This window comes from Kineococcus rhizosphaerae (assembly GCF_003002055.1).
Lineage (GTDB): Bacteria > Actinomycetota > Actinomycetes > Actinomycetales > Kineococcaceae > Kineococcus > Kineococcus rhizosphaerae.
Genome location: NZ_PVZF01000005.1, coordinates 1 through 57,217, shown reverse-complemented (window position 1 = coordinate 57,217; position 57,217 = coordinate 1). Strand labels below are relative to the sequence as shown.

Annotated in this window: 51 protein-coding genes, 2 tRNA genes and 1 pseudogene (1 of these 54 cut by a window edge); 28 read left to right on the top strand and 26 right to left on the bottom strand. The window is 75.5% G+C overall.

The genetic code is table 11. The features are described 5' to 3' along the window. Positions 1-385, top strand: partial view of an HD-GYP domain-containing protein gene (locus tag CLV37_RS11240; protein WP_146149369.1) — the final stretch only. Its footprint begins 1,523 nt before the window's first position; only the last 385 of its 1,908 coding nucleotides appear in the window; its start codon lies off the left edge, out of view; its stop codon occupies positions 383-385. Between the two features lie 605 nt (positions 386-990). On the opposite strand, the gene CLV37_RS11235 is transcribed toward CLV37_RS11240, so the two are convergent. Then, positions 991-2,577 (bottom strand): methyl-accepting chemotaxis protein, encoded by a 1,587-nt coding sequence (locus CLV37_RS11235; RefSeq protein ID WP_106210726.1) that lies wholly within the window; start codon positions 2,575-2,577, stop codon positions 991-993. Between the two features lie 179 nt (positions 2,578-2,756). Here CLV37_RS11235 and CLV37_RS27560 point away from each other — a divergent pair, with 179 nt between their 5' ends. Next, on the top strand, positions 2,757-2,933 hold the full coding sequence (locus tag CLV37_RS27560; RefSeq protein WP_170127201.1) for a helix-turn-helix domain-containing protein: 177 nt from the start codon (positions 2,757-2,759) through the stop codon (positions 2,931-2,933). 12 nt (positions 2,934-2,945) lie between these two features. Here CLV37_RS27560 and CLV37_RS11225 read toward each other — a convergent pair whose 3' ends face one another. Together CLV37_RS11225 and CLV37_RS11220 are read right to left on the bottom strand one after the other, a co-directional pair. After that, positions 2,946-3,704: an endonuclease/exonuclease/phosphatase family protein gene (locus CLV37_RS11225; protein ID WP_170127200.1), complete on the bottom strand. Its 759-nt coding sequence runs from the start codon at positions 3,702-3,704 to the stop codon at positions 2,946-2,948. A gap of 24 nt (positions 3,705-3,728) precedes the next feature. Further along, on the bottom strand, positions 3,729-4,655 hold the full coding sequence (locus CLV37_RS11220) for a phosphotransferase (protein ID WP_245885359.1): 927 nt from the start codon (positions 4,653-4,655) through the stop codon (positions 3,729-3,731). Between the two features lie 50 nt (positions 4,656-4,705). Between CLV37_RS11220 and nudC the strand changes: the two genes are divergently transcribed. Then, on the top strand, positions 4,706-5,683 hold the full coding sequence (gene nudC / locus CLV37_RS11215) for an NAD(+) diphosphatase (RefSeq protein ID WP_170127199.1): 978 nt from the start codon (positions 4,706-4,708) through the stop codon (positions 5,681-5,683). Positions 5,684-5,686: 3 nt separating this feature from the next. Here the strand turns inward: nudC and CLV37_RS11210 are convergent, their stop codons facing one another. Together CLV37_RS11210 and CLV37_RS11205 are read right to left on the bottom strand one after the other, a co-directional pair. After that, positions 5,687-6,238 carry a nucleoside/nucleotide kinase family protein gene (locus CLV37_RS11210; RefSeq protein WP_106210291.1) on the bottom strand — a complete coding sequence of 184 codons (552 nt, stop codon included), beginning with the start codon at positions 6,236-6,238 and terminating at the stop codon, positions 5,687-5,689. A 74-nt stretch (positions 6,239-6,312) separates the two neighbouring features. Next, on the bottom strand, positions 6,313-6,534 hold the full coding sequence (locus CLV37_RS11205; protein ID WP_106210724.1) for a mycoredoxin: 222 nt from the start codon (positions 6,532-6,534) through the stop codon (positions 6,313-6,315). A 205-nt stretch (positions 6,535-6,739) separates the two neighbouring features. On the opposite strand from CLV37_RS11205, the gene CLV37_RS11200 reads away from it, so the two are divergent. The 3 genes from CLV37_RS11200 to CLV37_RS27555 all read left to right on the top strand — a co-directional run bounded on the left by CLV37_RS11200 (position 6,740) and on the right by CLV37_RS27555 (position 9,971). Next, a complete protein-coding gene (locus CLV37_RS11200; protein ID WP_106210289.1) occupies positions 6,740-8,839 on the top strand; it encodes an ATP-dependent helicase in 2,100 nt (699 codons plus the stop codon). 632 nt (positions 8,840-9,471) lie between these two features. Continuing rightward, positions 9,472-9,729, top strand: a complete 258-nt coding sequence (locus CLV37_RS11190) for a WhiB family transcriptional regulator (RefSeq protein ID WP_106210285.1) — start codon at positions 9,472-9,474, stop codon at positions 9,727-9,729. Positions 9,730-9,749: 20 nt separating this feature from the next. Next, on the top strand, positions 9,750-9,971 hold the full coding sequence (locus tag CLV37_RS27555; RefSeq protein WP_170127198.1) for a hypothetical protein: 222 nt from the start codon (positions 9,750-9,752) through the stop codon (positions 9,969-9,971). Between the two features lie 42 nt (positions 9,972-10,013). Here CLV37_RS27555 and CLV37_RS11180 read toward each other — a convergent pair whose 3' ends face one another. Next, positions 10,014-10,805 (bottom strand): TOMM precursor leader peptide-binding protein, encoded by a 792-nt coding sequence (locus CLV37_RS11180; protein ID WP_170127197.1) that lies wholly within the window; start codon positions 10,803-10,805, stop codon positions 10,014-10,016. A gap of 119 nt (positions 10,806-10,924) precedes the next feature. Next, a complete protein-coding gene (locus tag CLV37_RS11175) occupies positions 10,925-11,083 on the bottom strand; it encodes a DUF5679 domain-containing protein (RefSeq protein WP_106210279.1) in 159 nt (52 codons plus the stop codon). A 256-nt stretch (positions 11,084-11,339) separates the two neighbouring features. Here CLV37_RS11175 and CLV37_RS11170 point away from each other — a divergent pair, with 256 nt between their 5' ends. Beyond that, entirely contained in the window at positions 11,340-12,038 is a 699-nt protein-coding gene (locus CLV37_RS11170; RefSeq protein WP_245885358.1) for a M48 metallopeptidase family protein, read from the top strand. Between the two features lie 15 nt (positions 12,039-12,053). Here the strand turns inward: CLV37_RS11170 and CLV37_RS11165 are convergent, their stop codons facing one another. Beyond that, on the bottom strand, positions 12,054-13,679 hold the full coding sequence (locus tag CLV37_RS11165) for a zinc-dependent metalloprotease (protein ID WP_106210277.1): 1,626 nt from the start codon (positions 13,677-13,679) through the stop codon (positions 12,054-12,056). A 189-nt stretch (positions 13,680-13,868) separates the two neighbouring features. Here CLV37_RS11165 and CLV37_RS11160 point away from each other — a divergent pair, with 189 nt between their 5' ends. Further along, the gene (locus CLV37_RS11160) at positions 13,869-15,014 is read left to right on the top strand and encodes a YlbL family protein (RefSeq protein WP_170127196.1); all 1,146 of its coding nucleotides are present in this window, start codon (positions 13,869-13,871) and stop codon (positions 15,012-15,014) included. Positions 15,015-15,137: 123 nt separating this feature from the next. Here the strand turns inward: CLV37_RS11160 and CLV37_RS11155 are convergent, their stop codons facing one another. Continuing rightward, positions 15,138-15,722 carry a PPA1309 family protein gene (locus CLV37_RS11155; protein ID WP_106210273.1) on the bottom strand — a complete coding sequence of 195 codons (585 nt, stop codon included), beginning with the start codon at positions 15,720-15,722 and terminating at the stop codon, positions 15,138-15,140. Positions 15,723-15,911: 189 nt separating this feature from the next. On the opposite strand from CLV37_RS11155, the gene CLV37_RS11150 reads away from it, so the two are divergent. The 8 genes from CLV37_RS11150 to CLV37_RS11115 all read left to right on the top strand — a co-directional run bounded on the left by CLV37_RS11150 (position 15,912) and on the right by CLV37_RS11115 (position 26,157). Further along, positions 15,912-18,899 carry a UPF0182 family membrane protein gene (locus tag CLV37_RS11150; protein WP_245885357.1) on the top strand — a complete coding sequence of 996 codons (2,988 nt, stop codon included), beginning with the start codon at positions 15,912-15,914 and terminating at the stop codon, positions 18,897-18,899. 105 nt (positions 18,900-19,004) lie between these two features. Continuing rightward, a tRNA-Met gene (locus CLV37_RS11145) sits at positions 19,005-19,078 on the top strand. A gap of 116 nt (positions 19,079-19,194) precedes the next feature. After that, a tRNA-Met gene (locus CLV37_RS11140) sits at positions 19,195-19,268 on the top strand. Positions 19,269-19,352: 84 nt separating this feature from the next. Further along, a complete protein-coding gene (locus CLV37_RS11135) occupies positions 19,353-20,753 on the top strand; it encodes a 3' terminal RNA ribose 2'-O-methyltransferase Hen1 (RefSeq protein ID WP_106210271.1) in 1,401 nt (466 codons plus the stop codon). After that, positions 20,750-23,323 (top strand): polynucleotide kinase-phosphatase, encoded by a 2,574-nt coding sequence (locus CLV37_RS11130; RefSeq protein ID WP_106210269.1) that lies wholly within the window; start codon positions 20,750-20,752, stop codon positions 23,321-23,323. Before CLV37_RS11135 ends, CLV37_RS11130 begins: the two co-directional genes overlap by 4 nt. A 114-nt stretch (positions 23,324-23,437) precedes the next feature. Continuing rightward, positions 23,438-24,055, top strand: coding sequence for an SNARE-associated domain-containing protein (locus CLV37_RS11125; protein WP_106210267.1), 618 nt, complete (start codon positions 23,438-23,440; stop codon positions 24,053-24,055). Next, entirely contained in the window at positions 24,033-25,343 is a 1,311-nt protein-coding gene (locus tag CLV37_RS11120; RefSeq protein ID WP_106210265.1) for a sensor histidine kinase, read from the top strand. The genes CLV37_RS11125 and CLV37_RS11120 overlap by 23 nt, the downstream gene beginning before the upstream one ends. A gap of 148 nt (positions 25,344-25,491) precedes the next feature. After that, on the top strand, positions 25,492-26,157 hold the full coding sequence (locus tag CLV37_RS11115; RefSeq protein WP_106210718.1) for a response regulator: 666 nt from the start codon (positions 25,492-25,494) through the stop codon (positions 26,155-26,157). On the opposite strand, the gene CLV37_RS28840 is transcribed toward CLV37_RS11115, so the two are convergent. Beyond that, positions 26,141-28,111 (bottom strand): anthranilate synthase family protein, encoded by a 1,971-nt coding sequence (locus CLV37_RS28840; RefSeq protein ID WP_106210263.1) that lies wholly within the window; start codon positions 28,109-28,111, stop codon positions 26,141-26,143. The two genes, CLV37_RS11115 and CLV37_RS28840, sit on opposite strands and share 17 nt — an antisense overlap. A gap of 238 nt (positions 28,112-28,349) precedes the next feature. Between CLV37_RS28840 and CLV37_RS11105 the strand changes: the two genes are divergently transcribed. Together CLV37_RS11105 and CLV37_RS11100 are read left to right on the top strand one after the other, a co-directional pair. Then, positions 28,350-29,792, top strand: a complete 1,443-nt coding sequence (locus CLV37_RS11105; protein ID WP_106210261.1) for a glucose-6-phosphate dehydrogenase — start codon at positions 28,350-28,352, stop codon at positions 29,790-29,792. Positions 29,793-29,799: 7 nt separating this feature from the next. Next, positions 29,800-30,267, top strand: coding sequence for a GNAT family N-acetyltransferase (locus tag CLV37_RS11100; RefSeq protein WP_106210259.1), 468 nt, complete (start codon positions 29,800-29,802; stop codon positions 30,265-30,267). Here CLV37_RS11100 and CLV37_RS11095 read toward each other — a convergent pair. The 4 genes from CLV37_RS11095 to hisN form a co-directional block, all read right to left on the bottom strand. Further along, positions 30,251-30,937, bottom strand: a complete 687-nt coding sequence (locus CLV37_RS11095) for a SemiSWEET family sugar transporter (RefSeq protein ID WP_106210257.1) — start codon at positions 30,935-30,937, stop codon at positions 30,251-30,253. The genes CLV37_RS11100 and CLV37_RS11095 overlap by 17 nt on opposite strands. 106 nt (positions 30,938-31,043) lie before the next feature. After that, positions 31,044-32,123, bottom strand: coding sequence for a mechanosensitive ion channel family protein (locus CLV37_RS11090; RefSeq protein ID WP_106210255.1), 1,080 nt, complete (start codon positions 32,121-32,123; stop codon positions 31,044-31,046). Positions 32,124-32,260: 137 nt separating this feature from the next. Then, complete coding sequence (locus CLV37_RS11085) at positions 32,261-33,037, bottom strand: CPBP family intramembrane glutamic endopeptidase (RefSeq protein ID WP_106210253.1); 777 nt, start codon at positions 33,035-33,037, stop codon at positions 32,261-32,263. Further along, a complete protein-coding gene (gene hisN / locus CLV37_RS11080; protein WP_106210251.1) occupies positions 33,034-33,861 on the bottom strand; it encodes a histidinol-phosphatase in 828 nt (275 codons plus the stop codon). The genes CLV37_RS11085 and hisN overlap by 4 nt, the downstream gene beginning before the upstream one ends. A 123-nt stretch (positions 33,862-33,984) precedes the next feature. On the opposite strand from hisN, the gene CLV37_RS11075 reads away from it, so the two are divergent. Continuing rightward, positions 33,985-34,668 carry a vitamin K epoxide reductase family protein gene (locus tag CLV37_RS11075; RefSeq protein ID WP_106210249.1) on the top strand — a complete coding sequence of 228 codons (684 nt, stop codon included), beginning with the start codon at positions 33,985-33,987 and terminating at the stop codon, positions 34,666-34,668. Positions 34,669-34,766: 98 nt separating this feature from the next. Here the strand turns inward: CLV37_RS11075 and CLV37_RS11070 are convergent, their stop codons facing one another. From CLV37_RS11070 to CLV37_RS11055, 4 genes are all read right to left on the bottom strand, one after another. Continuing rightward, positions 34,767-40,316, bottom strand: a complete 5,550-nt coding sequence (locus tag CLV37_RS11070) for a diguanylate cyclase (RefSeq protein ID WP_170127195.1) — start codon at positions 40,314-40,316, stop codon at positions 34,767-34,769. A gap of 149 nt (positions 40,317-40,465) precedes the next feature. After that, positions 40,466-41,581, bottom strand: a complete 1,116-nt coding sequence (gene rsgA / locus CLV37_RS11065; protein ID WP_342762263.1) for a ribosome small subunit-dependent GTPase A — start codon at positions 41,579-41,581, stop codon at positions 40,466-40,468. A gap of 20 nt (positions 41,582-41,601) precedes the next feature. Beyond that, a complete protein-coding gene (aroA, locus tag CLV37_RS11060; RefSeq protein ID WP_106210243.1) occupies positions 41,602-42,963 on the bottom strand; it encodes a 3-phosphoshikimate 1-carboxyvinyltransferase in 1,362 nt (453 codons plus the stop codon). Positions 42,964-43,019: 56 nt separating this feature from the next. After that, positions 43,020-43,550: a DoxX family membrane protein gene (locus CLV37_RS11055; RefSeq protein WP_106210241.1), complete on the bottom strand. Its 531-nt coding sequence runs from the start codon at positions 43,548-43,550 to the stop codon at positions 43,020-43,022. Positions 43,551-43,625: 75 nt separating this feature from the next. Here CLV37_RS11055 and CLV37_RS11050 point away from each other — a divergent pair, with 75 nt between their 5' ends. From CLV37_RS11050 to rsrA, 3 genes are all read left to right on the top strand, one after another. Next, positions 43,626-44,438 carry an SOS response-associated peptidase gene (locus tag CLV37_RS11050; RefSeq protein WP_106210239.1) on the top strand — a complete coding sequence of 271 codons (813 nt, stop codon included), beginning with the start codon at positions 43,626-43,628 and terminating at the stop codon, positions 44,436-44,438. A gap of 207 nt (positions 44,439-44,645) precedes the next feature. Beyond that, positions 44,646-45,278: a sigma-70 family RNA polymerase sigma factor gene (locus CLV37_RS11045; protein WP_106210237.1), complete on the top strand. Its 633-nt coding sequence runs from the start codon at positions 44,646-44,648 to the stop codon at positions 45,276-45,278. After that, on the top strand, positions 45,275-45,544 hold the full coding sequence (rsrA, locus tag CLV37_RS11040; protein ID WP_106210235.1) for a mycothiol system anti-sigma-R factor: 270 nt from the start codon (positions 45,275-45,277) through the stop codon (positions 45,542-45,544). Before CLV37_RS11045 ends, rsrA begins: the two co-directional genes overlap by 4 nt. Positions 45,545-45,606: 62 nt before the next feature. Here the strand turns inward: rsrA and CLV37_RS29205 are convergent, their stop codons facing one another. Then, entirely contained in the window at positions 45,607-45,681 is a 75-nt protein-coding gene (locus tag CLV37_RS29205; RefSeq protein ID WP_375791718.1) for a 50S ribosomal protein bL37, read from the bottom strand. Between the two features lie 162 nt (positions 45,682-45,843). Here CLV37_RS29205 and CLV37_RS11035 point away from each other — a divergent pair, with 162 nt between their 5' ends. Beyond that, on the top strand, positions 45,844-46,917 hold the full coding sequence (locus tag CLV37_RS11035; protein WP_170127227.1) for a PilT/PilU family type 4a pilus ATPase: 1,074 nt from the start codon (positions 45,844-45,846) through the stop codon (positions 46,915-46,917). Here CLV37_RS11035 and CLV37_RS11030 read toward each other — a convergent pair. From CLV37_RS11030 to CLV37_RS11020, 4 genes are all read right to left on the bottom strand, one after another. Further along, positions 46,835-47,716, bottom strand: coding sequence for a GGDEF domain-containing protein (locus CLV37_RS11030; RefSeq protein ID WP_106210231.1), 882 nt, complete (start codon positions 47,714-47,716; stop codon positions 46,835-46,837). The genes CLV37_RS11035 and CLV37_RS11030 overlap by 83 nt on opposite strands. Further along, entirely contained in the window at positions 47,713-48,888 is a 1,176-nt protein-coding gene (locus tag CLV37_RS11025; RefSeq protein ID WP_106210229.1) for an FIST signal transduction protein, read from the bottom strand. The genes CLV37_RS11030 and CLV37_RS11025 overlap by 4 nt, the downstream gene beginning before the upstream one ends. Positions 48,889-48,960: 72 nt before the next feature. Continuing rightward, a complete protein-coding gene (locus CLV37_RS27550) occupies positions 48,961-49,104 on the bottom strand; it encodes a hypothetical protein (RefSeq protein ID WP_170127194.1) in 144 nt (47 codons plus the stop codon). Between the two features lie 87 nt (positions 49,105-49,191). Then, entirely contained in the window at positions 49,192-49,908 is a 717-nt protein-coding gene (locus tag CLV37_RS11020) for a maleylpyruvate isomerase family mycothiol-dependent enzyme (protein WP_170127193.1), read from the bottom strand. Positions 49,909-50,008: 100 nt separating this feature from the next. On the opposite strand from CLV37_RS11020, the gene CLV37_RS11015 reads away from it, so the two are divergent. Together CLV37_RS11015 and CLV37_RS11010 are read left to right on the top strand one after the other, a co-directional pair. Beyond that, on the top strand, positions 50,009-51,010 hold the full coding sequence (locus tag CLV37_RS11015) for a GlxA family transcriptional regulator (protein WP_106210225.1): 1,002 nt from the start codon (positions 50,009-50,011) through the stop codon (positions 51,008-51,010). After that, on the top strand, positions 51,007-51,870 hold the full coding sequence (locus CLV37_RS11010) for a YihY/virulence factor BrkB family protein (RefSeq protein WP_106210223.1): 864 nt from the start codon (positions 51,007-51,009) through the stop codon (positions 51,868-51,870). The genes CLV37_RS11015 and CLV37_RS11010 overlap by 4 nt, the downstream gene beginning before the upstream one ends. 42 nt (positions 51,871-51,912) lie before the next feature. On the opposite strand, the gene CLV37_RS11005 is transcribed toward CLV37_RS11010, so the two are convergent. From CLV37_RS11005 to CLV37_RS10995, 3 genes are read right to left on the bottom strand one after another with little or no spacing between them, the layout of a single operon-like run. After that, positions 51,913-52,431 carry a hypothetical protein gene (locus tag CLV37_RS11005; RefSeq protein WP_106210221.1) on the bottom strand — a complete coding sequence of 173 codons (519 nt, stop codon included), beginning with the start codon at positions 52,429-52,431 and terminating at the stop codon, positions 51,913-51,915. A 34-nt stretch (positions 52,432-52,465) separates the two neighbouring features. Beyond that, positions 52,466-54,610 (bottom strand): methyl-accepting chemotaxis protein, encoded by a 2,145-nt coding sequence (locus tag CLV37_RS11000; RefSeq protein ID WP_106210219.1) that lies wholly within the window; start codon positions 54,608-54,610, stop codon positions 52,466-52,468. A gap of 39 nt (positions 54,611-54,649) precedes the next feature. Continuing rightward, positions 54,650-55,168: a DinB family protein gene (locus CLV37_RS10995; RefSeq protein ID WP_106210217.1), complete on the bottom strand. Its 519-nt coding sequence runs from the start codon at positions 55,166-55,168 to the stop codon at positions 54,650-54,652. 102 nt (positions 55,169-55,270) lie between these two features. Between CLV37_RS10995 and CLV37_RS10990 the strand changes: the two genes are divergently transcribed. The 3 genes and pseudogenes from CLV37_RS10990 to CLV37_RS10980 form a co-directional block, all read left to right on the top strand. Next, entirely contained in the window at positions 55,271-56,041 is a 771-nt protein-coding gene (locus tag CLV37_RS10990; RefSeq protein WP_106210215.1) for an MOSC domain-containing protein, read from the top strand. Next, the gene (locus CLV37_RS10985) at positions 56,034-56,972 is read left to right on the top strand and encodes a PDR/VanB family oxidoreductase (RefSeq protein WP_170127192.1); all 939 of its coding nucleotides are present in this window, start codon (positions 56,034-56,036) and stop codon (positions 56,970-56,972) included. The genes CLV37_RS10990 and CLV37_RS10985 overlap by 8 nt, the downstream gene beginning before the upstream one ends. Positions 56,973-57,005: 33 nt before the next feature. Further along, positions 57,006-57,217: pseudogene (locus tag CLV37_RS10980) on the top strand (superoxide dismutase); the annotation flags it as partial.

Below are 57,217 nucleotides of genomic sequence, written 5' to 3'. Positions count from 1 at the left end.
CGGTCCGACCACGGCCCCACCCAGCGGTCCGACGTCCGGTCCGACGTCCGGTCCGACGTCCGGTCCGACCACGCCTGGCGGGTCGACGGCCGCCCCCACGAGTACCGGGTCCACGGCACCGGGGCCCGCGACGGCCACGCCGACGGCCACGCCGACGGCTACGGGGACCGCCACGGCCACGGCCACGGCCACCGCGACGGCCACGGCCACCGCGACGGCCACGGCCACGGCCACCGCCACGGCCACCGCGACGGCCACGGCCACCGCGACGGCCACGGCCACGGCCACCGCGACGGCCACGGCCACGGCCACCGCCACCCAGGTGGGGAACTGCAGCGGCAACGGCAACGGCAACGGTCGAGGACACGGGAACGCCCACTGCTGATCCCGTCCACCGGCCTGCGCGACGTCCGCGGCGAGACCCGGTACGACGAGCGCTCACCGTCCGGGCCGGGACTGCACGGCCGCGGGTACCGCGGGTGAGACCGGTCGTGCGACGTCCCGCACCGCGGGGCCCGGGACGGGGCGGGGTCCGCCTTGAGCCACCTCCTCCCGGCGCCGGGCCGGGTGGGGCGACCGAGGAGGGCCGCCCCGGTCGTGCGGCGTCCACCGGGGTCCCGACCGTGGTCGGCGCAGGGGCCGAGCTTGGGACTGAGGTGCACGAGCCGCCGGGCAGCAGCGCGGGTGCTGCGCCGGCGCTCGGCCGTCCGTGCGGTACCGCACCGGCGCTCGCGGCCGCCGGGACGCGGGCGTCGACCTGCGCGAGCGCGCCGACCCGCGTGCCGGGTCATCGGCCGGCCCCGGCGGACCGGGCGGGGTGTTCGGCTCGGTGCGGACGAGCGAGCGGCCCCGTCCCTCGACCGGTTCCTCGACACCGACCACCAGCGGCGGCGGGCCGCCGGCGGACCCGAGGGGCCGGCCGGGGACCGTGGTGCCGCCCCGGGTGGCCCCGCGGGCGGGGCGACGTCACGGCCCACCCGGGGCCGGACCTCAGAGCGTGAACGTGGCGACGAGGGCGTTCAGCTCGGCCGCCGACCGGGCGACCTCGTCGGCCGTGGTCGCGGTGTGCCCGGCGCTGGTCGTCGTCTGGGAGGAGGCGGCGGCGATGCCGGAGATGTTCACCGAGATCTCCTGGCTGCCGGTGGAGACCTCGGTGACGTTGCGGACCATCTCGGCGGTGGTCGCCGACTGCTCCTCCACCGCGGCGGCGATGGTGGCCTGCAGCGCGTCGACGCGCACGATGACCTCGCCGATCTGCTCGATGGCGGCGGTCGCGGCCTGGGCGTCGGCCTGCGTCGCCCCGACCTTGGCGACGATCTCCTCGGTGGCCCGGGCAGTCTGCTGGGCCAGTTCCTTGACCTCCCCGGCCACGACGGCGAAGCCCTTGCCCATCTCCCCGGCCCGCGCGGCCTCGATGGTCGCGTTCAACGCCAGCAGGTTCGTCTGCTCGGCGATGGAGGTGATGAGCTTGACCACGTCACCGATCTCGCGGCTGGAGGCGGACAGGCGGGCCAGCGTCACCGAGGCGTCCTGGGCGGCGGTGACGGCGGTGGCGGCGGTCGCGGAGGCGTCGGCGGTGGCCGAGGCGATCTCGCGGATCGCCGACGTCATCTGCTCCCCGGCCGCGGCGACGGTGCCGATGGAGGCGCTGATCTGCTCGGTGGCGCTGGAGACGACCTGGGCCTGGGCGGCGGACTCCTCGGCCCCGCCGGACAGCTGGGTGGCCACCGTGGTCAGCTCCTCGCTGGAGGCGGCCAGGGCGCCGGCGTTGACGCTGATGCGCCCGACGGTGGCCGACAGGGAGTCCAGGGAGGTGTCGGTGGCGGCGGACAGGCGGCCGACCTCGTCCTTGGCGACGTACGCGACGCGCTGGTCGAGCCGGCCCGCGGCCAGGCCCTCCATGACGACGACGGCCCGGCCCAGCGGGCGGGCGATGGAACGGGAGATGAGGACGGCCACGACGACGGCCAGGGCCAGGGCGACCAGGACGCACACGACGAGGACCGCGACGGCCTGACGGTAGGCGGCCTTGCCCTGCGCGGCGAGCTGCACGGCCGAGGCGGCCTCGGCCTCGTTGATCGTCGCGAGGGCCTGGGCGACCTTCTCGCCCTGCGGCGTCACGGTGGAGGTGCGCAGCGCGACGAAACCGGCCAGGTCGTTGTCCGTGGCCAGCGGGACGAGGCCCTGGGCGGCGCTGCGGTAGGCCGTGAGGGCGTCGGTGTAGGTGCGCTGCTCGTCGGTGCCGGCCGCGGGGTCGGTGCCCAGGTACGTCGTCCAGGCGGCGTCGAGGGCCTTGCCGTCGGCGTCCGTCTGCGCCAGCGCGGCGCTGGTGCCGGCCGCGTCGGGGGTCAGGGCGGCGTTCGCGATGTCCAGCTGCAGGCGGACGAAGGCGGTCTGGACCGTGTCGATGCTGTCGACCGAGGCGATGCCCGACGTGGACAGGTAGTCCATCTTCGCCTGGGCGGCGCTGAGGCGCTGGACGCCCACACCGGCCACGAGGACCAGCAGGACCCCCACGAGGCTGAAACCGACCGCCAGCTTGGCGGCCACGCGCAGGTCGCGCAGTGCAGCGAACACGTTCTCTCCCACGGTCCGGGCGAGGTCGGCCCGGTGACGTCGGCCCCGGTGGCGGCGGCCCGCGCTGGCCGGCCCAGCGCTCCTGACCGTGCCGATCGACCGGCGGGCCCGGCACCTGAGCCGCAGTGACGGGCGACACCCGGCTCCGCACGGTTCCGCCGGCGCACCGGGGCGCGGGGGTGGCTCGACCACGAGAGAGCCTGCCCGACGGCGGCTCCGGGAAGCAGGACGGCTGCCGCGCCCAGGCGCGGGCGCTGCGGGCCGGGGGCGGCAGCGTGCCCGAGATCGCGGAGCTGTTCGGGGTCACCCGCCAGCGCACCTCGGCCCTGCTGGAACCGGAGCGCGACGCGGGCTGACGCGCCCGCCCCTCAGAGCTCCAGGTCCACCACGACGGCGCGGTGGTCGCTGCCCCCGACCCGCTCCACGCGCCCCGAGACGCGTACCGCGGCGGGCAGGCCGTCGGCCAGGGCGTGGTCGAGCTGGACCTTGGGCGCGGGGGAGGGGAACGTCGGGCCGGTCACGAGCGGCGTCCACGGCAGCACCCGCCGCACCACGCCCGGCGGCAGGTTCAGGTCCCCCAGCAGCACCAGTGGCCGGGGCAGGGTCCGGGCGAACTCGCGGATCCTGCGCAGCTGCACCCCGGCCTGCCAGGGCGTGAACGACAGGTGCGTGGCGAGCACGCTGACCGGCCCGGCCGGGGTCCGCAGCACCGCGGCCACCACGGCGCGCGGCTCGTCGGGGATCAGCCGCAGCCCCGCGGCGGGGTCCAGCACGGGCAACCGCCCGCGCCCGGCGGGCATCCGCAGTTCCCGGAACCCCAGCGCCTCGTCGTGCGGGCCGCGCAGCAGTAGGGCGATCCCGTACGACGGCTCGTCCGCCACCGTCCGGTGCGCCTCGCGGACCCCCTGCGGTGCACCGGGTGTGCCGTGGACGGTCGCCACGAAACGGCCCCGGCCGCCGAGGCCGGCGGCCAGCAGGGCGGTCTGGTCCACCCCGGCGCTGCGCGGCAGCAGGTGGTCCACCTCCTGGACGGCGACGGCGTCGGCGTCCAGCGCCGCGACGGCCTCGACGAGCGCGGGCGTGTCGACGCGCCCGGAGCGCAGGTCGCGCCCGGACGCGGCGTTCACCGACGCCAGCCGCAACCGCACGGATCAGCCCAGCGGGTGGGCGTCGGCGTGGGTGGCGAGCTCGTCGAGCATCCGCCGGGCGTCCTCGACGATCTCGGCGTCCTCGATGCGCAGCCCGAGCAGCAGCCAGCGGGCCAGGGCGAGCTCGCCGGCCAGGCGCGCCCGCAGCAGCAGGTCCGGGTCGGGCGGTTCGGGCAGGGCGTGGGCGTAGGCCTCCAGCACGGACTCCAGCGCGTCGGGGTCGGCCCCGACGGCGAGCCAGGCGAAGTCGTCGGCGGGGTCGGCGACCTTGGCGTCGACCCAGCCGGTGATGCCCGTCAGCGTCGCGCCGTCGGTGCGCACGTGCTCCCCGACGAGGTCGCCGTGCACGGGCGTCGCCGCGAACCGCCAGTGCGTGACGTCCTCCATGAGCGCCTCCCAGCGCGTGAGCAGCCGCGGCGGGACGTGACCGGTGCCCGCGGCGCGGTCGAGCTCGGACAACCGGCGGCGGCGGTACTCCTCGGCGTCGTACACCGGCACCCCGGCCTCGGTGAAGACGGCCGCGTCGACGCGGTGCAGCGCGGCCAGCCCGACCCCCAGGGAGGCGGCCAGCCCGGGACCGGGGCGCAGGTCGCCGGGGTCGAGCGGGTGGCCCGGCAGCTCGGGGTGCACGACGCAGCGGCCCCCGTCGGGCAGGGCCAGGGTCCCCACGACCTCCGGGACCGCGAACGGCAGCGGGGCCGCGAGGTCCTTCAGCAGGCCCCGCAGCAGGTCCATCTCGGTGTCCAGCGCCGCGGCGGCCGCGGCGCGCCGGGGGGTCCGGACCACGAAGCGCCCGCCGCCGTCGTCGACCACGACGGCGACGTCGAAGTCCGCCCCGTCGGCGTCGGCGGGACCCGCGGCCACGACGTCCAGACCCCGCACGGCGGCGGTGGCGAGGGCGGCGAGGACACGGGGGGAGCGGGCGGGCACGCCCCTACGGTATGGGGAAGGGGGCTGCGTAGGGTGCAGGAGTGACCCCCGTGCCGCTCCCGAGTCCTCCGCTGCGCGATCTCGCGCTGTCCCGCCAGCACCTCGACCGGGCCGGGGCGAACCGCACGTCGCCGACCTGGCTGGCCGACCTGTGGCGCTCGGACACCACGCGCGTGCTGCGGGTGCACGCCGGCCGCGCCCCCGTCGTGACCACTCCCGAGGGTCCCCGGCTCGTCCTGCGCGCGCCGTCCGAGGTGCCCGCCCCCGGCCCGGACGACCTGACCCTCTACCTCGGGGTGGACGACAGCACCGGCACGCCGGTCCACCACGTCGCCCTCGTGTCCGCCGACGCCGAACCGGAGGCCACCGACGGCGCCGCGGGCGGCGAGGAGTGGCGGGGGCTGCGCGAGGTCGGCGAGGACCTGCCCGCCCTCGACGCGGGACTGTTCACCGAGGCCCTGGCGATGGGCAACTGGCACGCCGTCACGCGGTTCTCCCCGCGCACCGGCGAACCGCTGACGGCCACGACGTCGGGCTGGGTCAAGGCCGAACCCGGTGGGCGCGAGCACTTCCCGCGCTCGGACGCCGCCGTCATCATGGCGATCGTCTCCCCGGACGACCGGCTCCTGCTGGGGCACCAGCCGGTCTGGCCCGCCAACCGCTACTCGGTGCTCGCGGGTTTCGTGGAACCGGGGGAGTGCTTCGAGGACACCGTGCGGCGCGAGGCGTTCGAGGAGGCCGGGATCGTCATCGGCCCCGAGCTCGACGACGTCCGCTACCTGGGCAGCCAGCCGTGGCCGTTCCCCGCGAGCCTCATGGTGGGTTTCGCGGCCCGCGCCGTGACGACCGACATCAAGGTCGACGGCGACGAGATCGCGCTGGCCCGGTGGTTCACCCGCGAGGAGCTGACCGAGGAGCTGAAGACGGGCGGGGTGCTGCCGCCCCCGGGGGTCTCGATCGCGCGCCGGCTCATCGAGGCCTGGTACGGCGGTCCGCTGCCCGTCCCGAACGACCACCCCTGGACCTGAGGCTCACTCCCGCAGCAGTTCCGCGGGGTGGCGCGGGTCCTCGCAGCGCAGCACCACCGCTGCGGCGTCGGCCGGCGAGTCCTCGGCCAGGTAGCGGTTCCAGCCGCCGAGGACCCGTGCGGCGTCCTCGGCGGGGACCCGCCGCCGGATCGCGGCGTCCGACGTCGTCAGGTGCACCACGGCGTCGAAGCCCCACCGCACGTCGTCCTTGAGCAGGAACGAGCCGGCGAACACCAGCACCGCGTCGTCGGGCGCGTCCTGCCGCGGCGCGCGCGAGGCCCGGTCGGTCTGCGGGTCGTACAGCGACTCCACCCACCGCCGCCCGGACGGTTCTCCCAGCGGTGCGAGGAGCTCGCGGTACACGCCCGGTACGTCGAGCCAGGAGTCGTAGTAGGTGTCCGGGTCGTCGCGGCCGAACTCGAACCGCAGCGACCGGGGCCGCCAGAAACCCCGCCAGTCGGCGACCAGCACGGGCCGCGCGAGCGCCCGCAGAGCCGCGACCAGGTGCTCGGCGTACCAGCGGGTGTCGGCGTCGACCGCCCCGTCGACCCCCACCCGCGCCCCCGGGGGCAACGAGACGGCCCACCGGTCCGCGAACTCGCGGGGGCCGGTGGGCCGGAAGGTCGTGGTCAGGACAGCTTCGCCTTGACCTCGGCCACGGAGGGGTTGGTGGCCGCCGAACCGTCGGGGAACAGCAGGGTCGGGACGGTCTGGTTGCCGCCGTTGACCTGCATGACGTACTCGGCCGCGTCCGGGACCTCCTCGATGTTGACCTCGGAGTAGCTGATGCCCTCGCGGTCCATCTGCGACTTCAGGCGACGGCAGTAGCCGCACCACGTCGTCGTGAACATCGTGACGCTGCCGGCCGCCGGGGCCTCGATCGTGGACACGTCCTGCTCCTCCTGTTGACCGTCTGGTGACCGCTGCCGGTGCTGTGACCCCCCGTGCAACCACGGGGCCCGCGGGCATCTTCCCCCCACCCGCACCCGGCGCGTCGTCCACACCCCGCCCCGCCTGCTCCCGGCCCGGCCCCGGGTGGGAGAAGATGGCCCCGCCATGACGACGACTGACTTCCCCCGTTCCGGGTCCGTGAACGCCGACTCCGTGCTCGACGGGCTCGACCCCGAGCAGCGGCAGGTCGCCACGACGCTCGACGGCCCCGTCTGCGTCCTGGCCGGTGCCGGGACCGGCAAGACCCGCGCCATCACCCACCGCATCGCCTACGGGGTCCACTCCGGCGCGTACGTCCCCAACCGCGTCCTGGCCGTCACCTTCACCGCCCGCGCCGCCGGGGAGATGCGCACCCGGCTGCGCGACCTCGGCGTCGCCGGCGTCCAGGCCCGCACCTTCCACGCCGCGGCCCTGCGCCAGCTGCAGTTCTTCTGGCCCCAGTCGATCGGCGGGACGCTGCCGAACCTGGTCGAGCACAAGGCCCCGCTGATCGCCGACGCCTGCAACCGGCTGCGCCTGCAGGCCGACCGCGCCCGCATCCGCGACCTGTCCGCCGAGGTCGAGTGGACCAAGGTCATGCTCGTCGACCCCGACGACTACGTGAAGGTCGCCACCGCCACCGGCCGCGGCGAACCGGGCGGCCTCGACCTGCCGACGGTCGCCCGGGTCGTGCGGACCTACGAGGACGTCAAGACCGACCGCGCCGTCATCGACTTCGAGGACGTCCTGCTGCTGACCGCGGGCATCCTCGACGAGCGCCCCGACGTGGCCGCCACCGTGCGCGAGCAGTACCGGCACTTCGTCGTCGACGAGTACCAGGACGTCTCGCCCCTGCAGCAGCGGCTGCTCGACCTGTGGCTGGGCGAGCGCCAGGACGTCTGCGTCGTCGGCGACGCCAGCCAGACGATCTACTCCTTCGCCGGGGCCACCCCCGAGCACCTGCTCGACTTCCCCCAGCGCCACCCGGGCTCGAAGGTCGTGCGGCTGGTCCGCGACTACCGCTCCACCCCCGAGGTCGTGGGGCTGGCCAACTCGGTGCTGTCGCTGGCCACCGGCCTGCACGCCCGGGCGCGCCTGGAGCTCATCGCGCAGCGCCCCTCGGGCCCGCCGCCGACGTTCACGGCCTACGACGACGACGTGGCCGAGGCCGCCGGGGTCGCGGCCCGCATCGCCGCCGAGGTGCGTGCCGGGCGCAGCGCCAAGGACATCGCCGTCCTGTTCCGCACCAACGGGCAGTCCCAGGCGCTGGAGTCGGCGCTGGCCGACGCCGGGGTCGGCTACGTCGTGCGCGGCGGGGAGCGCTTCTTCTCCCGCAAGGAGGTCCGCGACGCCATCGTGCTGCTGCGCGGGCAGGCGCGCTCGGCGCTGCCGGGCCACGACCTGGGCGTGGAGACGCGCGCGGTGCTGAGCTCGGCCGGGTGGGCCGAGAAGGCCCCGAGCGCCGGCGGCGCGACCCGCGAGCGCTGGGAGTCGCTGCAGGCGCTCGTGCTGCTGGCCGACGAGCTGGCCGAGAAGCGGCCCGGTTCGGGACTGGCCGACCTCGTCGACGAGCTCGTCGAACGCAGCCAGGCCCAGCACGCCCCCACGGTCGACGGCGTGACCCTGGCCTCCTTCCACGCGGCCAAGGGCCTGGAGTGGGACGTCGTCTTCCTCGTCGGCGTCAGCGAGGGCCTGCTGCCCATCTCCTTCGCCGAGACGCCCGAGGACGTCGAGGAGGAGCGCCGGCTGCTGTACGTGGGCATCACCCGCGCCCGCGAGGGCATCCACCTGTCGTGGGCCAGCGCCCGCACGCCGGGCGGGCGCGCCAGCCGCAAGCCGTCCCGGTTCCTCGACCCGGTCCGGCCGCAGGCCGCGCCCGCGGGACGCCGGGCCGGGACGGCCCCGGGGACGCAGAAGGCCCAGGGCCCCATGACGTGCCGCGTGTGCGGGCAGCCGTTGAGCGCGGCCGTCGACCGCAAGCTGCGCCGGCACGCCGACTGCCCGGCCAGCTACGACGAGGCCGTGTTCGAGAAGCTGCGGGGCTGGCGCAGCGCGACGGCGAAGGCGGACGGGGTGCCCGCGTACGTGGTGTTCACCGACGCCACGCTGGTCGCGATCTGCGAGGCGATGCCCACGACCACGGCGGCGCTGTCGCGCATCACCGGCGTCGGCCCGGCCAAGCTGGAGAAGTACGGCGACGACGTGCTCGGAGTTCTGGCGAGCTGAACCACCTGACCCGTTGCGTCGCAACGGTTCGAGGGGTCGTTGAGAACGTCACCGGAATCTCGGCGGGTGGATCGCCGAAAAAGGCGTTGTCGTTCCCTCGCGGGTACCCCTAGAGTCGGAAGCACCACAGCGCGGGTACAGGCCCCGCGCGGACGCGCAGCAGAGGAGGGCAGCACGATGGAAAGCACCACGTTCGCGAACGCGACCACCGGCATCGTCGCCGATGCCTCCTCCGCCGTCGCCCGCGCTCGGTCCGCGTCGACGCCCGCGTGCGCCACGTGGGAGCGCAGCCACGCGTCCACCCCCGTCATGACCACGGGTGGAGTGCGTCTGCTCCCGGCCACCGCCGGGCGCCTGCGCCACGACAAGGGTGCCTACGGCGCCACCTCCATCCCGTCCTCGGGACCCTCAGCTTCGAGTCCACCGTCCTAGCTCGCTAGAACGGCAGCCTCCAGGCCGCGGATCCCGACACCTCGGGTCCGCGGCCGTTTTGCGTTCGTGGGCTCTTCGACGCCGAACCACCACCGCCGGAGAAACAGTTGACCAGCCAGTCCACGCTCCGCAGGACCCGACCGAGCACCCGAACCACCAGCACCACCGGTACCACCGGACGAGAGAAGGAGGTGAGCGGCATGACGCGCCGCCACACGCCGGACCCGCTGCCCTGCCGCCGTTTCGACTCCGAGCTCTGGTTCGCCGAGAAGCCCGACGACGTCGAACTCGCCAAGTCGCTGTGCCAGGAGTGCCCGCTCGTGAATGCCTGTCTCGCAGGCGCTCTCGAACGCGCAGAACCCTGGGGCGTCTGGGGCGGGCAGCTCGTGCTCGCCGGGGTCGTCGTACCCCGCAAGCGCCCGCGCGGTCGCCCGCGCAAACACCCCGTCGCCGCGTGAACGGCACGGGGGACCCTTTCGTGACAACCACTGGAGACATCACCGTGTCGTACGTCGAAGAACAACTCCTGCGAGAACGGACGGCCGAGGCGCACCGTCACGCCGTCCGCCTGCGCACCCTGCGGGCCCTGCGCGCCCGGCGCAGGGCCGAGGTGGCCGCCCGGCGGGCCCTCGTCCTGGCCGTGCGCGCCGAGCGGGCTGAGGCCCTGGCCGACCCGGACCGCGAACTGCTCGGGGTCTGAGCCGGCCGGGCGGGGGGCCGGCGGAGCCTCCCGCCCCCGAGGTCAGCGGACCGGCAGGTCCAGGCACCCGCACGCCGGGTGCGGTCGCCACCAGCGCTGCCGCACCCGGCCCTCGGGCAGCAGCAGTTCCAGGCTCGCCCCCACCGTCGAGGGGCGCGCTCCGTCGAGGAACGTCAGCACCTGCAGCGCGGCCAGCCCCGCCACCGCGCGGGCCGTCGCGGCGTCGGCGGGCCGGCCCGCGCTGCGGGAGAACGCGTCCCGGACCGCGGGCCACTGCGGGTCGTCGTCGGTGCGCCAGCGGTCCAGGCACCGCAGGCACGCCGAGCGTCCCGGCAGCACCAGCGGTCCCACGACCGCGTCGGTGTCGCGCAGCACCACCGACAGGTGGGCCACGCCGTCGGCCTGCGCACCGTCGGCCTGGACGGGGTGGGCCACGTGGTCGTGGACGAGGACGAGCAGGTCGGCCGGGCGCCGGGACGGCGAGGTGCCGGGGACGTCGCGGTCGCACAGCAACCGGCCCACCCCGGCGTCGGCGAGGACGGCGAGCAGGGCGTCGGCCGTCGCCGCGGGGCCGACGACGGCCACCCCCGCGCGCGAGCGCAGGCGCCGGCGCGCCTGCGGCGCCGGCCCGTGCCGGTCGTACGCCGCCCAGGCGAGGAGTTCGCCGGACGCGGGGAACGGATCGGGCTCGCCGGGCCCGGGCGCGGCGCGGCCGGCGGGGATCACGACGGCGCTGCGCGGGCTGGACCCGACCTGCACGCTGCCGTCGGGGCGCCGCGCGACGGGGACCCCGTCCGGGACCTCCGGGGGGAGCGGGGTGTGGGGGAGGGGCACCCGGCCACTGTGCCGCAGCCGCTCCCGACGTGGACGCCGTCGTCCACAGGTCGCCCGCCGGTCGTGCCGCCCGGTGGTGACCCCGTGACGGGGTCACCGACCGGACCGTGGTCGTGCGGTCAGCCGGCCTTGCCCAGGATGCGGTTCAGGTTCGTCCCGCACACGGGGCAGGTGCCCTTCGCCATCCGCCGGCCGTTGGTCTCCACGACCTGGCCCTCCGCCTCTCGCTTCTCCTTGCACTTCACGCAGTAGAACTCCCCGCTCCACGTGTCGGCCATGGTGCCCTCCTCGACTCAGGTGCTCGTGCTCCGCTTCGGCGGTCCGCGTCGGACGGCGGTCCGCCGGGACCGCGGCGACCCGGCGGTGGGTCGCGGTCCCGTCCGGCATCGTGCCCTGATCCACGGCGCGGGGCGCGTCGGCGCGCCCGGTCGCGGCGATCCGCGCCGCTTCCCGCCGCCGCCGGGGGGGCCGCAGGGTAGCCTGCCGGAGGTGAGGGCTCACCAGGAGGGTGCAGCGGCGCTCGACGCTGCTCCGGTGGCCGCTGCTCCGGTGACGGGTGTCCCCGACGGCACCCCTCGCGGGCACCTCCCGGACCACCGCGGCGACGACCACCTCGGGGACGTCGACGTGCGCCGCAGCCGTCGCCGCACCCGCACCGTGTCGGCCTACCGCGACGGCGACCGCACGGTCGTCCTCATCCCCGCCCGGTTCAGCCCGGCCGAGGAGCAGGAGTGGGTCGACCGCATGGTCACCCGCCTCGAGGCCGCCGACCGCCGCCGCAACCCCCTCGACGGGGACCTGCTCGAACGCTCCCGCGAACTGTCCCGGCGCCACCTGGACGGCCTGGCCCGCCCGCAGTCGGTCGCCTGGGTCGACAACCAGCACCACCGGTGGGGTTCGTGCACCCCCGCCGACGGCAGCATCCGCCTGTCGAGCCGGCTGCAGGGCATGCCGAGCTGGGTCCTGGACTACGTGATCCTGCACGAGCTCGCGCACCTGCTGGTGCCCACGCACTCCCGGCAGTTCTGGGGGCTGCTGGAGTCCTACCCGAAGACCGAGCGGGCGCGCGGTTTCCTCGCCGGGTTCGACCACGCGACGGGCCGGGAGGGGCCGGGCCACCACGACCGCGACGACGAGGACGAGCTGCCCGAGGACGAGGCCCCCGAGCACACCCCCGCCGAGGCGGGTCCGCCGGGGACGCCGGCCGTCGAGGTCATCGCGACGACCGGCTGATCCCCGGGCCGGCGCTCAGCCCTGCTCGGGGCCCTTCGGGCCGTCCTGCGAACCGCCCCCCGAACCGCCCTCCGAACCGCCGTCGAGCAGTTCGCGCAGGGCTGCGTCCATGTCGTCGGGGACGCCGCCGGTGCCCTCGCCGGACCCCTGCGGGCCCCCCAGGCGCCGGTCCACGAACGCGGCCGCGTCGTCGAGGTCCTCGGCGACGGGCAGCAGGTCGGGGTGGTCCCACACCGCGTCGCGGGCCGTCTGCCCGCCCCGGGTCAGCAGCAGCTCCCACAGCTGCGTCGCCTCGCGGGCCCGGCGGGGGCGCAGCTCGAGGCCGACGAGCGTCGCGAAGGCGTGCTCGGCCGGACCACCCGTCGCCCGGCGTCGGCGCATCGTCTCGCGCAGCGCGTTGGCGTGCGGCAGGACGTTCTTCGCGGCCTCGTCGGTGACGTGGTCGACCCAGCCCTCGACGAGCGCGAGCGCGGTCTCGAGGCGGGCGAGCGCGGCCTTCTGCGCCGGGGTGCTCTCGGGTTCGAAGATCCCCGACTGCAGCGCCTCCTGCAGGGACTCCGGGTTCGTCGGGTCGACCCCCTGGGCCGCCTCGGCGATCCGGTCGGCGTCGACGGAGATGCCGCGGGCGAAGGACTCCACCGACCCGAGCAAGTGCGAGCGCAGCCACGGGACGTGCGCGAAGAGGCGCTGGTGGGCGGCCTCGCGCAGCGCGAGGTAGCGCCGGACCTCGTCGACGGGCACCTCGAGCCCGTCGGTGAAGGCCCGCACGTTCTCCGGGAGCAGCGCCGCCCGGCCCGTGGGGGCCAGCGGGAGCCCGACGTCCGTGGTGGACAGGACCTCCCCGGCGAGCTGGCCGATGGCCTGCCCCACCTGCATGCCGAAGACGCCGCCGCCGACCTGCCGGAGCATGGCGCCGGCCTGACCGATCATCGCGGCCATCTCCGGCGGCGCCTGCGCGGCCATCGCGTCGCCCATGGCGGCCGCGACGTTCGCGGCGATGGGCTCGACGAGCTGGCGCCACACCGGCATCGTCTTCTCGACCCACTCGGCCCGGCTCCACGCCTCCAGCGAGGTCGCGGCCTGGGCGAGGTCGGTGACGCCGTCGAGCCACAGGTCGGCCACGCGCAGGGCGTCCTCGACCTCGCGGCGGTCCACCGCGTGCGGGGTCGGGTCGCCCTTGGCGGCCGCGGCCTGGCGCGCCAGGTCGTGCGCGACGTCCCAGTTGACGGGGGCGTCGGAGGGGTTGGACAGGAACTTCTGCAGCTGGGCGAGCACCTGGCCCATGACGGCCGGGTCGAAACCGGCCTCGCCGAAACCGGGGATGCCCTGCGGCAGTCCGCCCGGGAAGCCGGGGAACTGACCGCCGGCGCCCTGCCCGCCGAGTCCGCCGAGCAGCGGCCCGAGGAGGTCCTCCAGCGGGTTGCCGCTGCCGCCCGAGCCCGTGCCGGAGGTCGGCTCGCGGCGCTTGTCGGGGGTGCCCGAGGGCCGGAAGCCCGGCTGGCCCCCCCGGCGCTGGTCGTCGCGCTGGTCGTCGTGGCGGTCCTCGTGCCGTCCCTCGTCCTGCGGGCCGGAGTCCTGCCGTCCGGTGCCCTCGTCCCCGTCCTCCGGACGCTCGCGCCCGTCGTCGTCTCGCTGGTCCACCGTGTCCTCCGCTCGCCTCGACCTGCGGGTCGTCCGTCCATCATGACGCCCCGCCCCCGGCCCGACGAGCGGCGGGAGGTCGGGGTTCCCCCGGCCGGGGCCGATCCGCCCAGGGCGAACGGTCCCGGGCCGGCCGGCCCCGGGTCGGCCCGGAGCCGGGCCCGCGGCGGCGACCGTAGAGTGCCGGACGTGTCGAGCGTCCCCTCCACCGGTCCCGCGGACGAGCCCTTCGACCCGGTGGACGTGGACGGCCGGTCCTCCTCGCTCGGCGCCCGCGGGGTGCTGCTGTCGGCGTCGGCGTTCTGCGCGGTCCTGCTCGCGGGCCTGTTCGGGGTCGTGCACGTACCGTACGTCGCGCTGAGCCCCGGGCCGGTGACCGACGTCATCGCCGGGGACCGGGACGGGAAGGGCCTGATCACGATCTCGGGGCACGAGACGTACCCGACGGACGGTCAGCTGGACCTGACGACGGTGTCGCTGCGGGGCGGGCCGGGGCTGGAGATGACCCTGGGCGAGCTCCTGCTCGACTGGGTCGACCCCGCGGTCAACGTCGTGCCGCGCTCGCTGTACTTCCCCGACTCCCAGACGCAGCAGGAGGCCGACGACGAGAGCGCGGCGGAGATGACGAGCTCGCAGACCAACGCGAAGGTCGCCGCGCTGACCGAGCTGGGCATCGAGGTGCCGGCCACGACGACGACGCAGGTCGAGCAGGTCGCCGCCGACGCCCCGGCCGCGCGGGTGCTGCGGCCCGCCGACACGATCACCGCCGTCGACGGGGAGCCGGTCACCACCTTCGCCGCCCTGCAGGCGGCGGTCCGGGCGCTGCCGGGCGGCGCGCGGGTCACGCTGGGCGTCACCCGCGGCGGGAAGGCCACGACGGTGACGACGACGACGGTGTCGGCGAACGGGACGACGCTGCTGGGCATCACCCCGCACGTGGACTACGAGTTCCCGTTCGACATCGACGTGGCCATCGACGACGTCGGCGGCCCGAGCGCCGGGACGATGTTCGCCCTCGGGATCGTCGACGAGCTGACGCCGGGGGCCATGACGGGCGGTCAGCACGTCGCGGGCACGGGCGCCATCGACGCCGACGGGACGGTCGAGCAGATCGGCGGCCTGCGGCAGAAGGTGCTGGGGGCGCAGGCGGACGGGGCCCGGTGGTTCCTGGCCCCGCGGGCCGAGTGCGACCAGGTCGCCGGGGCCACCCCCGACGGCATCACGGTCGTGCCGATCACGACGCTGCACGACGCCCGCCAGGCCGTCGAGGCGATCGGGCGGGGCGAGGGAGGGACGCTGGAGACCTGCGACGCCGCGGCCGCCTCCTCCGACTGACCCTCGACCCCCAGCCCGCTTCCCGCGCGAAGCACACGTCGGACCCGCCGGACGCCGCCCGGCGGGTCCGACGTGTGCTTCGCGCGGGAAGGGCGTGAGTGGTGCGGGCGGGGAAGGGGCCCGTCAGTCCTGCAGGGTCGCTTGCAGGGCGCTGACGAGGCCGGGCACGAGGTCGGCGCCGGTGGCGACCTCCCCGTCGGAGTCCTTCGAGCGCGAGCGCACGGCGCACTCGTGGCGGCCGTCGCGCAGCACGCCGACGGCGATCCGGACGTCCTCGGCCAGGGGGTGGGCGGCCAGCGCCCGGGCGCGGCCGGCCTCGTCGTCCGCGGCCGTGGCGGCGCGGACCTCGGCCTCGGCGTCCGGCGGCACGAGGATCCTCTCCACGACCAGGGCGGCGCCGTCGACGCCGTCGGGCCAGGCGAGCTGGCCGAGCAGCTCGTCGAGGTCGGCCACCTCGGGTACGCCGTCCTGCTCGACGGAGGTCAGGTGGTCGACGTCGGCGCGGGCCTCCTCGACGACGTTCACGGGCAGGCGGTGGGCGAGGCCGGGGTCGCGGTCCAGGGCGTCGGCGGTGCGCACCAGGGCGAACAGGCGCAGGGGCGCGCCCCACCCGTCCGCGGCGACGTAGCGCTCGATCTCGGCGACGGTCCGCCACAGCCCGGAGGTGCCGGGGGACGCGACCGGAGGACGACTGGCTTCGGGACTCACGGGCAGCGATGGTCGCACGAGCGGGGTGTCGAGGGGAAAGTGACAACGAAACGGTCACGATGCGCCCGACCCGCGTCAGCGGGGGCACCCGGGCGGGGGCTTGTAAGTTGCGTGATCGTGAGCTTCCCCCCACGCCGTCCGTCCCGGCCGGTGCTCCGGCGTCGTCGCCGGGGCGCAGCCCTGCCCACCGTGCTGATCCTGGTGGGGGTCGTGATCGCCGTGATCGTCGGTGCCCGTGTCACGGCGGACGTGTGGTGGTTCGACGAGCTGGGCTTCCTGTCCACCTTCTCGCGCAAGCTGTGGCTGCAGCTGGGCCTGTTCGTCGTGGGCGGCGGGCTGCTCGCCGCGGCCGTCGCGATCTCCCTCGGCGTCGGCTACCGCACCCGCCCCGTCTACGCGCCGATGTCCACCGAGCAGGCGGGCCTGGACCGCTACCGCGAGTCCCTCGAACCGCTGCGCCGCGTCGTGGTGGTCGTCGTGTCGGTGGCCGCGGGGCTGTTCGGCGGCTCGGTGGCGATGAGCCGCTGGGAGACGCTGCTGCTGTGGCTGAACCGCACGACCTTCGGCACGAAGGACGCGCAGTTCCACCTCGACCAGGGGTTCTACGTCTTCACCCTGCCGTGGCTGACGTTCGTCGTGGGCTTCGCGACCGCGGCCGTGGTCCTGGCCGGCCTGGGCGCCCTGGCCGCCCACTACCTCTACGGCGGGTTGCGGCTGTCCGGGGGCGGGCAGCGCACGACGCGCGCCGCGCGCATCCACCTGGCCGTGCTGGCGACGCTGTTCCTGCTCCTGCGCGCGGTGGGGTACTGGCTGGACCGCTACGAGCTGCTCGTCAGCACCTCCGGCCACGTGCGCGGGGTCGTCGGCCCGACGTTCACCGACGTCAACGCCGTCCTGCCGGCCAAGGCGATCCTGACGATCGTCGCGGTCGTCGTGGCGCTGCTGTTCCTGGCCGCGGCCTTCGGGGTGTCCTGGCGCCTGCCGGCCATCGGCACGGGGCTGCTCGTCGTGAGCGCCGTGGCCATCGGCGGGATCTACCCCTGGGCGGTGCAGAAGTTCCAGGTGACGCCGAACCGGGCCACGTCGGAGTCCGAGTTCGTCAAGCGGAACATCGACGCCACCCGCTCCGCCTACGACCTGTCCGACGTCGAGGTCAGCACCTACGAGGCGGACACCAGCACCGCCTCCGGGCAGCTCGCGCAGGACGCCTCGACGATCCCGAGCGTGCGGCTGCTGGACCCCTCCGTCGTCTCGAGGGCCTTCCAGCAGACGCAGGGCCAGCGCGGGTACTACAAGTTCCCCGAGACCCTCGACGTCGACCGGTACACGACGGCCGACGGCACCCAGGACGCGGTCGTCGCCGCCCGTGAGCTGAACCTGGCCGGGTTGTCCGCGAACCAGCGGACGTGGGTCAACGAGCACACCATCTACACCCACGGCTACGGCGTCGTGGTGGCGCGCGGCAACGACCGCAACGCCAACGGCAGCCCCAGCTACCTCGAGGCGAACGTGCCGACCTCGGGGGAGGTCGAGATCGACCAGCCGCGGATCTACTTCGGCGAGGGCACGACCGACTACTCGATCGTCGGGGGCCGCGACAACGAGATCGACTACCCGGACGGGTCGCCGGCGGGCTTCGCCACGACCCAGTACGACGGGACCGGCGGGGTCGACGTGGGGAACGCGTTCGAGAAGCTGGTGTACGCCCTGAAGTTCGGCGACCAGAACATCCTGCTGTCCAGCTCGGTGAACGCGCAGTCGAAGATCCTTTACGACCGCACGCCGCGCGAGCGGGTCGAGAAGGTCGCCCCCTGGCTGACGATGGACGGCGACGCCTACCCCTCGGTCGTCGACGGCCGCGTGGTCTGGATCCTCGACGGCTACACCACCTCCGCCTCCTACCCGTACTCGGCGCAGACCGAGCTCGGGGAGGCCACGACCGACACGCTCACGACGGCCCAGGGCAGCAGCGTCCAGGCCCTGCAGGACCGCACCGTCAACTACGTCCGGAACTCGGTCAAGGCCACCGTCGACGCCTACACGGGCAAGGTGTCGCTCTACGCCTGGGACGAGACCGACCCGGTCCTGAAGGCCTGGATGAAGGCGTTCCCCGGGACGGTGCAGCCGACGTCGAGGATCGACGGCTCGCTCATGCAGCACCTGCGCTACCCGCAGGACATGTTCAAGGTGCAGCGCGAGGTGCTGGCCAGCTACCACGTGACCGACCCGGGCTCCTTCCTCACGGGGCAGGACTTCTGGGACATCCCCGAGGACCCGACGGTCGAGGGCAACGACGCGAAGGCCAAGCAGCCGCCGTACTACCTGACGCTGCGGATGCCGAACCAGACCGACGCGCGCTACAGCCTCACCACGACCTACGTGCCGCAGTCGACGGGCAACAACTCCGGCAGCCAGGTGCTGCGGGGGTTCGCCGCGGTGGACTCCGACGCGGGGACCACCGAGGGGGAGCGCAGCCCCGACTACGGCAAGATCAGGTTGCTGGAACTGCCGCAGTCGACGACCGTCACGGGGCCGGTGCAGATCCAGAACAACATCACCTCCAACACGGCCGTCGCCGATCAGGTGCGGTTGCTGAGCCTGGGCACCGGGTCGAAGGTCATCTACGGCAACCTGCTCACGCTGCCCGTCGGCGGCGGGATGCTCTACGTCGAACCGATCTACGCCCAGGGCACGGGCAACAACGCCTACCCGCAGCTGCGCAAGGTCGTCGCCGTGTTCGGCAACAGCATCGCCATCGACGACACCCTGGACAAGGCGCTCGACACCGTCTTCGGCGGGGACTCCGGGACCAGCGCCGGCGACCAGGGGACGCCGCCCACCGGGCAGGACGGGACGACGCCCACCCCGACGCAGACCCCCGGGCAGACCCCGACGCAGGCCCCCTCGGGCCAGCCCACCTCGGGCGACGCCCAGGCCGACCTGCAGCAGGCGCTCGCGGCCGCCAAGCAGGCGATCAGCGACTCCTCCGCGGCGCTGGCCAAGGGCGACTTCGCGGCCTACGGCGTCGCGCAGCAGCAGCTGAACGACGCCGTGAACGCCGCGACGGCCGCCGAGGCGCGGCTGGAGCAGACCGCGGCCCCGACGTCGACGGCGAGCCCGAGCGCGAGCGGGGCCCCGCCGCAGGGGGGCACCCCGAGCGGCACCCCGACGTCCTGACACCCCGCCGACGGCCCGCTGACGCCCCGCTGACGACGCCGTGACGGGGTTGGACGGGAGGCGATTTGGCCTCCCGTCCACCCTGGCGTAAGGTTGGTCTCACGACGCGGGGTGGAGCAGCTCGGTAGCTCGCTGGGCTCATAACCCAGAGGTCGCAGGTTCAAATCCTGTCCCCGCTACTGAAGGCGAAGGCCCGGACCACACGGTCCGGGCCTTCGTCGTTCCCGCCTCGTTCGTGCTCCGCCGCAACGGATTTGCTTCTCCTCGGCCAGGCACGTAACGTGGGGTTCACCGACGCGGGGTGGAGCAGCTCGGTAGCTCGCTGGGCTCATAACCCAGAGGTCGCAGGTTCAAATCCTGTCCCCGCTACTCGAGGCGAAGGCCCGGACCACACGGTCCGGGCCTTCGTGCATTTCCCGTGCGTCCCCCCACCCGCGTGTGATCTCCTCGAGCGTGATCCTCACCCTGCACGCGCAGCGGCCGGCGCCCGACGTCCCCGCCGGGGACCTCGGCTTCCTCCTGCACAAGCACCCCGACCGCGTCCTCACCGCCGAGCACGGCGCGGTCACCACGCACGTCCTCTACCCGCAGAGCACCCCGGAGGACTGCGAGGTCGCCGTCCTGCTCGACGTCGACCCCGTCGGGCTCGTGCGCACCGCCCGCGACGCGGGCCAGAACACCGGCGTGCTCGGCCAGTACGTCAACGACCGGCCCTACGCCGCGTCCAGCCTGCTGGCCGTCGCGCTCGGGCGGGTCTTCTCCACGGCACTCGCGGGCCGCTGCGCGGCGCGGCCCGACCTCGTGGACCTGGCGTGGCCGTTGCGGCTGCGGTTGCCCGCGGTCCCGTGCTCGGGCGGGCAGGACCTGCTGCGCCGCCTCTTCGAACCCCTGGGCTGGAGCGTGCGGGCCACCGTCCTGCCCCTGGACGAGACGGTGCCCGGCTGGGGCGCCTCGCGCTACGTCGACGTCGAGCTGGAGGGCCGGTCCCGCGTCGCCGACGCCCTCGCGCACCTGTACGTGCTGCTGCCCGTCCTCGACGACGCCAAGCACTACTGGGTGGGCGAGGCCGAGGTCGACAAGCTGCTGCGCCGCGGCGGCGACTGGCTGGCGCGCCACCCCGAGCGCGACCTCGTCACCCGGCGGTACCTCGCGCACTCCCGGCCCCTGGTCGTCGACGCGCTCGACCGGCTCGCCGACCTCGACGAGCAGCCGGCCGCGGTGCCCGAGCAGGAGCGGCCCGTGCGGCTCGTCGAGCACCGCCGCGCCACGGTCCTCGCCGTCCTGCGCGACCTCGGCGCCGGCCGGGTGATCGACCTCGGCTGCGGCCAGGGCGAGCTCGTGCGGGAACTGGCCGCCGACCCGCGGTTCACGGCGGTCGTCGGGACCGACGTCTCGGTCCGGGCGCTGCGGACCGCCGCGCGGCGGTTGCGCCTGGACCAGCGCGGCCCGGACGAGCAGGACGAGCGGGTGCGGCTGTTCCAGAGCGCGCTGACCTACCGCGACGAGCGGCTGGCCGGGTTCGACGCCGCGGTGCTCTCCGAGGTCGTCGAGCACGTCGACCCGCCGCGGCTGGCCGCGCTCGAACGCGTCGTGTTCGCCGCCGCCGCCCCCACCCACGTCCTGGTGACCACGCCGAACGCCGAGTACAACGTGAACTACCCGGGGCTGCGCGAGAACGGGTTCCGCCACCCCGACCACCGGTTCGAGTGGACCCGCGCGCAGTTCGCGCGGTGGGCCGGCGGCGTCGCCGACCGCCACGGGTACGCCGTCCGGTTCCAGGGGGTCGGGGAGGCCGACGAGGACGCCGGCGCCCCCACCCAGCTCGCCGTCTTCAGCAAGGAGGTGTCCGCGTGAGCGAGCTCACCGTGCCGCGCACCAGTCTCGTCGTCCTCGTGGGGGTCTCGGGGTCGGGCAAGTCGACGTTCGCCCGCACCCACTTCGCGCCCACCGAGGTGCTGTCCAGCGACGTGTGCCGCGGGCTGGTCTCCGACGACGAGAACGACCAGGCCGCCACCGCCGACGCGTTCGAGGTCCTGCACTTCATCGCCGCCAAACGGCTGGCCGCCGACCGGCTGACGGTCGTGGACGCCACGAACGTGCAGCCGTCGGCGAGGAGGTCGCTCGTGGAACTGGCCCGCGCGCACGACGTGCTGCCCGTCGCGATCGTCCTCGACGTGGGCGAGCAGGTGTGCGTGGCCCGCAACGCCGAGCGCGCCGACCGCAGCTTCGGGGCGCAGGTGGTGCGCCGGCAGCAGGCCGACCTGCGCCGCAGCCTCAAGGGGCTGCAGCGGGAGGGGTTCCGCGCCGTCCACGTGCTGCGCAGCCCCGAGGAGGTCGCGCAGGCCTCGATCGTGCGCACCACCCTGTACGTCGACAAGCGCGAAGAGACCGGCCCCTTCGACGTCGTGGGCGACGTCCACGGCTGCCGCGCCGAACTCCTCGACCTGCTCGACCGGCTCGGCTACGAGGTCGTCCTCGACGGGCAGGGGCGGGCCGTCGACGCGGTGCCGCCGGCGGGGCGGCGGGCGGTGTTCGTCGGCGACCTCGTCGACCGCGGGCCCGACACCCCGGGCGTCCTGCGCCTGGTCATGGGGATGGTCGCCGCGGGCCACGCGCTGTGCGTGTCCGGCAACCACGAGAACAAGCTGCTGCGCGCCCTGCGCGGTCGCAAGGTCCAGGTCGCGCACGGCCTGGCCGAGTCCCTCGCGCAGCTCGCCGCCGAGCCGGAGGAGTTCCGCGCGCAGGTCGTGGAGTTCCTGGACTCCCTCGTCTCGCACTACGTCCTCGACGGCGGGAACCTCGCCGTGGCGCACGCCGGGGTCCTGGAGCAGTACCAGGGCCGCGCGTCGGGCCGGGTCCGGGAGTTCTGCCTCTACGGGCAGACGACGGGGGAGACCGACGAGTTCGGCCTGCCCGTCCGGTACCCGTGGGCGAACGACTACCGCGGCCGCGCCACCGTCGTCTACGGGCACACCCCCGTCCCGGAACCGGAGTGGGTCAACCAGACGATCTGCGTCGACACCGGCTGCGTGTTCGGCGGCCACCTGACGGCGCTGCGCTACCCCGAGAAGGACCTCGTGGCGGTGCCCGCGCACGCCGTCCACCACGACCCCGTGAAACCCTTCCCGGCCGCCGGGTCGCAGGTGCCGGCCGAACCGGAGCGGGCCGCGGTGCGCGACCCCGACGTGCTCGACGTGACCGACGTCCTCGGCAAGCGCGTCGTCGAGACCGCCGACCACGGCCGGATCACCGTGCGGGAGGAGAACGCCGCGGCGGCCCTGGAGGTCGTCTCGCGCTTCGCCGTCGACCCCCGCTGGCTCGTCCACCTGCCGCCGACGATGTCGCCGGTGGCCACGTCGCGGCGCGAGGGGTTCCTGGAGCACCCCGACGAGGCGTTCGCCGCGTACGCCGCCGACGGCGTGCAGGCCGTGGTGTGCGAGGAGAAGCACATGGGCTCGCGGGCGCTCGCGCTCGTGTGCCGGGACGAGCAGGTCGCGCGGGAACGCTTCGGCGCGCCCGGCGGGGCGCTGGGGGCGGTGTGGACCCGGACGGGCCGCAGCTTCTTCGACCCCTCGCTCACCGCCGCGCTGGTCGGGGAGTTCCGGGCCGCGCTGGAGTCGTCGGGGGTGTTCGACGAGCTCGGGGACTGGCTCGTCCTGGACGGTGAGCTGCTGCCGTGGAGCGCGAAGGCGGGCGACCTCCTGCGCACCCAGTACGCCGCGGTCGGGGCCGCCGGCCGTTCCGCGCTGCCCGTCGCCGTCGAGGTCCTGGGACGGGCCGCGGCCCGCGGGCTCGACGTCGGCGACCTCCTGGCCCGGTCGCGGTCGCGGGCCGCGAACGTCGTCGCGTTCACCGATGCCTACCGCCGGTACTGCTGGCCCACGGACGGTCTCGACGGGGTCCGGTTCGCGCCGTTCGCGGTCCTCGCCGGGGCCGGGCGCACGTTCGCCGACCGGCCCCACGACTGGCACCTGTCCGTCGCCGACCGGCTCGTCGCGACCTCGGAGCGGTTCGCGCCCACGCGCCGCCTCGTCGTGGACACCGCCGACCCGGCCGCGGTCGCCGGCGCGGTCGCGTGGTGGGAGGAGCTGACGGCCGCCGGCGGGGAGGGGATGGTCGTCAAACCCCTCGCGAACCGCGTCCGGGGGCGAGGGGGCCGAGGGGGCCTGGCCCAGCCGGGGCTGAAGGTGCGCGGGCGCGAGTACCTGCGGATCGTCTACGGCCCGGACTACCTCGAACCGGCGAACCTGGACCGGCTGCGCCAGCGCGGCCTGGGCCGCAAGCGCTCCCTCGCGCTGCGCGAGTACGCGCTCGGGCTCGAGGGCCTGGAGCGGGCCGCGCGGGGCGAACCGCTGTGGCGGGTCCACGAGTGCACCTTCGCCGTGCTGGCCCTGGAGTCCGAACCGGTCGACCCCCGGCTGTGACCCCTACCGGGGAGCTACGCGGCGACGGTCCCCGCGGGGGACGACGCGCACCGCGCCGGCGCGGTGGACTGAGCAGGCGGTCACGGGGGCCGCGGCGCAGCCCAGGAGGACCGGATGGACGTGCTGGCGGGACCGTACGCGGTGCTGGCCCCGGCGATGGTCGTCGAGGGGCCGGTGGCGACCTTCGTCGGCGGCACCCTCGTCGGGGCCGGGCACGCGGCGCTGCTCGTCGTGTGGCTGCTCGCGGTCGGCGTCGACCTGGTCCTCGACAGCGCGCTGTTCGTCGTGGGCCGTCTGGCCCGGCGCGCGGGACGGTCCGGCCGCGCGGCGGCCCTGGCCGCCCGGCTCGGGTTCGGCCCCGACCGGCAGGCCGCGCTGTCGCGCCGGGCGGCCGAGCACCTGCCCGCCGTCGTCGCGGGCGCCAAGCTCGTCGACGTCGGGGCCGTCCCGGCCTTCCTGGCCGCCGGCTGGTCCGGCGTCGCGTACCGCCGCTTCCTCGGCTGGGTGGCGCTGTGCACGGCCCTGCGGGTCAGCGTGCTCGTCGGGCTGGGGGTGCTGACCGGCGAGCACCTCGCGGCGCGCGTCGAGGGTGTGCTGGACCGGCCGTGGCTCGCCGTCCTGGGCGGGCTCGCGGTCGGGGCCGTGCTGCTGGGGTTGAAGTCGCTCGTCGGGGCCGCGCTGCGGGCCGTGCGCCAAGGAGGTGTCCTGCTTGAGGCGTCGTTCGCGGCGTGAGCCGCCGCCGGGGGCTGCGAAGGTCCGGGAGGCCCGGGAGGCCCGGAAGGCCCCGGAGCGCGCGAGGTCCCGGCTCCGGGCGGGGTCCGCGCGGCTGCGCCCCCTGCTGGCCCCGCTGCTCACCGGCCGCTCCCTCGTGCTGCTGCTGGCGATCACCCTGTACGCGGTGGGGGCACCCGTCACCGCCACCGTCTACGCCGTCCCGGCGGGCCTGGCGATGGCCGCCGTCCTGCTGCAGTGCGGTGCGCTCGTCCTGGCCCTGTGGCGCCCGCGGGCCGCGGTGGCGACCGCGCTGGCCGGGGTCGTGGCCGTCGCCCTGGCCGCCGACCCGCGCCTGGGCCCGTGGCCCTGGACGGTCACCGCGCTGCTGACCTTCGGCGCGCTGCTGCTCGTGCTGGGCGTCGTGCGCCGCTGGCGGGTCGCGGTCTGGGCCTGGGCGCTGAGCCTGCTGCTGACGATCGTGCCGGTCGTCGTCGTCGACGTCGTCGCGACCGGCCCCACGCCCGACTGGGTCGAGGGGGCCTGGAACGACCTCGTGGTCTACGGGTCGAACTCGGCCCTGCTCCTCGTGGTCGGCGGGGTCGTCGGGGCCCGGCGCCGGGTCCGGGAGGAACTGGCCCGCTCGCGCCGGGACACCGAGCTGGAGCAGGCCCGGCGCGTCGTGGTCGAGGAGCGCAACCGGATCGCGCGCGAGCTGCACGACGTCGTCGCGCACAGCATGTCCGTCATCGGCGTGCAGGCCACGACCGCCCGCTACCGGCTGCCGGGCCTGTCGCCCGAGGTGGAGGCCGAGTTCGACGACATCGCCGCGCAGTCGCGGACGGCGCTGGCCGAGATGCGGACCCTGCTGGGGGTCCTGCGCAGCTCCGCCGACGGCGGGGAGCTGGCCCCGCAGGCCGGTCTCGACGGTCTGGAGGACCTGGGGGAGGGCGCCCGGCGGGCGGGGTCGGTCGTGCACCTGCGGGTCGACGAGCCGTTGCGGCGCAACCCGTTGCCGAGTTCGGTGGGGATCGTCGTGCACCGCATCGTGCAGGAGGGCCTGTCCAACGTCGTGCGGCACGCCACGGGGGCGCTCGTGCAGGTCGACGTGCTGCGCGCCGCGCCGGGCATCGTCGTGGAGGTCCGCAACGGACCGGCCCCCGAGGGGTTCGCCCCCGCCGCCGACCCCGGTGGCCACGGCCTCGTGGGCGTCCGCGAGCGCGCCGCGCTGCTGGGGGGGACCGTCAGCGCGGGGCCCACCCCCGACGGCGGGTTCGTGCTGCGGGCGGTGCTGCCGTGGGAGGGTTGAGCGTGAGCGACGAGCGGCGCGACGGCGCCTGGACCGAGGGAACGCTCCGGCGCTGGGCGCCGGCTCCACGACGGAGTCGTTGCGCGGACCCGAGGGAAGGCGTCGTCACGGGCGCCGCGGCGGAGCGGACCGGGGGCGCAGCGTGAGCGTGGACGTGCGGGCCGTCGTGGTCGACGACCAGGCGATGATCCGGGCGGGGTTCTCCGCGCTGCTGTCCGCGCAGGAGGGCGTCGAGGTCGTCGGGCAGGCCGCCGACGGTGCCGAGGCCGTGCGGGTGGTCGCCGAGGTGCGGCCCGACGTGGTGCTCATGGACGTGCGGATGCCCGTGCTGGACGGCCTGGAGGCGACGCGGCAGATCCTCGCCGCGGGGCTGGACCCCTCCCCGAAGGTCCTCGTCCTGACGACGTTCGACGTCGACGACTACGTCTTCTCGGCGTTGCAGGCCGGTGCGAGCGGCTTCCTGCTCAAGGACGCGACGCCCGAGACGCTCGTCGAGGCCGTGCGGACCGTCGTGGCGGGCGACCAGCTGCTCGCCCCCGCCGTCACGCGCCGGCTCGTCGAGCACTTCGTCGCCACCCGCCGCCCGGCGGTGCAGGTGCCCGCGGCCGTCGCGGACCTGACCCCGCGCGAGCGCGAGGTCCTGGTCTGCGTCGCCCGCGGCCTGTCGAACACCGAGATCGCCGCGGAGCTGTTCATCGCCGAGCAGACGACCAAGACGCACGTCAGCCGCATCCTGGGCAAGCTGGGGCTGCGCGACCGCGTCCAGGCCGTCGTGCTCGGCTACGAGATCGGGCTGGTCAGCCCCGGGCGCTGAACCGGTCGCGGACGAGGGGTTCGACCAGGGACCGCAGGACGGCGGGACCGTCGAGGGTCAGCACCGACTCGGGGTGGAACTGGATCCCCGCGAACCCCGTCCCGCGCACGGCGACGACCTCGCCGGCCGGTCCGGTCGCGACCTCGATCCCGTCGGCCGCGAGCCGGCCGACCGCCGCGTCGTCGACGCGGGCGGTGAACGAGTTGTAGAACCCCACGGTGGCGCCGGTGCCGAACAGGTCCACCTGCAGCTGGGTGCCCTGGTGCGGGGCGTCCTTGCGGCGCAGCGGCAGACCCAGCGTCCCGGACAGCAGCTGGTGGCCCAGGCAGACGCCGAGCAGCGGGTTGCCGCCCGCGCGCGCCTGCGCCGCCAGCGTCGCCGCGAGCCCCTGCAGGCGGGCGATGCGCGGGTCGGAGGAGTCCTCGGGGTCGCCCGGGCCGGGGCCGAGCAGCACGAGCCCGGTGTGGGCGGCGAGCTCGGCGTCCAGCGCGGGGTCGTCGTAGCGCAGCACCCGCGCGCGCAGGCCCGCGGCGGCGAGCAGGTGCACGAGCATCGCGGTGAACGTGTCCTCGGCGTCGACGACGAGCGCCTCGCCCAGCGGCGAACCCGTCGGCTGCTTCTGCGGTTCGAGCCAGAACGTCGCCAGCCGGTCGCGGCGGGAGGCCAGCAGGGTCGCGACCCGGGCGTCGGAGGCCAGCGGCACCCGGCGCACGGGCGCGCCGTCGGGCCCGGTGCGCGGCGGCAGCGGGGGCAGGGCGCCGAGGGCGCGCAGCACCCCGGCGGACTTGGCGTGGGTCTCGGCGACCTCGCCCTCGGGCGTCGAGCCGCGCACGAGCGTGGCCCCGACGGAGACGCGCACGCTCGCGCTCGCGCCGGTGCTGCGGATGTCCGCGGTGCGGATGAGGATGGGGGAGTCCAGGGTCTGCCCGCCCTCGGCGTCGTGGCCGAGCAGCGCGAGCGCGCCGGCGTAGTAGCCGCGGCCGGAGGGTTCGAAGCGCTTGATGACGCGGCACGCGCTCTGCAGCGGTGAACCCGTCACGGTCGCGGCGAACATGGTCTGGCGCAGCACCTCCCGCGCGTCGAGCGTGGACTGCCCGCGCAGCTCGAACTCGGTGTGGGCGAGGTTGGCCATCTCGCGCAGGTACGGGCCGTGGACGACCCCGCCGAGGTCGCCGACCGAGCACATCATCTTCAGCTCCTCGTCGACCACCATGAAGAGCTCCTCGACCTCCTTGGGGTCGGTGAGGAACTCCACGAGGCCGTCGGCGTCCGGGCCGGTCGCGGGGTAGCGGTAGGTGCCGGAGATCGGGTTCATGACGACCTCGCCCCGGGCCATCCGGACGTGCACCTCGGGGCTGGCCCCCACGAGCGTGCGCGAGGTGCCCGCCGGGTCGGACGCCGAACCGGGGACGTGCACGACGAACGTCCAGTACGCGCCCTGCTCGGCGACCAGCAGCCGGCGGAACAGGCTCAGCGCCGTGCGCGCCGTGAACCCGTCGATGACGCCGTCGACGTCGCGGCGGATGACGAAGTTCGCCCCGGACCCCTGGGCGATCTCGTCGTCGATGATGCGGCGCACGACGGCCGCGTAGTCGTCGTCGGACAGGTCGGGGGCCACGTCGCGCAGCGGGACCTCGGCGTCGGGCAGCGCGCGCAGGGCGTCCTCGACCGTCAGGTCCACGGCCGACTCGACGCGCAGGACCTGCAGGGGGGTGCCGTCGTCGTGGACGTCGAAACCGCGTTCGCGCAGCTGCCGGAACGGCACGAGGGCCAGGGCGCCGCGCGCCGCGGTGCCCAGGGGGACGTCGGCGAGGTGCTCGACGGTCTGCACCGGCCCGCGCAGGACCTCGACGGGACCGGGCTGACCGGTGCGGGGGTCCAGGCGGCGCAGCAGCGCGAAGGGGCCGGCCGCGGGGTCCAGCAGCTCGGCGACGGTCTGGTCGGGGGGTGTCATCAGTTCTCCTCGCGGGGCTTCAGGGGGAGCCGTCCGTCGAGGGGGACGTCCATCGGCCGGCCTCCTCGACGAGGCGGCCACAGGACGTCGAGAGCGTCAGGCGACCGCCGACACCCACCACCACGCACCGCGGCGCGAGGCGCTGGCGGTTCCCGTCGCCTCGGTGGCGCGGAGTGCGGTGGTGGTCACGGGGACACCATAGCCCGCACGGGGTGGACGGAGGCAATACGGTGCAGGCGTGACCCCCGCACCGCAGACAGCGCAGTCCCCGACGCACTCCCCGACCTCGGACCGGCCCACGGTCTTCGTCATGTACGGCGCCACCGGCGACCTGTCCCGCCGCCTCGTGTCCCCGGCCTTCTTCGAGCTCGCCCGCCTCGGGCGCCTGCCCGCGCAGTGGCGCCTCATCGGCAGCGGCCGCGGCAGCAAGTCCCACGAGGAGTTCCGCGACTTCATCCGCGAGGCGCTGGAGGAGTTCGGCCCCCAGCCGGCCGACGGCCCGTGGGAGGAGTTCGCCGCGAACCTGCTGTTCGCCGGCGGCGGGTTCACCGCCGACGACCCCGGCGAGCTGCTCGACGTGCTCGCCGCCGCGAAGCAGGACCTCGGCGACGACGTCGAGGTCGTGCACTACCTCGCCATCCCGCCGGGGGCGTTCCTCGACACGACGAAGGCGTTCGCCACGCACGGCCTGGCCGAGGGTTCCCGCGTCGTCTATGAGAAGCCCTACGGCACCTCGCTGGAGACGTTCGAGGAGCTCGACGCCGAGGTGCAGCGCGTCTTCGACGAGTCGCAGGTCTTCCGCATCGACCACTTCCTGGCCTTCGAGGCCCAGCAGGACGTCATCCACGCCCGGTTCGCGAACCCGTGGCTGGCCTCGATCTGGAACCGCGAGTTCGTCGCGCAGGTGCAGGTCGACATCGCCGAGACCCTCGACGTCGCCCAGCGCGCGAGCTTCTACGACGCGACCGGCGCGTTCCTCGACATGATCGTCACCCACCTGTTCCAGATGGCCGCCACGGTCGCCATGGAACCCCCCGCCGACCTCGGCCCCGGCGCGCTGCAGGCCGCGCGGGACGCTGCGCTGCAGGACTTCCGCGAACTCGACCCCGCCGAGGTCGTGCTCGGGCAGTTCGACGGGTACACCGCGATCGACGGCGTGCCGGACGACTCGCGGACCGACACCCTCGCCGCGTGCCGGGTGTGGATCGACAACGACCGCTGGCGCGGTGTGCCGTTCCTGCTGCGCTCGGGCAAGAAGATGACGGCCGACGAGCAGCGCGTCACCCTCGTCCTGAAGTCGCCCGCGGACCTGGGCCAGAGCCTGCACGCCGACGCCGAACCCGCCACGATCAGCTTCTCGCTGCTCGAGGGGGGCGCGCTGGACGTCGCGACGACCGTCCGCAAACCCGGGGTCGCCGGCGGCCTCGTCCAGGGGACGGCCTCGCTGCCGCTGGACGGGTTCGAGGGACCGGCCCCGGCCCTGCCCTACGTCCACCTCATCGAGCACGTGCTCACGGGGGACCGGTCGCTGTTCACCGGGGTCGAGGGGTTGCGCGCGGCGTGGACGGCCATCGACCGGTTCTCGCAGAACCGGCCCGAGGTGCTGCCCTACGCACCGGGGACGTGGGGGCCGCAGGCCGCCGACGCGCTCGCCGAGCCCGGTCAGTGGTTCCTGCGCTGAGGCCCGCGTGCTGATCCGGCGCGCGCTGGACGGTGACGCGGGGGAACTGCTCACCGTCCAGCGCGCCGCGTTCGTCGCCGAGGCCCAGCGCTACGGCGACCCGTTCCTGCCCCCGCTGCGCGAGGACCTCGACGGGGTGCGGGCCGCGATCGCGTCCCAGGTGGTGCTCGTGGCGCTGGAGGCGACCCGGCTCGTGGGGTCCGTCCGGGTCCGGCTCGACGGTCGGGTCGGGCACGTCGGCCGCCTGGCCGTGGCGCCGGACCGGCAGCGCCTGGGGATCGGCACGCGCCTGCTGGCCGCCGTCGAAGAGGCTGCGCCGCAGGAGGTGCGGGAACTGAGGCTGTTCACCGGGGCGGACTCGGCCGAGACCGTCACCCGCTACGGACGGGCCGGGTACGTGCGGACGGGGCAGGGCGAGGACGACCGCGGCGTGCGGCTCGTCCACCTCGCGAAGGTGCTCAGGCCGCCAGCGTGAGGCCGGCCCGCCGGGCCAGGACGAACGGGCGCACGAGGAGCTGCCCGGGCACGCCGAAGCGGCCCTCGTGCAGGGCGCGGGCCACCGCCAGCGGCGGGCAGCGGCGCGACAGGACGATCCCGGCCAGCACGACCGTGACCGCCGAGCACACGACCACCGACCACTGACCCGTCGCCAGGCCGTAGGCCGTCCACAGCGTCGCCGAGACCTGCGTGAGGACGAACGTCGCCGGGGCCAGGCCGTGCACGGGGTCGCGGCGGACGACGGTGAGGATCTGCGGCAGCATCTTCACGAGCGAGACCGTCGTGCCCAGCACGCCCACGACCACCACGCCCCCGAGCGCGAACGCCGCCGCGACGAGCGGCGCCCACCCCGCGGCCGCGTACGCGGCCGTGCGCAGGGGCAGGCCCAGCCGCTTCGCGGCGAGGACGACGGTGAGGACCGCGCAGACGATCCCGGGCACGTTCGCGACGAGCTGCGCGGGATCGCGCAGGGCGACGCCGTAGCTGAGCCAGGTCGCCGAGGCGAGGGCGCCGAGGACGGCGGAGGGGTAGGACAGGCCGGTGGCGTCGGGGTCCCGGACGAGGCGGACGACCTGGGGGATCCCGCAGAACACGCCGAGACCGGCGGCGAGGAGACCGAGCGAAGAGATCAAGGTGGTGACGGGCACGTGCCTGTTCTTCGACCGGCACCCGGTACCGCCTTGAGCGGGCCCTTCCTCTAGAAGAGTGAGACCTGGCTCACACGAGGGCTCACCCGCCGCCTCACCCGCCGCCTCACGGACGGGCGTTCTGCTGGTGGGGCAGGTGCGCGACCCTCGGCGTCTCCAGCCGCACCGCGGGCAGCGCCTGCGGGTGGTCGCGGCGCAGGACGCGGACGATCTCCTCGCGCACGGCGCAGCGCAGGTCGAACAGCTCCCCGCCGGAGTTCGCGCTGACCAGGATCCGCACGGTCAGGACGGAGTTCCTCGCGTCGGTCACCTGCAGGGCGTACGTCTGCCCGTTCCACAGCGGGTGCTCGGCGACGAAACCCTCGACGTAGGAGCGCAGCTCGTCGAAGGGGGCGTCCCAGTCGACGTCGACCTCGACGGAACCGATGAGCTCGGAGGAGTTCCGGGTCCAGTTCGCGAACGGCTTCGTCGTGAAGTACGTCGAGGGCAGGATCATGCGCCGCTGGTCCCACAACCGGACCACCACGTACGTCAGCGTGATGTCCTCGACGTTGCCGAACTCCTCCTCGACGACCACGACGTCGTCGACGCGCAGGCCGTCGGTGAAGGCGATCTGCAGCCCCGCGAACACGTTCGACAGCGACGTCTGCGCCGCCAGCCCCGCGACGACCGACAGCAACCCCGCCGAGGCCAGCACGCTCGTCCCGATGCCGCGCGCGCCCGGGATCGTCAGCAGCACCGCGGCCACGGCGACCACGACGATCAGCGCGACGACGACCCGCTTGATGAGCTGCACCTGCGTGCGGCGCTGGCGTTGCCGGCGGTTGTCCGCCACGTCGATCCGGTACCGCAGCAGCAGGACGTCCTGGACGACGTGCGCCGCCACGATCGCGAGCCCGGCCCCGCAGGCGACGGCGAGCACCTTCAGCACGAAGAACGTGGGACCGCGCCAGGCGGCCTCCTGGGTGTAGACGCCGAGGGAGGCCATCGCGGCCAGCGCCGCGAGGAACCCCGCCAGGGGCCGCCGGCCGCGCTGGGCCAGGGTGGCGAGGATCTCGTGGGTGCGCCCGGCGCGACGCACGCCGAGGGCGACGAGTTCGCCGACCCCGGCGGCCAGCGCGGCGGAGAGCACGGCCACGCCGATCGTGAGCCACACGGACGTGCTGACGTTCAGGGAGAAGCTCATGGAGGGAGGGGACTCCTCAGGGATCGAGTACGGACATCGACGTCCTGCGGACCCCAGCCACGGTAGGTCAGGTGCGCGCCCGGGGCAGCCCGAGGGCCCTCGGCCCCCTCGATCCCCACCGGATCCTCACGCCCGGCTCACCCGGGCAGCCAGGACACCTTCCCGACCAGGGCGGCGTACCCGACGAAGGCGACGACGTCGATGGCCGTGTGCGCGACCACGAGCGGCGTCGTGCGGCCCCAGCGCTGGTACACCCAGCCGAAGACCAGCCCCATCGCCACGTTCCCGACGAACCCCCCGACGCCCTGGTACAGGTGGTACGAGCCCCGCAGCAGCGCGCTGACCAGCAGCGCCGGGAACCAGCGGAACCCCAGCTGCGACAACCGGTGCAGCAGGTACCCCGCGACGAGGACCTCCTCCAGGACCCCGTTCTCGGCCGCGGCCATCACCGAGACCGGGACCGCCCACCACGTGTCCGGCAGCGTCGAGGCGGCCACGTTCGTGTTCAGCCCCGCCGTCCGGGCCCCCAGGTACAGCGCGAGCCCGCAACCCCCGATCACCGCGGCCAGCCCCAGCCCGGCGAGCACGTTGCGCCCCAGCCGCTTCCCGTCGAAGCCGAGCGTGCGCAGCGACTCCCCGCCGCGGGCCATCAGGTAGCCCACGAGGAACACCGGCGCCAGCCCGGAGGCGATCGCCACGAGCTGCAGCGCCAGGTCCAGCCACGGCCGGTCCGGGGCGTAGCTGCCCAGGACCGTCGAGGTCTGCGCGTTGATGGCCACCGGCGCCGTGAGGATCCCGACGAACTGCACCAGCGCGCGGACCCCGCTCATCCCCAGGGAGACGGCGAAGACGGCGACGACCTCCCAGACCAGCAGGCGGCGCGCGCGCGGGTCCACGACGACGGCGGGGCTCACTCGCGCCCCAGGAACTCCAGGGCCGCCTCGTGCAGCAGCCCGTTCGTCGCGACCGCGTTCCCGCCGTGCGGGCCGTCGACCCCGGCGCGGGAGGTGAACCGGCCCCCGGCCTCGGTCACGATGGGCACGAGGGCCGCCATGTCGTGCAGCGCCAGCTCCGGCTCGGCGGCCACGTCGACCGCACCCTCGGCCAGCAGCATGTAGGACCAGAAGTCGCCGTACCCGCGGGTGCGCCACACTGCGCGCGTCAGCCCCAGGAAGCCGTCGAGCGAGTCCGACTCCTCCCAGCCGGTGAGCGAGGAGTACGCGAACGAGGCGTCGGCCAGGGCCGCGACCGAGCTCACCGAGATCCGCGTCGCCGACGACAGGCTGCGGCCCGTCCAGGCCCCCGAGCCCGTCGCCGCCCACCAGCGCCGGCCCAGCGCCGGCGCCGAGACGAGGCCGACGACCGGTTCGCCGTCCTCCAGCAGCGCGATGAGCGTGGCCCAGACCGGGACCCCGCGCACGAAGTTCTTCGTCCCGTCGATCGGGTCGACGACCCACTGCCGCGACCCGTGGCCCACCAGGCCGAACTCCTCGCCGAGCACCGCGTCGCGCGGGCGGGTGCGCTTGAGCTGGCTGCGGATGAGCTCCTCCGCCGTGCGGTCGGCGTCGCTGACGGGCGTCAGGTCCGGCTTGGTCTCCACCTGCAGGTCCAGCGCCTTGAAGCGGTCCGTCGTCAGCCCGTCGACCTGGTCGGCGATGACGTGCGCCAGGCGCAGGTCGTCGTCGTAGCGGGGGCGCCCGGAAGGCGGCGCGGGCGGGGACCAGCTGGGGGAGGGCACGCGGTGAACCTACCGCCCGGGGCGGCCGCGACCCCGGACGCGGGGACCATCGACCCGTTCAGGTCACGCCCAGCGCCGTCGAGGATGCTGTGAGCGAGCACGCGGACGAGGGAGGATCCAGACATGGCGGGCACGACCGACCGGATCGGCGGGGACGTCGACGACGAGGCGTTCGACGAGGCGTTCGACGGGACCCCGCAGGGGCACCTGTCGGCCCTCCCCGTCGCCCCCCGGACCAGGGGCCTGCTGCTCGTCATCGGCGGGATCCTCGGCTTCGTCGCCGCCTTCACCCTCACCGTCGAGCGCATCAAGCTGGCCGAGGACCCGGGCTACGTCCCCAGCTGCAGCCTCAACCCCATCATCAGCTGCGGCAACGTCATGGTGACCGAGCAGGCGCGGGTGTTCGGGTTCCCGAACCCGCTCATCGGCATCGCGGCCTTCGCGGTCTCGGTCTTCCTCGGGGTGCTGGTGCTCTCGCGCGTCGCGCTGCCCCGCTGGGTCGAGCGCGGCTACCTCGTCGGCATCACCCTCGGGGCGGTCTTCGTCGGCTGGCTCATCAGCCAGAGCCTGTACTGGATCCACGCCCTGTGCCCGTACTGCATGGTCGTGTGGGCCGTGGTCATCCCGACCTTCTGGACGCACGTCGCCGACGGCCTCGACCGCGGGCTGATCCCCGTGCCGAGAGGGCTGCGCGGCGCGGCCCGCGTCGTCGTCGACTACCGCGCGCTGCTCGTCGTGCTGAGCTACCTCGCCGTCGTCGCGATGGTCGGCACGAAGTTCTGGTCCTACTGGCAGACCCTCCTCTGACGCCCCGTCCCCGCCGGGGGCACACCTCCCGCCCCGGATCGCGCCGGATCAGGGCGGAAGGTGTGCCTCCGGCGGGACGAGGGGTGGTGGGAAAGGGGTCAGGGGTCCACGGCGACGACGTCGCGGCCGGACTCCTTGGCCCGGTAGAGCGCGGCGTCGGCGCGCGCGAGGACGTCGGACAGCTGCTCGCCCTCGCGCAGGAGCGCCACCCCGACGCTGACGGTGACCTGCAGCTGCGCGCCGCGCACGCCCACCGGGGTGCGGCGCACGCCCAGCCGCAGCCGTTCGGCCACCTCCCGTGCGTCCAGCGGCCCGCGACCCTCCTCGGGGTCGGGACTGGTCACGACGAGGGCGAACTCCTCGCCGCCGTAGCGGCCCAGGACGTCGGACTCGCGGGTCTCGTGCTGCAGCCGGCGCGCCACCGCCGTCAGCACCTCGTCCCCCGCGGCGTGGCCGTAGGTGTCGTTGACGGACTTGAAGTGGTCGACGTCCACCATGATCACCGCGACGTCGCGCCCCGCCGCCCGGCTCACCCGCTGCTCGCCCAGGCGCAGCAGGTGGCCCCGGGTGGCGACGCCGGTCAGGGAGTCCGTGCGGGCCAGGTGCTCGACCTGGGCGAACAGCCGGGCGTTCTCCAGGCCGATCGCCGCGGGAGCGGCCAGGGCCTGCGCCACGTGGGACCGCGACGCCGGCCCGTCGCCGCCACCGGAGAGCACCAGCGCCTCGGCCACCAGACCCGTCCGGTCCTTCAGGGGCACGACGAGCCACTGCTCGCCCTCGTCGGCGACCGGGCCCCGGGCCCCGGCCAGGTCGAGCAGCCCGCCCAGCCGGGTCGGCAGCGCACCGTCGCCGTGGGTGGCCGAGGCGCTCTCCAGGAGGCGCACGCAGTCGGGCTCGCCCTGCCAGTCGCGGCTCCAAGCGACCTCGCGCACGCTCGGGGCCCCGGCCGCCACGACGAGGGCCGGCGGGTCCGCGTCCACGCCCGGGCGTCCCGCGACCGGTACCAGGGCCCCCCGTCGCGCACCGAGCTCGGCGATGGCCGAGCGCAGCAGCCGGCGCCGGACGGTGGCCAGGTCCAGGCTGCCGGAGACCTCCTCGGTGACCCGGCGGACGGCCTCGGCCAGGTCGCGCTCGCGCTGCGCGCCGTGCACCTCGATCTCCAGCCGGGCCGCGCGCGCCGTCTCCAGGGACGCCGCGACCTGCCCCGCGATGAGCTGCAGCAGCTCCACGTCCCCGCGACCGAAGACCCCCTGGGCCATGCTGCTGACGGCCCACAGCACCCCCGTGCGCCGGCCCCGGACCAGCAGGGGGACGGCGACCACGCTGCGGGCCGCCTCCCCGTGGTGCTGCGCGTCGGGCGCGGGCTCGGGGCCGGTGTCGAAGGCGGAGCCGAGGGCGCCGCGCACGACGGGCCGGCCGGTGCGAGCGGCCCGGTCGGCCGCGGGGTCGACGGCGGGGTCGACGGGGGCACCCTGCGGCAGGTCGGTGCCCGAGCGGGTCCGGCCGGCGAACACGACGAGCTCGTCCTGGTCGTCCCGGACGGCCAGGACGGCCCGGTCGGCGCCGAGCACCTCGCACGCCTGGTCGAGGGCCAGGCGGACCACGTCCTGCGGGTCCAGGACCTGCGCGGCGTGCCCCACGTCGCGCATGGCCGACAGCAGCCGACGCCGGCGGCCCGGGGCGGGCGTCCAGGGGCCGCGGACGGCGCCCGCGGCGGGTGCCCCGGGCGGCAGGCCCGCGCGTCCGCGCTGGACGAGGCCCACCCAGCCGTGCTTCTCGGCCAGGGCGGTGGCCATCCACCGCATGCGGTCCGCGTCCGGCCGGGACCCGGCCCGCTCGACCACCTCGGCGCGCAGCTGCAGGACGTGGTGGTCCACCAGCGGCGCGTCGAGGTGGGCGCAGCGGACCTCGACCCGGCGCAGCAGCCGCGCCGCGCGCCGCGGGCGGCCCAGGCGGTGCGCGACCTCGGCGCGGGCCACGTCGACGAGGGCGTCCTGCACGGCGCTGCCCCGGCGCCGACCGAGGGCGCGCAGCAGCTCCGTGAGCTGGCGCTCCTGCCCGGCCAGGGCGCCGCCGGCCCGTTCCAGCTGCGCGGCGCGGGTCAGCCGGCCGCGCAGCACGAGGGTCAGCACCCAGCGGACCTCGGACGCCCCGCGCAGCCGGGAACCACGGACCAGCCGCAGGACCTGCTCGCCGACGCGGTCGAACCGCTCGGACAGGTCGCCCTGCTGCAGGAGCCAGTCGGTCGTCACGAGCTGCAGCTGCAGCTCGTGCAGGGGCGAGACCCCCTCCGCGCCGTCCGTGGCACCGCTCGTGGCCTCGCCCGCCGGGTTCTGCACCGCCTCGCCGGCCACGTCGCGCCGCAGGGCCTCCAGCAGGTCACCGGCCTCCCCGGGGCGCCCCTTGGCCCCCAGGACGGCGACCCGCACGAGCTCGAGCCCGGCCGGCACGGGCGCCCCCTCGGGCACCCGCCGCAGGGCCCGGGCCTGCCAGGCCGCGGCGGTCCCCAGGTGCCCCGCGGCCAGCCGTTCCAGCACCACGGCCTGCGTGCCGAGGACGTAGGCCGGCAGGTCGAGCCACTGCCCGTCGGCCTCCAGCACGTCGGCCACGGCCCGCCACGTCCCGCCGGCCCGCAACCGGCGCAACCCCTCCGCCAGCCGCAGCGAGGCCACCAGGGTCGGGTCGCCCTCACCGGCGCGGGGGGTCGGGGGCGTCAGCGGCAGCCCCACGAGGTCGGCGCTGCCGGGCAGCCGGACCGGCAGGACCGTGAGCCGTCCGGTCAGGGCCTGGTCCAGGGCCGCGCGCACGGTCCGCCGGGCGTCGCGGGCCAGGTCGGGCCGGCGCGCCCGCAGCGCGTGCGCCCACGCCGCCACCGCGGTGGGGGTTGCCACCACCGCCCGCCCCGTCTGCAGGTCCGCGGCGGCGGCCTCCCGCAGCAGGACGGCGTGCGCGCCCTCCAGGGTCGCCCGCTCCACCTCGCGCGGGGAGTCCAGCCGGTGCCGGCTGGCGCGCCGGTGGCCGCGGGCCAGGACGGACCCGGCCAGGACCAGCAGCGAGGCCAGCGCGAACGTCCACCAGCCGGTCGTGCCCGTGGGCCGGGGGGCCCCGAGGGTCCGCAACCCCTCGGCCGCGGCGCGGGAGGTGCGGTCCGGTGCCCGCGGCGTCCGTTCGTGCCGGTGCAGCACGGCGACCTCGCCGAGCGCGACGGCGCGTTCGACGGGGTCCTGCGCCGTGCGGACCAGGTGGTCCAGGTGGGTGCGGGCGTCGGCGTGGCGGCCCTGCCGGGCCAGGCACGCGGCCAGCAGCCGCCGCAGCCGGGGGTCCAGGGCCAGACCGGCCCCGTCGGCCGTCCGGACCGCCTGCGACAGCAGCGTGACGGCGCTGTCGGAGGCGAACTGGCGGGCCGCCTCCACGCCCGCGGCCGCGCACGCGTCGACGACCTCGGAGGGGGTGACCGCGTCCCCGGCGCGCAGGTGCTGGTGCGCGCACGCGAACAGCGCGTCCCGGTCGGTGCCCTCCCCGCGGGCCCGGGGACCGGCGCGCAGGACGCGGGCCAGCCGGGCGTGCAGGGCACGGCGCTCGCCCTCCTCGACGCCCTCCAGGACGGCGTCGACGACCTGCTGGTGCAGGAACTCGTGTCGGCCCCCGGGCAGGGCCCGCAGCAACCGGGCGGCGACCCCGGAGGCGAGCCCGGCGTGGACGGCGTCGGCGTCCACGCGCGGGCCCGCGGCGCGCAGCACGAGGTGGTCGTCGACCGAGCGTCCGCACGCCGCGGCCAGCCGCAGCACGTCGCGGTGTCCCGCCGGCAGTTCGTCCAGCCGGCGCAGCAGCGCCGTCAGCAGCCGCGGTGCGACGGGAACCGCTTCCAGCGCAGCGTGTTCCAGGCGCCAGTGGCCCCAGTCGGGCAGCAGTCCGCCGGCGTCGAGCAGCGTCGTCAGCAACGTCAGCAGCGCGCCGGGGTTGCCCGCCGCGCGCGAGACCAGGGCCGTGGCGACCGAGTCGGTCACCACGGCGCCCGGCAACCGGCGGCGCACGACGGCGCGGGCCGCGGCGTCGGACAGGGCGGGCACCTCCAGCACGACGGCGCGCGCGGTCTCGAAGCCGGGGATCGCGTCGTCGTCGTCGGTGCCGGAGCGGGGCCGGTCGACCAGCACGACGAGCAGCGGCAGGTCCGCGCACTCGCCCGCCACCCAGCGCACGACGGCCAGGGTCGAGGCGTCGGCGTGCTCGGTGTCGTCGAGGACGACGAGCAGGGGACCGGTGCGCGCCGCGTGCTGCAGCAGCTCCTCGGCCAGGGCCTGCGGGCGGGGGTCGTCCAGGTCCTCCCGGTCGAGGACGGCCGTCCCGCTCTGCGCCGCGGGCGCCTCGGCGGTGCCCGGGCCGGTCGCGGTGAGGCCGGCCGTGGTCATGGCCCGGCGCAGCGCGCTCAGCGGCGCGCTCGGGGACCGGGTGGTGTCCAGCACGACCGCCGCCGCCCCCTGGGCCAGGACCTTGCGCCGCAACCGCTCGACGAGGGCCGAGCGTCCCGTCCCCGCGGCTCCGCGCACGACGACGACACCTCCCGCGCCGGCGCCGGCGTTGTCCCAGGCGGCGTCCAGCAGGGCGCTCTGTCGACCGCGCTCCAGCAGCGGCCCGTCGGTCGGGCTGGTCCAGCTGCGCCGTCCCAGCGCGACGTCGGGGGAGGTGTCGGCGGCGATCCGGGCCAGCTCGTCCGCCACGGCACCGGCGTCGTCGGGGCGCTCCTGCGGGTCCGGCAGCAGGAGCCGGCGCAGCAGTCCGCCCAGGGCCGCGGGCACGTCCGGGCCCAGGGTCCGCGGGTCCAGGGGCGCCAGCCGCGCGAGCCGGCGGCGGACCTGCGCGGCGTCGGCGCCGGTGACGGGGGTGCGTCCGGTCAGGCACTCCAGGAGGACCGCGCCCACCGAGTACAGGTCGGAGCGGTGGTCCACGGGGCTGCGCACGACCCCCGCCTGCTCGGGGGAGCGGTACAGCAGGGCCCCGGTCTCGGCGTCCGAGCCGTCGCCGCCGGTGCCGCGCGGGTCGGCGTGCCGCCGTCCGGGCTCGTCGGGGTGCGCCGGCGGCCCGGTGGGGCTGCCCGTCTCCAGGTGCGCCACGCCGAGGTCGACCAGCACGCCCCGGCCCGCCCGGGTGAGCAGCACGTTCGACGGCTTCACGTCGCGGTGCACGAGGCCGTTGAGGTGCAGCGCGTGCAGCGCGTCGCAGACGTCGACGACCAGCCGCAGGGTCGTGGCCACCGGCAGCGGGCCCGTGGGGACCTCGGAGGGGTCCGCGGCGGGGCCGGCCGGGGAGTGCAGCAGGTCGGCCAGCGAGGTGCCGTCGTGGGCGTCCATGACGATCGCGAGCCGGCCCTCGACCTCGGTCACCGCGTGCACCCGGGTGAGCCCCGGGTGGTGGACGCTGGCCAGCAGCGCCGCCTCGCGGCGCAGGGTGCGCTCGCCCTCGGAGGGGTCCGGCGGGGCAGCGCCGGGCGGACCGGGCCGCTGGCGCTTGAGGGCGTACTCCCGGTCGCCGCGCACGGCGAGGTGGACGACCGACCCGGCGCCGCGGCCGAGCTCGCGCAGGACCGTCCACGGGGGCTCGACGGTCTCCACGCTCAGCCGGGAGACGGTCGGTGCGGGGACCAGACTCACCTCCCCGGGGGGCAGCGTCGTGCCGCGCCCGGGACGGGTCGAGCTCGCATCCCCCATGAGAAGCCGTTTCCTCGTCGTCGACCGGAACCGATGGTCACCCTAGGGCATCGGTGATCAACGACGAGTGCGCATCCGGAGAACGACGGGCGTCACTCCGGCTCCCGGCCCTCCTGCGGGGTCCGGTCCTCGCCCCGGTCGTCTGCCCGGTCCTCGCCGCGGTCCTCGCCGCGGTCATCTGCCCGGTCCTCGCCGCGGTCGTCGAGGGTGCCGCGCCGCGCCGCCAGCAGCCGGCGGAACGAGGCCAGCCGGACCGGGCCCGCGGCCCCGGCCCGGCCCGCGGCCACCCACCCGTCGAGCCCGCAGTCGGGCTCGACGTGCGTGCACCCGCGCGGGCAGTCCTCCTCGCCGGGCAGCAGGTCGGGGAAGGCCCGCAGCACCGACTCCGGGTCCACGTGCGCCAACCCGAAGGAGCGCACGCCCGGGGTGTCGATCACCCACCCGCCGCCGGGCAGCGCCAGCGCCGACGACGCCGACGACGTGTGACGGCCCCGGCCCGTCACGGCGTTCACGTGCCCGGTGGCCCGCTCCGCGTCCGGCACCAGGGCGTTGACCAGCGTCGACTTGCCCACGCCGGAGTGCCCCACCAGCACGCTCGTGCGGCCCGCCAGCCGCTCGCGCACCGCGTCCAGGCCGAGCAGCCCCCCGGGCCCGCGCGAGGTCACGACGGCCTCCAGCCCCAGCGGCGCCCAGGTCGTCAGCACCTCCTCGGCGGGGCGCAGGTCGCCCTTGGTCAGGCACAGCAGCGGCGTCATCCCGGCGTCGTAGGCCGCCACGAGGCAGCGGTCGACGAGGCGCGAGCGCGGTTCGGGGTTCGCCACCGCGGTCACCACGACCAGCAGGTCCGCGTTGGCCACCACGACCCGCTCGATCGGGTCGGTGTCGTCCGCCGAGCGGCGCAGCTTCGTGCGCCGCTCGTCGATGCGCACGATCCGCGCCAGCGTGTCCGTCGTGCCGGAGGTGTCCCCGACCAGCCCCACCCGGTCGCCCACGACGACCCCCGTGCGCCCCAGCTCCCGCGCCCGCATGGCCGTCACGACGCGCTGCTCGGCGCTGCCCTCGCCGACCAGGCACGTCGAGCGGCCGCGGTCGACGGCCACGACGAAGGCGTCGACGGCGTCGGCGTGGGCAGGGCGGTCCTTCGTGCGCGGCCGCGAACCCCGCCGGTTGGGGCGGACCCGGACGTCGTCCTCGTCGAAGCGGCCCAGCGGCCCCCGCTGCCGCGGGCTCAGGCGCCGACTCCGGCCAGCATCGACGCCCACATCCCGGGGAAGTCGGGCAGCGTCTTGCGGGTGGTGGCGATGTCCTCGACCAGGACGCCCTCGACGCGCAGGCCCACGAGGGCCCCCGCGGTGGCCATCCGGTGGTCGGCGTAGCTGCGGAAGACCCCGCCGTGCAACGGCTTCGGGTGCACCAGCAGGCCGTCGCGGGTCTCCTCGGCGTCGCCGCCGAGGCTGTTGACCTCGGTCACCAGGGCCTTGAGGCGGTCGGTCTCGTGCCCGCGCAGGTGGGCGATGCCGCGCAGCCGGCTGGGGGAGGAGGCCAGCGCCGCGAGCGCCGTGACGACGGGGGCGAGCTCGCCGGCCTCGTGCAGGTCCAGGTCGACGCCGTACAGCTCGCCGGTGCCCTCCACGAGCAGGCCGTCGCGGTCCAGCGACACCTCGGCGCCCATCTGGTCCAGGACGTCGCGCAGGACGTCGCCGGCCTGGGTCGTCGACTGCGGCCAGCCCGGGACGCGGACCCGGCCGCCGGCCACGGCCGCCGCCGCCAGGAACGGCCCGGCGTTGGACAGGTCCGGCTCGACCTGGACGTCCAGGGGGTTGATCTCCCCGGCCTCGACGAGCCAGCGGCCCGGGACGGAGTCGTCCACCAGGACCCCGGCGTCGCGCAGCACCTCGACCGTCATCCGGATGTGCGGCAGGCTCGGGACGGGCGGGCCGTCGTGGACGACCTCGAGCCCCTCGCGCGTGCGGGCGCCCACCAGCAGCAGCGCGGAGACGAACTGGCTGGAAGCCGAGGCGTCGATGCGGACCGTCCCCCCGCGCAGGCCGCCGGCCGGGCCCTGGACGCTGAATGGCATCAGGCCGCGGCCGCCGTCCTCGACGACCGCGCCCAGCTGCCGGACCGCGTCCAGGACGGCGCCCATGGGGCGCTCGCGGGCCCGGTCGTCGCCGTCGAACTCGACGGGGGAGTCGGCCAGGGCGGCCACCGGCGGCAGGAAGCGCATGACGGTCCCGGCGAGGCCGCAGTCGATGCGGGACCCGCCCGTGACCGGCCCCGGGCGCACGACCCAGTCGTGCGGGCCCACGCCCTCGGCCGCGTGGCCGCCCTCGACGACGTCGGCGCCGAGCTGGCGCAGCGCGTCGGCCATGAGCAGGGTGTCGCGCGAGGCCAGCGGCGCGCGCAGCAGGGAGGGGCGTTCGGCCAGCGCCGCGACCACCAGGTAGCGGTTCGTCAGCGACTTCGAGCCCGGCACCGGGACCACCGCGTCGAGGGGACCGGCCGCGGTCGGCGCGGCCCACAGCTCGTCGGGTGCGGGCGCCGGGCTCGAGGGTCTGCTGGGCGGATCGTTCGGGGTCACGGGAGGCATCCTCGCAGCCGCCCCGGACAGCTGGCGAGCACGGACCGCCCGGCCCCGGCCGCCGCTCAGCCCAGCTTGGCGGCCGCGAGCTGGACGTCCTTCTTGCCGAGCTCGGCGGCGTGCAGGGCCTCGCGCGCCGCCAGCTTCGCCAGCCGCTGCGCGTCGCGGCCCGCGCGCTTGCCCCGCCACAGCGCGCCGGGCTTGCCGGCGGTGTCGGCGGCGGCGAGCAGGGCCGCGCCGAGCAGGCCCACGTCGGCGAGGAAGTCGCCCAGGACCTCGGCGCGCACGGTGGAGTCCTTCTCGGACCAGAACGGGTGGTTCACGACCACGCTCGGCGCGGCCGTGACGGCCAGGACCGTCGCGGCCAGCCGCGGGGCCTTGCCGAGCGCGAAGAGCACCCCGGCCCCGACCGTGACGGCCCCGTTGAGGCGCACGAGCAGGACCGGGTCGTCCGGCAGGCGCAGGACGCCCGCCGCGCGGTGCGCCAGCGGTTCGGCCGAGGGGGCGAGGTCGCCGGCGTGCCGGACCTGGTCGATCCCGTTCTTGATGAAGATCGCCGCGAGCATCGGGCGGGCCAGTCGTCGCACCACAGTCATGGGCATTGCCTACCGCACCCGCGTGATCACCGCGAACGGGGGCCCGTGTCGGACCCGGGTGGCAGGGTGGGCCCCATGTGCGGTCGCTACGCCCTGCGTCGGGAGCTCGACGACCTCGTGGAGGAGTTCGAGGTCGACGACAACACCATCGGTGCCGACGACGCCGTCACGCGCTCCACCAACGTCGCGCCCACGACGACCCCGCCGGTGGTCCTGGAGCGCTTCCGCAAGGACGAGCCCGACGCCCCGCCCACGCGCTCCCTGCGCGCGCTGCGCTGGGGTCTGGTCCCCAGCTGGTCCAAGGACGCCTCGGGGGCGGCGCGGATGGTCAACGCCCGCGTGGAGTCCCTGCTGTCCAAGCCCGCCTTCGCCAAGGCCGCGCTCGCCCGCCGGTGCCTGGTGCCCGTCGACGCCTGGTACGAGTGGCAGACCAGCCCCAGCGCCACCGAGGGCGGCAAGCCCCGCAAGCAGCCGTTCGCCGTCGCCGCCGCCGACGGGTCCGTCCTGTCGCTGGCCGGCGTCTACGAGTTCTGGAAGGACGAGTCCAAGGCCCCCGAGGACCCCTCGCGCTGGCTGGTGTCCTTCGCGGTCGTGACGACGGCCGCCGAGCCGGGCCTGGACCGGCTGCACGAGCGGATGCCCCTGGTGGTCCCGCGCGACCTGCGCGACCCCTGGCTGGATCCCTCCCTCGACGACGCCGACGACGTGTCGTCCCTGCTGCAGGCCGTGCCGCGCGACCTCTTCGCCGGCGGCGCGCTGGAGGCCCACCCCGTCTCCCGTGCCGTCGGCAACGTGCGCAACCACGGCGCCGACCTGCTGGACCCCGTGCCCCCGGCCGACCTCGAGGGGGTCGTCGACCTGCGCACGGGGGAGCTGCTGGGCGCGTGACGGAATGGTCGCGCCGGGTGCTGCGTTGTCCCGGGCATGCCGTCCGCTCCACTCCTCGAACCAGTACGTGAGCCCGTTCGCGAGCCCGCGCGCCGGGTCGAGCCGCGTTCCCCGCACCGCCGGGGGACGGCCGGCCCACCCGGTCGGCGGGACGGACGGGGTCCGCGCGTGAGCGCCGCCCCCACCCAGGGCCTAGGCTCGGGCGCGATGACCGAGAAGACCGAGCAGGTCGCCGACGCGACGTCGGCCGAGGAGACCGCGGACCAGCGGGCCGCGCGCTTCGAGCGCGACGCGCTGCCGTTCCTGGACCAGCTGTACTCCGCCGCCCTGCGCATGACCCGCAACCCCGCCGACGCCGAGGACCTCGTCCAGGACGCGTTCGCGAAGGCGTACGCCGCGTTCCACCAGTTCACCCCGGGGACCAACCTCAAGGCGTGGCTGTACCGGATCCTGACGAACACGTACATCAACACGTACCGCAAGAAGCAGCGCGAACCCCAGCAGTCGCACTCCGACGAGATCGAGGACTGGCAGCTGGCGCGGGCCGAGGCGCACTCCTCCACCGGTCTGCGTTCGGCCGAGACCGAGGCGCTGGACCACATGCCCGACTCCGACGTGAAGCGGGCGCTGCAGCAGGTCCCGGAGGACTTCCGGCTGGCGGTCTACCTGGCCGACGTCGAGGGGTTCGCCTACAAGGAGATCGCCGAGATCATGGGCACGCCGATCGGGACCGTGATGTCCCGGCTGCACCGTGGTCGTCGTCAGCTGCGCGAGCTCCTGCGCGACTACGCCGTCGACCGCGGCGTCTCGGGTGCGACCCAGAAGGAGAGTGCGTCGTGAGCGGGACCGGTGCCCACGGGGCCAAGCACTGCCACGAGGTCCTGGACCGTGCGTTCGAGTACCTGGACGGGGAGATGCCCGACCTGGACTGCGAGCAGTTGCGCGCGCACCTGGAGGAGTGCGCCAGCTGCCTGGAGCAGCTGGCCGAGGACGAGAAGCTGAAGCGGGTCATCCGCGACGGCTGCCCGTGCGAGGAGGCCCCGCAGACCCTGCGGGCGCGCATCCTCGTGTCCATCACCGAGGTCGGCGTCGGCACCGCCCGCTGAGCCCGGCACGAACGAGGCCCCGGATCCGTCGAGGATCCGGGGCCTTCGTCGTGAGCGCTCGCTCAGGCGTTGGGGCGCTTGCCGTGGTTGGCGCCGTTGCCCTTGCGCGAGCGGCGCTTGCGGCCTCGCTTGCTCATGGTGTCCTCCTCGGTGGTGGGTGAATCTCCGTCGACCATCGTCCCACGGGGTGAGGGGTGCTCAAGGTCGCGCCCCGGGCGTCCGATGCCGCACGGGTGACGATCACGCAGGGGACCGAGGGACACGCCGGCGCCGGGCACCGGGCCGTGCCGGCCGAACCGCTGATCACCCCCTACCTGCGTGCGCTGGTCGACCTGCGGGGCTCGGACCTGCACTGCAAGGCCGGCTCGCCCCCGCGCATCCGGATCGACGGCCGGCTGCGCTCGCTGCAGGCGCCCGCGCTCACCGCCGAGGTCACCGAGCGGATGCTCGAGGAGATCCTGCGCGACGACCTCGTGGAGGAGTTCGCCCGCACCCACGAGGCCGACTTCGCCTACAGCCTGCCCGCCGGGGCGGGCCGCTTCCGCGTCAACGCCTTCCGCCAGCGCGGTTCCGTGGGGCTCGTCCTGCGCCGGGTCGCGGCCCAGGCCGTCCCGCTGGCCGGGCTCGGCGTCCCGCCGGTCATCGAGCAGCTCGCGCTCGAGCACCGCGGGCTGCTGCTCGTCACCGGCCCCACCGGCTCGGGCAAGACGACGACCCTGGCGGGGATGATCGACCACATCAACACGGTCCGCGAGTCGCACATCGTGACCATCGAGGACCCCATCGAGGTCCTGCACACCGACAACCGCTCCATGATCAGCCAGCGCGAGGTCCGCCTCGACACCGCCGACTTCACCACCGCGCTGCGGGCCGCCATGCGCCAGGACCCCGACGTCATCCTCGTCGGGGAGATGCGCGACCAGGAGACCGTCAAGGCCGCCCTGTCGGCCGCCGAGACCGGGCACTTCGTCATGTCGACCCTGCACACCATCGACGCGGCCGAGACGATCTCGCGCATCATCGACTTCTTCCCCCCGCACGAGCAGAAGCAGGTCCGCCTGGCCCTGGCCGGGTCGCTGCGCGGCATCGTCTGCCAGCGCCTGGTGCCCCGCGCCGACGGGGCGGGGCGGTGCGTCGTGATGGAGATCTGCGTCAACACCGGGCGCGTCGCCGACGCGATCGCCGACCCCGACAAGACGAACCTCATCACCGACCTCATCAAGGAGGGGCAGTACTACCAGATGCAGACGTTCGACCAGCACCTCGTGGCGCTGGTCCGCGACGGCATCGTCACCCTCGAGGACGCGCAGGGCGCCGCGAGCAGCCCCCACGACCTCGCCGTCGAGCTGCGCCGGCTGGGGATCCTGGCCTGAGCGCGGGTCCCCCGGAGGGCGACCTCCCGGGGGCACCCGCCGGGGACGGTCCCGGTGCCCGCTCAGGCGTCCAGGTCCACGAGGTGGACCCGGTTTTGCCTGCCGCCTTCGCCGCGTACATCGCGTCGTCGGCGGCCCGGACGAAGTCCTCACCGGAGCGCCGCACCGCACGGCCCAGGACCAGGCCGAGGCTGGCGCTGACGGTCACGGTCGCCGCGCTCAGCGGGAACGGCCGGGCCAGCGTCGCGGTCAGGCGCTCGGCCACGGTCAGCGCCTCGGGGATCGCGCCGGGTCCGGCGGGAGCGCAGGTCGAGGCGGTGAGGAACTCGTCCCCGCCCAGGCGCCCGACGAGGTCGGCCGACCGGCAGCCCGCCCGCAGCCGCGCGGCGGCGGCGGTGATCAGCTCGTCCCCGGCGCCGTGGCCGTAGCGGTCGTTGACGGCCTTGAACCCGTCGAGGTCGACGAAGCACACGGCCACCCGGGCACCGCGCACGGCGGCGCGCCCCAGCAGGTCGTCGAGACCGTCGAGCAGCCCGGCCCGGTTGGCCAGGCCGGTCATGTCGTCGCGCAGGGCGCGCGAGCGCAGCTCGGCGTGCAGCTCGCTCATCTCCTCGGAGGAGATGCGCATGGCCCGTTCCAGCACGTACCGGGACCGGTCGTGCTCGGTGTAGACGTCGGAGACGCCGGTGATCAGCGTGCGCCACTGCTGCGGGTCCGGTGCGCTCGAGGCGTCCAGCCCCAGCCGGCGCAGCTGCCGGGCCAGGACCCGGTGCACGGCGGGGCCCGCGTCGGCGCTCACGCGCGCTCGCCGAGGACGGCGACGGTGAGCGTCTTGTTGTGCAGGTCGCACGAGCGCGCGGCCGTCGGCGCGAGCTCGCCGTAGGTGTAGAACCCGACGACGGGGGTCCCGGCGGGCAGCCCCGCCACGACCGACTCCAGCTCGTCCTCCGTGCGCGAGCCCAGGGCCAGCCGCCGCCCCAGGCACGTGACGACCAGCGCCAGGCCGACGGGGGCCGAGGCGGCGGCGACGGCGTCCCGAGCGGCGACCTCGGCGGCGTCGGCCAGCGCCTCGGAGTCCTGGTGCAGCAGCTGCGCGGTGCAGCCCTGGGGCACGTCGCCGGTGAGCAGGATGGTGTCGGCGGCGTGGTCGACGCCCAGCACCGAGCGCACCACGGGGGTGTCCGGTTCGCCGGGCCGGCGGATGGCCAGCGGGAACCGCAGACCGGCCACGGGCAGGCCGCGGGCCTCATCGCCGAGGTAGCGCTCGTACAGGGCCAGCGCGGGCCGGCCGTCCAGCTCGTGGAGCGTGGCGCCCTCCGAGCGGGTCACCCGCCGCTGCGGGCCCAGGTCGGCCCAGCCGCTGCCGGTGCCCACGCCGAGCCCGACCCGGTCGCCGTACAGGCCCACCGCGGTCAGGGCCCCGGTCTGCGGGCGGCCCTCGACCAGCACCCAGCACTGGGGCAGCGCCCCGCCGGGCACGGGCAACCCGGCGCTCATGCCGCCGAAGACGGGGACGGTGCCGCCGGTGCCGCGGGACAGCCCCGCGGCCACCGCGTTGCCGACGACGTCGCGGCCCTGGGACAGGACGAGGACGGCGGCCAGGTCGCCGCCGTCGGCCGAGGGGTCCGGGCGGCCGTGCCGCAGCAGGCGCTCGCCCAGCCGGGCCCCGGCCTCCTCGGAGGTGGCCGCCGTCAGCGGGGTGTGCTCGAGCACCAGCCGCGTGCGCTCGAAGACGAGGACGGCGACGAGGACCTCCTCGTCCAGCAGCCCCTCACCCAGGACGAGACCGGCGGTGGAGCAGCCCAGGACGCTGGACGTCGGGTAGGCGGCCCGCACGTCGTCGACGGGCACGTCGGCGGCCGGCACGGCCGGGCCGGCGAGCACCAGGACCAGCGTGCGGGGTCCGTCCGCGACCGGCAGCGGCGTGGACCACCCCTGCGCGCGGTCCCAGCGCGCGTGGTGCACTCGCACGTCGGTTCCTCCTCGGACGGGTCGTCGTGGTGTTCTCGACGCCTCCGGGGACGGACTTGACGGCTCGTGCCCCTACCGGCGCTGCGGGAGGTGGGGGAGGGGGCCGTCCTCGGACCACTCCCGCGAGGCGCGGGAGTCGGCGCCGAAGCGGGGTGCGGTCAGGGCCAGCACCACGAGCACGAGGAGGACGAGCAGGGCGGGCAGGTCGGTGGTCACAGCGTCAGCCTCCGCCGCCCGGCCCGGCGCGACGAGTGGCAGCTCTGCCGGTGTTCGTCCACATCCTGCCAGCATGTCGGGGCGCCCTCAGGGGGTGAGGGCGCTGCCGAGGAGGTCCAGCGCTCGGCCGGTGTCGCCCCGCACGACCAGCGTCGGCTCCTGCGGCGTCGCGCGCCGCCACAGCAGGCGCACCAGGTCGACGTCCGGCCCGGCCACCGACGCCACGACCGGGCCGGCGCCCAGGACCCAGCGCCGCGACCCCAGCAGCTCGACGGCCACCACGGGGGCGGGCACCCGGCCCAGCCGCACCTGGCGCGGGTGCACCGAGTCCACGACCTCCGCGACCGCGTCGGCGACGACCCCGGCCCCGCCCCCGCGCGGCAGCCCCGCGGCGTCGGCCAGGTCCCACGTGTGCACGAGGGTCTCGTGCAGCTGCCGCCGCGCCCAGTCGGCGACCACCCCGGCACCGGCGAACGTCGGGCACGGCCGGGCCGGGTCCTCGTCGAGCGCCGCCAGCAGCTCGCGCGCGGCGACCGCGTAGGCCGCGCACGGCGCGGGGTCGGGGGCGGGGTCGGCGTCGTCCGGGAGCGCTGCGCCGACGGGCAGGCGCGTCACGGCCGCGGCCCAGCGGTGCACGCCGGTCAGGTGGGCCAGCAGGTCGCGGACCCGCCAGCCCGGGCACCCCGGGACGCGGGCGTCCGGGTCGGTCTCGCGGGCCAGGGTCCAGAACGCGCGCTGCTGGGCCTCGAGCGCGGCCCGGGCGTCCAGGGCGTCCGCAGGTGGCGGGGGAGGGCTGGTCGTCATCCCGGCAGCCTGTCGGCCGTCGTCCCCGGCGGCGAGTGGCAGCTCTGCCGCGGGTGCACCGCATCCTGCCAACCACGTCAGGCCCTGGCACACTCGGCCCATGGGCCGCAGCGGAGACCTCCACGACGTCGCCGTCGTCGTCGACGAGGGGTTCTCCGCGTTCGAGTTCTCCGTGGCCTGCGAGGTCTTCGGCATCGACCGCACCGACGACGGCGTCCCGCCGTTCCGCTTCGCCGTCTGCACCGAGCAGGCCGGCCCCGTCGCCTCCCGGCAGGGGTTCTCCCTGAGCACCGAGGACCGGCTCGACCGTCTCGACACCGCCGACCTCGTCATCGTCACGCCCACGAAGCTGGGCTTCGGGCCGCCCCGCCCGCAGCTCACTGAGCGCCTGCACGCCGCCGTGGACCGCGGGGCGACCGTGGCCAGCTTCTGCAGCGGGTCCTTCACCCTCGCCCACACCGGTCTGCTGGACGGCCGCCGCGCGACCACCCACTACCTGTACGCCGCCGAGCTGGCCCGCCGGTTCCCGCTCGTCGAGGTCGTGCCCGACGTCCTGTACGTCGAGGACGGCCCGCTCGCCTCCAGCGCCGGGACGTCCGCGGGCATCGACCTGTCCCTGCACCTGGTCCGCCGCCACCACGGGTCGGCCGTCGCCACGGCCATCGCCCGGCGCATGGTCGTCCCCCCGCACCGCGACGGCGGCCAGGCCCAGTACGTCGAGGCCCCCGTGCGCCCGTGCGCCGACGAGTCCCTGGCCGCCGCCCTCGACTGGGCCGCGGGGCACCTGCACACCGACATCGACGTCGCCGCCTGGGCCCGCGCCGCGACCATGTCGCCGCGCACCTTCGCCCGCCGGTTCCGCGCCGAGACCGGGGTCACGCCCCACCGCTGGCTCCTGGAACGCCGTGTCGCGGCCGCCCGGCTGCTGCTGGAGGACGGCGACGAGAGCGTCGACGAGGTCGCCCGGCGGTGCGGGTTCGGGTCCCCGGCCATGCTGCGCCAGCACTTCCTGCGGCTGGTCGGCACGACCCCCACGGCCTACCGCCGGACCTTCCGCGGGGCCCGGCACCCCGAGCCCGTCCGGCTCGCACCCACCGCATGACGTTCCTGCGCAAGCTCTTCGCCGACGTCCACGCCCGCCTGCACGGGCACGACCTGTTCCTCGTCTCCGCCGGCGTCACGTTCTACGCCGCCATCGCCCTCGTGCCCTCGCTCGTCGTCGTCGTCCGGCTGCTGGCCGCCGTCATCGGCCCCGGCCAGGTCGTCGAGCTCGCCGACGCCGTCGGCCGCGCGCTGCCCGAGGCGCAGGGTGCGGGCGAGGTGGTGCGGGGCCTGGCCGCGACCGCCGTCGACGTCCGCTGGGTCGCCGTCCTCGTCGCCCTCGTGCCCGCCACCGTCTACGGGGAGGGGCTGCGCCGGGGGTTCGCCCGCGTCAGCGTCCGCCACCCCGAGCCCGCGCCCCCGGCGGTGCGGGGGCGGATCGGGTCCTGGAAGGTGCGGGCCAAGGCGCTGCCGCTGCTCCTGCTGGCCCCGGCGGGTTTCCTGGCCGTCCTGGAGGTGGCGCCCTTCCTCGTGCGGTTGTTCGGCTCCGGCTCCTTCGGCAGCTCGGCCCTGGCCGTCTACGTCGCGCTCAACGTGGACTGGCTCGTCGTGTCGCCCGTGCTCGTCTACGTCTACAAGGTCCTCGGGCCCGTCCGGCCGGGGTGGTGGGCGGCGCTGTGGGGCGGGTACGCCACCGGGGCGTTCGTGTCGGGCTTCCTGCAGGGCTTCGTGCTGTTCCTGGCCATCCCCGTCGACCTCGGCGCCCCCTTCGGCGGGTACGCCCAGGTCGGGGGAGCGGTCGCGGTGTGCCTGTGGCTGTGGGTCTTCACCGCACTGACGGTCTACGGCTACGCGGTCACCCTCGAACTGCAGCGGCACCGGGACGCGCGCACCCCGCACGACGCGGTCAGCGCGGTCTGAGGCGGGCCCGCGCACCGGCGGGCGCCGGACCGGGCCGAGAGGTCAGCCGCCGGCCAGCAGCTCGCGGGCCACGGCCTCCGAGAACGCCCAGTCCTCGGGGAACGTCACCTCCAGGTCCTCACCCCTGGCCTGCGCCTCCTCCAGGCCCGGCACGTCGTCCTCCTCCCAGCGGACGGCCCGGCCCCCGACGTACCAGCCGCAGGAGCGGAACTCCGAACCGTCGGAGGACACGCTGTGCACCACGAGGCCGGGGTGCTGCGCGCTCAGCGTCCTCCACACCGTCTCCGGCCCCGACCACGGCGTCCCCAGCCCGTACACCAGGCGGTCGGCCCGCTCCTCCAGCAGTTCGGTGTCGACCTCGGGCCGGGAGGTGCCCCAGGCCGCGAACGCCCGCTCGTGGTCCCAGGCGTTCACGTCCAGGCCGGTGGGGACGGCGGCCTCCAGGCTCAGCACGTGCCCCGGGAACGCCGGGACGGGCGGGCGGACCTGCTCCCGGACCGCCGCCAGGACCGCGGGGTCCAGCGCGAAGAACGTGACGGTCGAGTCGGCGGTGTTGGACACGGCACCAGCGTGCCAGCCCCGGCACCGTCGCGGGTCAGCGCAGCGTGAACTGGCGCACCTGGTCGTCGAGCTGGCGCGCCACCGCCGACAGGTCCTCGACGGAACCGCGCACCGCGCCGACCTCCGCCGTCGTCCCGTGCACGGCCCCGACCGTCCGCTCCAGGGCGCTGGAGATCCCCGAGGACCGGTCGGCCGCGACGTGCAGGGTGCCGCTGACGGCCGTCGTGGTGGCCAGCTGCTCGGCGACGGCCGCCGCGATCGTCGTCTGCAGCTCGTCGATGTGCGCGATGGTCTCGGTGATGCGGGCGATGTCGGCGCGCACCGCGGACGCCTCCGACTGCACGGCCGTCAGCGTCGGGGCGATCTCCTCGGTGGCCAGCGCCGTCTGCCGCGACAGCTCCTTGACCTCCTCGGCGACGACGGCGAACCCGGCCCCGGCCTCCCCGGCGCGGGCGGCCTCGATGGTGGCGTTGAGGGCCAGCAGGTTCGTCTGCGCCGCGATCGCCGTGATGGTGCGCAGCACGTCGGCGATCTGCTGGGAGCTGGACCCCAGCCGCTCCACCGTCCCGGTCGCGGTCTGCGCGAGCTGCACGGCGTCGGCGGCCACGAGCGTCACGCTGCTGGTCGTGGCGGACACCTCGTCGGCGGCCGCGCGCAGCTGCTCGACGGCCGCGGACACCTCGTGGACCCCCGCCGAGACGGTCGTCGCGTCCCCGGTGACCTGCACGATCTGCGCCGCGGTCGACGTCGCCGTCCCCGCCAGCCGGTCGCTGGCCCCGTCGAGGGTGCGGGCGGCCTCGGTGACGCGGCCCGCGCCGGCGTTCATGGCCACGAGCGCGTCGCGCACCGCGGAGGTGGCCTCGTCCAGGGCCCGGCCCATCGTGCCGAGCTCGTCGTCGCCGTGGCGCTCGCCGTCGGCCAGGACGCGCGCCGACAGGTCCCGGGCGGCCACGCGGCGCAGGACGGCGGTGAGCCGGCCGATGCGGGCCACCAGCGAGCGGGCCAGCAGGGCGATCACCGCGGCCATGAGCAGCGCGACGCCGGCCCCGAGCAGGACGGTGTTGCGGACCAGGCTGGCCCCGCCGGCGGCGACCCGGTCCGTCACGGCCGTCGTGTCGGCGTCGGGCAGCCAGCTCGTCACGACCCAGTTGTAGGCGCCGTAGCGTGAGACGCCGACGGTGTAGCCGCCCGCGGGCAGCCGGACGTGCGTGGTCGTGAACTCCCCGGGCTGCAGGCCCTTCGCGGTCGCCAGCAGCTGCTGGACGTAGGGGTGCCCGTCGGCGTCGACGGCGTCGGCCATCGCGTCGCCGTCCTTCGCCCCTTCCGGCGCGACGACGGCGGTCCCGCTGGTGGCGGCCGCGTCGGAGAAGACGGCGTAGTAGCCGTTGCGGCCGACCGTGGAGGACGCCAGGGCCTGGCGCAGGGTGTCGGTGACGTCGGCCTGCGGCAGGCCGACGAAGACCGCCCCGACGACCTGGTCGCCGACCTTCAGCGGTTCGTAGACCGTGACGTAGGGCTTGTCCACGACCGTCGCGGTGCCGTGGTACGTCTGGCCCGCCAGCAGCGACTTCACGACGGCGTTGGGGGTGCCGTCGGCGCCGGTGGCGGGGATGTAGGTGCCGATGGCGCGCGAGCCGTTCGCACCGACGACCGTCGTCGCGACCCGCAGCATGTCGCCGGCGTCGTTCATCTTCTGGAAGACGGTGACGGCCGCCCCGGTCAGCCGGGCCGACTCGTCGATGGCGGGGACCGGCACCGACGGGTCGCCCTGCTGCCCGAGCCAGGTGCCGCCGAACTCCAGCCGCGGCAGCGTCACGCTGCTCTTGGCCTTGGTGGCCTGGTTGGTGGCGGTCCACGTCGCGCTCTGCCCGGTGTCGACGGCGGCCGGGCCGAACTGGCCCAGCCGGTCACCGGTGACGCGCAGGTCGGAGTCGAGCCAGTTCTGCACGGCGGCGGCCTGCGCCGCCACCGTCGTCTGCACCTGCGTCCCGGCGTCGTGCAGGGACTGCTCGGACATCGTGCGGACGTCGGCGGCGGTGTCCTGGGACAGCCCCCGGACCTGCACCGCGGACAGCGCGCTGAGCAGGCCGGCGGTCACGACGACCGCGCCCACCCCCGGCAGCAGGAGCTGGGAGCGCAGCGAACGGGGGCGCAGAGAAGGGGCCACGGATCTAGACATCGGCCCATGGGGGCTAGAACTCAAGCGCTCGCCGGCTGTTCACGACACGGAGGTCGGCGTCTCCCGGTGGTCGCCCGTGCGGCCGTCGACGAGCTCGCGCAGCACGTCCACGTGCCCGGCGTGCCGGGCCGTCTCCTCGATCATGTGGATCAGCACCCAGCGCAGGGTGACGGTGGCCCCGTGCCACGCGGTCCCGCGTTCGGTGACCTTCAGCTCGCCGATCACCGCGTCGGCCGCGGCCCGGGCGCGCTCGTAGTAGGCGAGCACCCCCTCGGTCGTCTCCCAGGGGTGGATCCGCCAGTCCGCCTGCGGGTCCTCGTCGAGGACGGCGGAGGAGATCTCGTCGCTGGGGCGGCCGAAGGTGGAGCAGAACCAGCCGTACTCGACGCTGGCCAGGTGCTTCACGGTGCCCAGCAGGGTGATCTCCGACCCGACGACCCGCCGGCGCAGCTGCTCGTCGTCGAGACCCTCGAGCTTCCACAGGAGCGCCTCGCGGTGACGCTGCAGGCTGGCCACCAGGCTCGGCTTCTCTCCCGCGGTGTACGGAACGAGCGTCATGCGCCGGAATCTACGGGGACCCCCGCGCCGGTCGCCACCCGGTGGTGTCCGCCGCGCCGCCGCCGAGCGCACCGCCGCGGTCCGGACCCCTACGATCACGGCGTGGACGCCTACGTGGAGGGCCTGTTCGTCTACCCGGTCAAGGGCATGACGCCGCAACCCCTCGAGCGCGTCGCGCTGACGCCCGGTCGTGGCGTCCCCCACGACCGGACGATCGCCCTGGCCCGCCCCGGCGGGAAGTACGTGCCCGGGATGCGGCACGGCATCTCCAAGCGCGAGTACTTCGTCCTCGTCGCCGAGGAACGGCTCGCGGGCCTGAGCACGCACCTGGACACCGCGACGGGGGATTTCACCGTCGACGTCCGCGGCCACCGCGTGCTCACCGCGGACCTCGGCAGCGAGGCGGGGCTGGCGCAGCTGCGGGCTTTCTACGCCCGGGTCCTGGACCTGCCCCCCGGCGTCGAACCCGTCGTGGCCCGCGATCCCGGCCGCCGCTTCACCGACACCGCCCACAACTCCGACGAGGAGATGGAGTACGTGTCCGTCGTCAACCTCGCCTCGGTGCGCGACCTGCAGGAGCGGACCGGCACCCGCCTGGACCCGCTGCGGTTCCGCGCGAACGTCCACGTCGAGGGGCTGGAGCCGTGGGCCGAGACCGACCTGGTGGGCCGGGAGTTCTCCCTCGGCGGCGTGCGCGTGCGGGGGACCAAGCCCACCGCCCGCTGCGCCGCGACGGAGGTCGAACCGGGCACCGGCCGGCGCGACCTGCCGGTGCCGCAACTGCTCTCGCGGACGTACGGGCACGAGGTCATGGGGTTCTACGTCCAGGTCCTGACCGCCGGTGAACTCGCGGTGGGGCAGCGCGTTGCCTGAGCTCCTGCACCTGCGGGTGGCCGAGAGGACCGACCTGACCCCCGCCGTCGCCCGGTTCGTCCTGCGCGACCCGGACGGTGCGACGTTGCCCGCCTACCGCGGCGGGGCGCACGTCACCGTCACGACCCCGAACGGGCAGCGTCGCAGCTACAGCCTGGTCGAGCCGGGTGGGCGCACCCCCGGGCAGTACGTCGTCTGCGTGCGCCGGGAGGCCGGCGGGCGGGGCGGCTCGGTGAGCCTGCACGACGACGTGCGGGTGGGCGACGTCCTGGAGGTCACCTGGCCCACCAACACCTTCGCGCTGCGGCCGGCGAAGCGGTACCTGTTCATCGCCGGGGGCATCGGCATCACCCCGATCCGGGCGATGGTCGGGGAACTGCGCGCCCGCGGGGGAGTGCAGGTGGAGCTGGTCTACCTGACGAGGAACCCGGGGGAGACGGCGTTCCTCGACGAGTTCTCGAGCGACGGGACGCTGCTGCACCACAGCGCCACCCACGGCCGCCTCGACCTGTGGCCCCTCCTGGAGCACCCCGACGACGACGCGCGGGTCTACTGCTGCGGCCCGACGCCGCTCGTCGAGGAGGTCCTCGCCCTCACGGTGCACTGGCGGCCCAGCCGCGTGCACGTCGAGGACTTCGCCGGCGTCGACGCCCTCGGGGGACGGCGCGCCCCGTTCACCGCCGTCTGGGCCCCGACGGGGGCCCGCGTCGAGGTGCCGGCCGACAAGACCCTGCTGAACGCCCTGCGGGGCCGCGGGATCGACGTCGACGCCTCCTGCGAGTCGGGCACCTGCGGCACCTGCCGGTTGCGGCTGGTGGCCGGTGAGGCCGACCACCGCGACCTCGTCCTGAGCGCCGACGAACGCGCCGGGTACGTCATGCCCTGCGTCTCCCGGGCCGTGGGCGAGGAGATCACGGTCACACCCGCTTGACCTCCAGCGCGCTGGAGGATCGAGGGTCGGGCCATGACCTACACGCTCCCGGACCTGCCCTACGACTACTCCGCGCTCGAGCCCCACATCTCCGGGGCGATCATGGAGCTGCACCACGACAAGCACCACGCCACCTACGTCGCCGGGGTCAACACCGCCCTGGAGAAGCTGGCCGAGGCCCGCTCGAAGGACGACCTGGCCACGGTCAACCTGCACGAGAAGAACCTGGCCTTCAACCTCGGCGG

Bases quoted from the DNA above. Each gene is read 5' to 3' on its own strand.
- CLV37_RS11190 (WP_106210285.1), top strand. From the start codon at position 9,472: ATGACGCGCCGCCACACGCCGGACCCGCTGCCCTGCCGCCGTTTCGAC.
- CLV37_RS11045 (WP_106210237.1), top strand. From the start codon at position 44,646: ATGACCGAGAAGACCGAGCAGGTCGCCGACGCGACGTCGGCCGAGGAG.
- CLV37_RS11050 (WP_106210239.1), top strand. From the start codon at position 43,626: ATGTGCGGTCGCTACGCCCTGCGTCGGGAGCTCGACGACCTCGTGGAG.
- CLV37_RS11075 (WP_106210249.1), top strand. From the start codon at position 33,985: ATGGCGGGCACGACCGACCGGATCGGCGGGGACGTCGACGACGAGGCG.
- CLV37_RS10995 (WP_106210217.1), bottom strand. From the start codon at position 55,168: ATGACGCTCGTTCCGTACACCGCGGGAGAGAAGCCGAGCCTGGTGGCC.
- CLV37_RS11055 (WP_106210241.1), bottom strand. From the start codon at position 43,550: ATGACTGTGGTGCGACGACTGGCCCGCCCGATGCTCGCGGCGATCTTC.
- CLV37_RS11175 (WP_106210279.1), bottom strand. From the start codon at position 11,083: ATGGCCGACACGTGGAGCGGGGAGTTCTACTGCGTGAAGTGCAAGGAG.
- CLV37_RS11010 (WP_106210223.1), top strand. From the start codon at position 51,007: ATGACGTTCCTGCGCAAGCTCTTCGCCGACGTCCACGCCCGCCTGCAC.
- aroA (WP_106210243.1), bottom strand. From the start codon at position 42,963: ATGCCTCCCGTGACCCCGAACGATCCGCCCAGCAGACCCTCGAGCCCG.
- CLV37_RS28840 (WP_106210263.1), bottom strand. From the start codon at position 28,111: ATGACACCCCCCGACCAGACCGTCGCCGAGCTGCTGGACCCCGCGGCC.
- CLV37_RS11205 (WP_106210724.1), bottom strand. From the start codon at position 6,534: ATGTTCACGACGACGTGGTGCGGCTACTGCCGTCGCCTGAAGTCGCAG.
- CLV37_RS11200 (WP_106210289.1), top strand. From the start codon at position 6,740: ATGACGACGACTGACTTCCCCCGTTCCGGGTCCGTGAACGCCGACTCC.
- CLV37_RS11125 (WP_106210267.1), top strand. From the start codon at position 23,438: ATGGACGTGCTGGCGGGACCGTACGCGGTGCTGGCCCCGGCGATGGTC.
- CLV37_RS11090 (WP_106210255.1), bottom strand. From the start codon at position 32,123: ATGAGCTTCTCCCTGAACGTCAGCACGTCCGTGTGGCTCACGATCGGC.
- CLV37_RS11000 (WP_106210219.1), bottom strand. From the start codon at position 54,610: ATGTCTAGATCCGTGGCCCCTTCTCTGCGCCCCCGTTCGCTGCGCTCC.
- CLV37_RS11015 (WP_106210225.1), top strand. From the start codon at position 50,009: ATGGGCCGCAGCGGAGACCTCCACGACGTCGCCGTCGTCGTCGACGAG.
- CLV37_RS11020 (WP_170127193.1), bottom strand. From the start codon at position 49,908: ATGACGACCAGCCCTCCCCCGCCACCTGCGGACGCCCTGGACGCCCGG.